We start from the raw sequence: 40,971 nt of genomic DNA on the forward strand, positions 1-40,971 counted from the left end.
CAGGCGTACGGAGAGCTCCGAGGCCCGCAGCCGGGACGCCGGGGCCTTCGCCAGGCACTGGACCATCAGCTGCCACAGCTCGTCGGGGATGCCCGGCAGCGGCACGACCGTCTCGGTCACGTGCCGCCGCAGCACCGCCCCGGGGTGCCCGCCGCCGAACGGGGTGAAGCCCGCCAGCAGCTCGTACAGCACGGTGGCCAGCGCGTATATGTCCACGGCCGCCCGCGGGGGCAGCCCCTCCACGATCTCCGGCGCCAGATAGTCCGGCGTGCCGATGATCCGCGTCGTGGGGGCCGAGGGCCGCCCGGCGGAGGTCCGCCGCGGCGAGTCGATCAGCTTCGCCACGCCGAAGTCGGTCAGCAGCGCGGGATGCGCACCGCCCGGCCCGAGGGGCCCCTGCATGTCCAGCAGGACGTTCTCCGGCTTCACGTCCCGGTGCACGACCCCCGCCGCGTGCGCCGCGGCGAGCGCGTCCGCCACGTCGGCGACGATCGCGACGGCCGCCTCGGGGGCGAGCCGCCGCTCGCGGTCGAGGCGCGTACGAAGGTCCGTACCGCGGACGAGGTCCATGACGAGGGCGAGGTCGTTGCCGTCGACGACGAGGTCCCGGACGGAGACGACGTGCGGGTGGTCCAGGCCCAGCAGCGCGCTGCGCTCCTGGACGAACCGTCCGACCAGCTCCTGGTCGGACGCGAGGTCCTCGCGCAGCAGTTTGACGGCGACGGGCCCGTCCGGCCCTTCGCCCAGCCACACCGTGCCCGCGCTGCCGCGCCCCAGGATCTGGTGCGCGGTGTACCGGCTGCCGATCTTCCGTGCCACGACTGCTCCCTCAGCGGCTGGCGTACGGCACCAAAGCTACGCGGCCGAATGGGGGTTGTAGGCCAGCAGGGGCCCCGATTCGCGGCGACCTTCACTTCTGCGGGCGAAATCGGGCCCTGGAAGTCGACAAATCCACGAAGTCGGCGCTACAGGGCCCCGGCCCCGCTCACTGTTGGGTGCCGTCCGTGGCGTCGCCGATCGTGCCGATCCAGTCGGCGGCCTCATTGCCCCAGGTCCACACCTGGTCCCACCAGCCGCGGCCGGTGCCGACCCACTCCTGGAGCGGGGTCAGCTCCCAGACCAGCCAGCCGGCGACGAAGAACACCAGGATCAGGACCAGGCAGCCCTTGAGGCAGCCCAGGCCCGGGATGTGCACCGGGTTGGCGCTGCGGCGGCGCGGCTCGCGCGGCTCCCGGGGGGCGGGCTGCTGCGGCGGCGGACCCTGCGGGGGCTGATGCGCGGGCGCCTGCGGCTGCCGGTACTGGGGCTGCTGCGGCTGCTGGTACGGCTGAGGCTGGTGCTGCTGCGGCTGGTAGTGCTGCGGCGGCGGAGGGGCGTACTGCTGCTGCGGGTGCTGCGGCTGCTGCTGGTACTGGGGCCGCTGAGGCTGCTGGTACTGGGGCCGCTGAGGCTGCTGGTACTGCTGCGGCGGCGGTCCCTGCCGGTACGGCTGCTGCTGCGGGGGCGCGGGCGGCGGCCCCTGCCGCTGCGGCCGCCGGCGCAGCGGGTCCTCGCTCGGGTCGAGGTACTGGACCTGCGTCTGCTCGTTGCGGTCGCGGGCCGCCTGCATCTGCGACTGCCACGGGTGCGGCTGGTCCGGCTGCTGTACGGGCGGCATGACCGAGGTCGGGTCGGGCCCGGGGGCTCCCGTGCTCGGCAGTACGGACGTGGCGTCCGCCGCGCCGACCGGCGGCAGGACGCTGGTCATGCCGTTGGGGTCGTAGCCACCCATCGGCGAGCCGCCCCGCCCGGACAGCACCTGCGTGGCGTCCGCGGCGCCCGGGGTCTGGGGGACCGGCGCGGGCGAGGGGTCGGGGGCCAGCAGCGCGCCGACGCCGAGCGCGGCCTCCACCTGCTGCGGAGCGCAGTGCACGCCGATGCCGGCGGCGACCACGCGCAGGCCGCGGGCCAGGCTTTCGGCGCTGGGGCGCTCCGTCGGCTCCTTGCGCAGGCAGCGCTCGATGACCGTCCACAGCGGCTCGGGCACCGTCGCGGGCCGCTGCGGCTCCTCGCTGAGGTGGCGGTGGAGCACCTCCAGCGCGGTGCCTCCGGCGAAGGGCGGCCGCCCGGTGAGCAGCTCGTAGAGCAGGATGCCGGCGCCGTAGATGTCGACGGCGGAGGTCTGCGGGCGGCCCTCGGCGGACTCGGGGGCCACGTAGGCGGGGGTGCCGACGAACTCGTGGGTGCGCGTCAGGCCCGGGGAGTCGGCCAGGCGGGCGATGCCGAAGTCGGTGAGCATCGGCTTCATCTGGCCGTCGCGCTCGTCGAGCAGGACGTTGGCGGGCTTCAGGTCGCGGTGGACGACGCCGTCGGCGTGGCTGGCGGCGAGCGCGTCCGCGATCTGGGCGGTCAGCAGGCTCGCGGCGACCGGCGTGAAGGGGCCGTTCTCGCGGAGGTACTTGTGGAGGTCGGGGCCGTCGATCAGGTCCATGACGAGCGCGAGCAGGTCGCCCTCGACGACGAGGTCGCGGGTGCGCACGATGTTGGGGTGGGTCAGGCGCAGCAGGACGGAGCGCTCGCGCAGGAAGCGCATGACGATGTCCGCGTCCTGGGCCAGCTCCTCCTTGAGGACCTTGATCGCCACGGTCTCGCCGGGGTGCCCCGCGACTGCCGCCTCGGCGCCGGCCATCTCCCTCTGGCGGGCACGCCAGACAGTGCCCGTGGCGCCGCGTCCCAGCGGCTCCTCGAGCAGGTACTTGCTGCCGACTGGCCGCACGTCGCGCGCTCCCCTGCTGTCGTTCTCGTCATCGATCCGGCATCGATCCGTCATGAATCCGGTCGAAGGTTTTCCGGCCCACTCTAGGGGGTGTCCCCTGGGAAGACGCCGGGCGCCGGAGGTTGGTTGCCGCACATATGTACGAAGGATGATGTTTGCGGTGTATGCCAGGGGCGTTTTTCCTCGCCTTGCTGTCCGTATGTGAACGGTGCTGATACCCGCCCGCGACCGATCAAGATCAATTGTCGGCGGCTGCCGGGCGTGTTGTCCGTGACAGGTGCGAGGATGCACCCGTACGGAACGGCCGGGACGGGAGCCCCGCCGTCCCGCAGGCCTGACCGGACGACGCGTCCGTGCCGGGTGGGGGCGAACGGGCAGGCATGTCCCGTGGTTTCCCGCCGGGCGCACACACCGCGCACCGCGCAGAAGGGACCGCTGACGGCGATGCAGATCCGGCTGACCGTCCTTGGGTCGCGCAGCGGCCACCAGACCGCGACCGCGCCCGCGAGTTGCGACGTACTCGTCACCGCGCCCGCCGGCACCCCGCTCGCCGCGGTGGCCTCCGGGCTCGCGGCCACCGTCGGCGGACCCGACACCGGAGGCACCGTCATCCTGTACGCTGGCGCGGAGCGGCTCGACCCGCAGCGCCGGGTGCTGGGCGAGCCCCCGCTGGTGGACGGGGCGGTACTGGCCCTGCACGGGCCGGTCCCGGACGTCCTGCCGGACGAGGACGGCCCCGGCGGCCCGCAGCTGCACGTGGTGGCCGGCCCGGACGCGGGCGGAGTCCACCTGCTGCACCCCGGAGCGATCCGCATCGGCCGCTCGGCCGACGCGGACGTCCCGCTGGACGATCCGGACGTGTCCCGGCTGCACTGCACGGTGACGGTGCTCCCGGACGGCCGGGTGTCCGTGGCGGACCTGAACTCGACGAACGGCACGACGCTGGACGGCGTCCCGGTCGGCTCCGGCCCGGTGCCGCTGGCGCCGGGGGCGCTGCTGTGCGTCGGCGAAACCACCCTGCGGCTGGCCGACGGGGCCACCGGGCACGCAGAACCGCTGCCGGTGACCCCGGACCTGGAGGGCCACCTCTCCCTCACCCCGCAGCCGGGCGCCCCCGCCGGGCTCCACCCCGACGCGGCGCCCCCCGGGGACCTTGCACCGGACACCCCGCCGGGACCGCACCTCGCGGACCCCGCCCCCTCGGACCCGGGCTTCGCCGCCGCCACCGCCACCGCCACCAACCCGGGGCTCGACCCGGCACAGGGCGGCCGCCGCAAGGCGCTCGGGGCCTGGGCCCGCAAGTGGGTGCGCGGGGAGGAAGCCCCCGAGGAACGGGTCGCGACCGAGGCGTCCGTCGCCGCGCGGCCCGACCCCGACGACCCGGCCGCGCTGCTGCTGGCCGCCCTCGGGCCGACCCGGCGGCTGTGGTCCCGCGAGCCGGGGGCCCTCGACGTCGGCCTCGGGGCCGGAAGCCGGGTGGCGCTGCGCGAGGCCGGCGCCCTCGGGATCGCCGGTCCCCGGGCGCGGCTGACCGGGGTCGCCCGCTGCGTCGTCGCCCAGCTCGCGGCCCTGCACGCGCCCGGGCAGCAGCTGGAGATCGTGCTCATCGCCGCCGACCGGGCCCGCACCCTGGCGCAGCGGCGGGGGGACTGGGGCTGGCTCGGCTGGCTCCCGCACGTACGGCCCGCGCACGGGCAGGACTGCCGGCTGCTGCTCGCGTACGACCGCGACCAGGCCGCGGCCCGTACCGGCGAGCTGACGCGGCGGCTCGACGACAGCCTGCTCGGCACCAACTGGGCCGCCGCCGACGCCCTCGCCGTCCAGGAGGCCTCGTCCGCCTACCGGGGCCCGCACACCCTCCTCGTCCTCGACGGGGATCCCGGTGCCGGGCCGCTGCGCGACATCACCGGCCGGCTCGCCTCGCACGGCCCCGCCGCCGGCATACACGTGCTCGTGCTCGCCGAGGCCCCGCCCGCCACCCCCGCGTCCCCGGTCGCCGCGACGTACGAGGCCGCCTGCGCGAGCACCCCCGCCTTCCGGGACTGCGGTGCGGTCGCCCTGCTCAGCGGGGACGTGGCCACCGCCATACGGACCTTCGCGGTGCGCGGCGGCAAGCCGCTCCCGCCCGGCGAGACGGCCGTCGCCGACGCCGTGTCCCTGGCCTGGGCCGAGCGGTTCGCCCGCGCCCTGGCCCCGCTGCGGGCCGACTCGCAGGGCGCCGAGACCTACCGGCCCGCCAGCGCCGCCCTGCCCCAGACCTCGCGGCTGCTCGACGAGTTGGGGCTCGCCCGCGCCACCCCGGCCTCCCTGATGGCCCGTTGGGCCGCCGCCACCGACCAGGGGCAGGGCGTCGGCGGGCTCGTCGAGGTCGTGCTCGGCACCGGCCGGCGCGGACCTGCCGGCGCCGAACTCACCGCGGACGGGCCGCACCTGCTCATCGAGGGACCCGCCGGCAGCGGCCGCACCGAACTGCTGCGTTCCGTCGCCGCCTCCCTGTCCGCCGCGGCCCGTCCCGACCGGCTCGGCCTGGTGTTGCTCGACGGGGCCGGCGGCGAGCGCGGCGACGGGCTGCAGCCCTGTACCGAACTCCCGCACGTCTCCGCCCACCTGGTCGCCTCCGATCCGCTGCGCATGCGGGAGTTCGCCCAGGCCCTCGGCGCCGAGCTCAAGCGGCGCGCCGAACTGCTGGAGGGGGCGCCCTTCGCCGACTGGCACGCCCGGCGGGAGCTCGCCGACCGGATGGTCTCGCCCCGCCAGCCCGCCTCCGGCGAGCTGCGCGGCGAACTCGACCCGTCCCCCGGCCCTTCGGGCCGGGCAGACCCCACCCGTACCGGCACGCTGCGGCTGCGCTCGGCGGCCACCCGCACCGAAGCGGCCGCGGGCCCGAGCCCGCTGCCCCGGCTCGTGGTCCTGGTGGACGACTTCGACGCGCTGGTCGCGCCCGGGCTCGGCGCCACGGGCCGCCCCGCCGCCGGCTCGGTGGTGCGCGTGCTGGAGGCGGTGGCCCGCGAGGGAGCCCGGCTCGGCGTGCACCTGGTCGCCACCAGCGCCCGCCCGGACCGGACCGCCGACACCGAACTGGCCCGGCTGACCACCCTGCGCGTCGAGCTGGACGCGCCCGACCAGCCGGGCCCGGGCCGCGGGCTGCTCCGGTACGCCGACGGCCGGACGTTCCCGTTCCAGGCCGGCCGGGTGACGGGCCGGATCCCCCGGACGGCGACGCTGCGGCCGACCGTGGTCCCGGTCGAGTGGGACCGGATGGGCGACCCGCCGGCCCGCCGTCCGGTCCGCGAACTGGGCAACGGACCGACCGACCTCGCCCTCCTGGCCAGCGCCCTGGACCGGGCGTCCCACCTGGTCTCGGCGGTACCGGTGCTGTTCCCGCCCGCCCCCTGAGGCCGGGCCGCGCTCCCGCCACGCGCTATTGCGGGGGCGCGCGGGTCGGCGTAGACCTGTGGGACGGGACACACCACAGGCATCGGGGGCAGAGCCATGCGCAGGCACGCAGTGAGCGGACCGACGACCCGCACGAAGCCGCGTACGAAGACCCGCGGGAGAAGCCGTACGACACTCACCTGGACGGCGCTCGCCGCCACCGCCGCGCTCGTGATGACGGCGTGCGGCGGCGGGGACGACAAGGAGGACCCGCCCCGGGGCGCCGAGGCCTCCACCGGGCAGGGCGTCCAGTTACCGCAGCTGGCGGGCGAGAAGCTGGAGGTCGCGGCGGTCTGGACGGGTCCGGAGCAGGCCAACTTCGTGAAGGTGCTGAAGGAGTTCGAGAAGCGGACCGGCGCCACCGTCACCTTCGTCCCGGCCCAGGACCCGATCGTCACCTTCCTCGGTACGAAGATCGCGGGCGGCCAGCCGCCGGACGTGGCGCTCCTCCCGCAGGTCGGCGCGCTGGTCTCGGCGGTGCAGAACAAGTGGGCGCAGCCGGTCGGACCGGAGGCCAAGGCCCAGCTCGACCAGAACTACTCGAACGGCTGGAAGACGCTGGGCGCGGTCGACGGCACCCAGTACGGCGTGTACTACAAGGCCGCCAACAAGTCGCTGATCTGGTACAACGCGAAGGCCTTCGCGGCGGCGGGCGTGCAGCCGCCGGCGACCTGGAAGGACCTGCTGACCGCTGCCGACACGCTGTCCGCCTCCGGCACCCCGGCGGTCTCGGTGGCCGGCGCGGACGGCTGGACGCTGACCGACTGGTTCGAGAACGTCTACCTCTCGCAGGCGGGTCCGCAGAAGTACGACCAGCTGGCCAAGCATCAGATCAAGTGGACGGACGACAGCGTCAAGCAGGCGCTGACCAGCCTCGGCGAGCTGTTCGGCCGCAAGGACTTCCTGGCCGGGGGCCAGAGCGGGGCGCTGGCGACCGAGTTCCCCAAGTCGGTGACGCAGACCTTCACCGGCGGTGACCGCCCGGCGGCCGCGATGGTCTTCGAGGGCGACTTCGTGGCGGTGAACATCGCGCAGACCGAGGCGAAGGTGGGCACGGACGCCCTCGTCTTCCCCTTCCCGGCGGTCGGCGCCAAGGCCCCCGTGGTCTCGGGCGGTGACGTGGCGGTCGCTCTGAAGGCGTCGAAGGGCGCCCAGGCGCTCCTGACCTTCCTGGCCTCGACGGACGCGGCGGAGATCCAGGCCCGGGAGGGCGGCTTCGTCTCCCCGAACAAGGCGGTCGACTTCGGCGCCTATCCGAACGCCATCCAGCGCGACATCGCCAAGACGCTGATCGCGTCGGGCGACGACTTCCGCTTCGACCTGTCCGACCAGGCCCCGGCGGCCTTCGGCGGGACTCCGGGCGCGGGCATGTGGAAGGACCTCCAGGACTTCCTCGCGAACCCGACGGACGTGGCGGGGGCCCAGGCGAAACTGGAGGCGGACGCGGCGAAGGCCTACGGGAACTGAGCCGTGTCGGCCACGGCGAACACCTCCACGTCGGCCGCTTCGGTGACGGCCGCCGCCAAGGCGAGCGAGGCCCGTCGGCGGCGGCTGATCGCCGCCGCCTTCCTGCTGCCCTCCCTCGTGCTGCTCGGCGCGCTCGTCGTCCACCCCATCGGCTACTCCCTCTACCGCAGCCTCTTCGACCGCTCCGGCGACTCCTTCGTGGGCGCCGGGAACTACCGCGAGATCATGCACGACGACACGATCCGCACCGCGCTGAAGAACACCGCCGTGTGGGTGGTGCTGGCGCCGACCACGGCCACCGCCCTCGGTCTGATCTTCGCGGTGCTCACCGAACGGGTGCGCTGGGGCACGGCGTTCAAGCTGCTCGTCTTCATGCCCATGGCCATCTCGATGCTGGCGGCGGGCATCATCTTCCGGCTCGTCTACGACCACGACCCCGACCGGGGGGTCGCGAACGCCGTCTGGGTCGGCGTCCACGACAGCTTCGCGGAGTCCTCGGCCTTCCCGAAGGCCCGCCCGGGCCGCGATTCCCCGCTGGAGCCGGCCGCCGGGGGCGCGTACGTGACGCGCGACCCGGTACGGGTGGGCGCGCCGGCGCTGCTCCCGCTGGTCGGCGTGGCCCCGGAGGCGCTGCCCGGGGGGACCCGTACGGCGGTGGCCGCCGCCCCCGAGCCGGGCAAGGTCACCGGCACCGCCTGGCAGGACTTCACCCGGGGCGGGGGCGGCCGTACCAACACGGTCGACCCCACCGAGTCGGCGCTCGCCGGGATCCGGATCGAGGCGGTCAAGGACGGCCGGGTCGTGGACTCGGCGACGGCCCGCGCCGACGGCACCTTCACCCTGTCGGCAAAGGCCGACGGGGCGCTGCTGCGGCTGCCCGCCTCGAACTTCCGGGAGGCGTACGCGGGGGTGGAGTGGCTCGGCCCCACGCTCGTCACCGCGGCGGTGATCGGGGCGTACGTGTGGATGTGGGCCGGTTTCGCGATGGTGCTGATCGGGGCGGGGCTGGCCGCCGTACCGCGGGAGCTGCTGGAGGCGGCGCGCGTGGACGGGGCGGGCGAGTGGCAGGTGCTGCGCCGGATCACCGTGCCGCTGCTGGCGCCGGTGCTGGCCGTCGTCCTCGTGACCCTCGTCATCAACGTCATGAAGATCTTCGACCTGGTCTTCGTGATCGCCCCGGGCGCGGTGCAGGACGACGCCAACGTCCTCGCCCTCCAGCTCTACCGCACCTCCTTCGGCACGGACGCCGATCCGGGGCTGGGCAGCGCGATCGCGGTGCTGCTGCTGGTGCTGGTGGTGCCGGTCATGCTCTACAACATCCGCCGGATGCGGAAGGAGGGGCGCCGATGAGCACGGTGCACGGCGCGACCGGCCGGCTGGCCGCGCGGGTGGCGGGCGGGGCGCTGCGGGTGTTCCTGGTGCTCGCGGGGCTGTTCTGGCTGCTGCCCACCCTCGGGCTGCTGATCTCCTCCTTCCTCTCCCCCGCCGAGCTGAACCGGGGCGGGTGGTGGAAGGCGCTGACGGCCCCTTCCCGGCTGACGGCCGGGAACTACGAGCGGCTGCTGGAGAACGACACGATCACCGGCTCGCTCCTGAACACGGTGGCCATCGCCGTACCCGCGACGCTGCTCGTGCTCACCCTCGGCGCGCTCGCCGGATACGCCTTCGCGTGGCTGGAATTCCCGGGCCGCGACTGGCTGTTCCTGATCGTGGTGGGGCTGCTCGTCGTTCCCGTACAGGTGGCGCTGATCCCGGTCTCCGAACTCTTCGGCTCCATCGGCCTGTTCGAGACGACGGCGGGCGTCGTCCTCTTCCACACCGCCTTCGGGCTGCCCTTCGCCGTGTTCCTGCTGCGCAACTTCTTCGCCGAGATCCCGCGCGAGCTGCTGGAGGCCGCCCGGCTCGACGGGGCGGGCGAACTGCGGCTGTTCACCCGGGTGGTGCTGCCGCTGGGCGGCCCGGCGATCGCCTCGCTCGGCATCTTCCAGTTCCTGTGGGTGTGGAACGACATGCTCGTCGCGCTCGTCTTCGCGGACTCCGCGCACCCGCCGATCACGGTGGCCCTGCAGCAGCAGGTACGGCAGTTCGGCAACAACATCGACGTGCTGGCGCCGGGTGCGTTCCTGTCGATGGTGGTGCCGCTGGCCGTCTTCTTCGCCTTCCAGCGGCAGTTCGTGACGGGGGTGATGGCCGGGGCCGTCAAGTAGCCCGACGCATCCGTTGATTCGACCCGGGATCACCGGGTCGACAAGGGGTGTTGACGCTGCGTAACCCGAATGCCACACGCTGCGTAACCCGATCGCCACGCGTGCGGTTCCTGGGCCATATGCCCGCGCCGACCCCTGGATGTGCCGTGCCCCGGTTCAGCGTCATCGTGCCCGCGTACAAGGTCCAGGCGTACCTCCAGGAGAGTCTGGACTCGGTCCTGACCCAGTCCTACCCGGATCTCGAACTGATCGCGGTGGACGACGCCTCCCCGGACGCCTGCGGTTCGATCATCGACGAGTACGCCGCCCGGGACCCCCGGGTGACCGCCGTGCACCTGGCGCACCAGCTCGGGCTGGGCCCGGCCCGCAACGCGGGCCTGGCCCGGGCCACCGGCGACTACCTGGTCTTCCTCGACGGCGACGACACCCTGGCCCCCGGCGCCCTTCAGGCCATCACCGACCGGCTGAAGGCCACCGGCTCCCCCGACGTGCTCGTCTACGACTACGCGCGCACCTTCTGGACCGGGGAACTGGTGCGCAACCGCCTCTCCCACCGGCTCTCCGAGGAGGGCCCGGCCAGCTTCCGGCTCGCCGACCGCCCGGCGCTGCTCGGCATGCTGATGGTGGTGTGGAACAAGGCGTACCGCCGCGACTACGTGGAACGCGAGGGCCTCGAATTCCCGCCCGGCTTCTACGAGGACACCCCCTGGACCTACCCGGCGCTGCTGGCCGCGGAGTCCGTCGCCGTCCTGGACCGGGTCTGCGTGCACTACCGCCAGCGCCGGACCGGCTCGATCCTGACCACGTCCACCCGCCGCCACCTCGACATCTTCGACCAGTACGACCGTGTCTTCGGCTACCTCGCCACCCGCCCCGAGCTGGAGCGCTGGCGCCCCGCCGTGCACCGGCGGATGGCCGAGCACTTCTGCGCCCTGTACGCCGACCCGCGCCGGCTTCCGGGCGCGAGCCGGGCGGAGTTCTTCGGCCGGGCCTCGGCGCTGCTGCGCCGCTACCGCGCTCCGGGCCCGCGGCCGCTGTCCCTCTCCCGCACGGACCGGGTCCGCCACCTCCTGATGCGGCTGGGCACCCGGCGCACGTACCGCCTGCTGTCGGCGCTGCGCAGGGCCGCGCTGGCGACGGCGCGCACCGGCGCCACCACCTGTCGGGGCCTGCGCGAGGCCGCCCTGCGCCTGCACTACCGGATCCAGCGGCTGCTGCCGCTGCGGCCCGAGCTGGCGGTCTTCTCCGCGTACTGGCACGGCGGTTACGCCTGCAACCCGGCGGCCATCGAGGCCAAGCTGCGGGAGCTGGCCCCCCGGATGCGGACGGCGTGGATCTGCGACCCCGCGCACGCGGCGACCCTCCCCCGCCAGACGGCGGCGCTGCGGCCCGGCTCGGCGGCGTACTGGACCGCCCTGGCCCGGGCCGGCTACCTGGTCACCAACGTCAACTTCGACCGCGCGCTGGTCAAGCGGCCGGGCCAGGTCCTGGTGCAGACCCAGCACGGCACCCCGCTCAAGCGGGTCGGCCTGGACCTCCAGGACCGTCCGGCGGCCACCCCGACGACGGACTTCGCGGGCCTGCTGCGCGGCGCCGACCAGTGGGACTACCTGCTCTCCGCGAACCGCCACTCCACGCTGGTGTGGGAGAAGGCGCTCCCCTCGTCCTACACGACGCTGGAGTACGGCTACCCGCGCAACGACGTCTTCCACCGGGCCACCCCGTCGGACGTGCTCGAACTGCGCGCCCGCCTGGGCATCCCGGCGGGCTCCACGGCGATCCTGTACGCCCCCACGCACCGCGACTACCGGCGCAGCCGGCCGGACCACCTGGACTTCGAGCGGGTCCTGCGCGACCTGGGCCCGCGCTTCACGATCCTGACGCGCACGCACCTGACGTACGCGGACTGCGACCGCCCGTGGGAAGCGCACCCGCGGCTGCTGGACGTCTCCTCGCACCCCTCGGTGGAGGAACTCTGCCTGGCCTCCGACGCGTTGGTGACCGACTACTCGTCCCTGATGTTCGACTACGCGGCGCTGGACCGGCCGATCGTGATCCACGCGGACGACTGGGAGGCGTACGAGGCCGCGCGCGGCACGTACTTCGACCTGCGCTCGTGTCCGCCGGGCGCGATCGCCCGCACCGAGGACGAGCTGGTGGACATCTTCACCACGGGCCACTGGCAGGGCTCGCGCTCGGCCCAGCTGCGCTCGGCGTTCCGCGCGCGCTTCTGCTCGTACGACGACGGCCACGCCGCGGAACGCGTGGTCCGCCGCGTCTTCCTGGGCCAGCCGACCCCGCTCCCGGCGATCCTCCCCCTGGAAGACCGCCGCCCCACCCCGCCGGCCCCCACCCCGACCCCGGAACCGCCCCTGGCCCACCTCACGGCCGGCCTCTGGCCGTAGCGGCCGCGCACCTCAGCCCTCCGGCTTGCCGCGCGGCCGTCGGGCTTCCAGCACCTGCGCCTCGCCTCCGCGCTCCCGGATCCATCCCTCCAGCTCGCTTCCGGCCAACGTCCGGGAGCACCTCTCCTCGACGAACTCCACCGGCCCGAACAACGAACCCGTCAGCCCCGTGAGCACGGTGTCGTGGTCGACCCGAACCTTGAAGGAATTCTCCCGCAGCACCGCATGGCTGAGGTCCGCCCCACGGAAATCCACATTCAGAAGCGACGCCCCCATGAATCGCGTGCCACGACAACTGGCTCGGGTGGCGTCCACTCCGTAGAGATCCGCCCTGCCGAACTCTGCCCCGTCGAGTACGGCATGACGCAACACCGCGTGGTCAAGATTGGTACGGATGAAACGGGCATTGCTCGCGTCGGCACCGGTCAGGTCAGCACCTTGAAGATCTGCGCGATAAAATTCGGCCCCAACCAGCCTCGTATTCACAAGTGTTGTTTCGGTGAACCAGGATTCGGAGAAATCCGCGCCTGACAGATCGGCGCCACTCAAGTCGAGACCGATCACGTCCAGTCCGCCACTCTCGGTGGACAGCCACTCCATCAACCGTTCGGCAGCCTCGGCATCTGCCGGCATGAAGCCCGGCTTCCATCCGTCACGGGTACCAGATGACATCGTCTTCCCAACCGTTCCGCTCGATGATCCCTCGAATGTCGTCAATGGCGACCTGATCCGCATTGCGCATGTCGAGGATCACAATGCGCCCCTGCTCCAAGATTTGGTCCCGCACCTTACTCTCCCATTTCACACCGTCACGGGAAGGGTTGTAGGCGCCCGGCCACGGGCCATTTTTGTTGCGTATGTTGTTGAATGGGGGGTAGTCCGAATGGACTCCCTTGACGTCGTAGTACCGGCCGGTCGATGCCGAATAGAAGTCGCCGGAGTCCGCGTGCGTCGGACGGACGATGTCGTCTGGAAGCTTGCCGCGCTCTCGAAGGTCCAGACCCACCCTGGCCTCATCCTTCGACTTGACGTCGACCTGGCCACGGTGGTCGGGATCGTACTTGAGGTGCTCGAAGTCATCGACGCTACGGCTCTCCACCTCGTCGAGGTGGTCCCAGTGAAGGAGCTTTTCCTCGGGAGTGAAGGCTCGCGCGGCTCGTTCGGGCGTCCTGGCGTCTCACCGGACGGCGATTCGTCCGGCTTCGACGACTCGCGCTCCGGCGGACCGCCGGTCCCGTTGTCGGCAGCACCCGCCGCGCTGCCGTGCTGGCCCTGGTGTGGAACACCTGCGCCGTCACTGTGCCCGGATGTGGAGGGGGTGTCGGTGTGGGTGGTCATGCCGGCGGTGGCATGGTTGGGGTCGCCGTGGCCCGTTGGCGTGTGGTTGTCCGCGCTGTTGTGGACGGTGTTGTCGGCGGTGCCGCCGGGAGTGTGGCTGGTTGCGGTGAGGTCGTCGCCCACGTGGAGCGCGGCGTCGCCCGCGCCCAAGAGGGCCGGGACCTTCGCCGGGGCGGGCGCCGGCAGGGCGTGGGGGGCCTCGGCCACGGACTGGTGCGGGGTGCCGTCGGCCTTGAGGAGGTTGCCGTCCGGGTCCATGTACTTGGCCGGGCTGTCGAAAGGGAGCTTGACGGTGCCCGGGGGCAGTATGGCCGTACCCTCGGGGAGTTTGATGGCCCCGTCGGGGAGTCTGGTCACGCCTCCGGGTATCTCCGCCCCCGCGGGGAGCTTGACCGTGCCGTCGGATAGGAGACGGGCGCCTTCGGGGAGGGCGAACGCACCGTCGGAGATGGCCGGAACCTCGACCTTTCCGATGCCCTGGAAGCCGGACACGACGTCGCTGATCTTGGAGATACTGGCACCGGCACCCTTGAAGACGTACGTCATGGGGTCGATGACGTGACCGGCCTTGCCCGCGAGCGAGATCGCCTTCGCCGCCATGCCGGCCTTGCCCGCGCCCGACGCCGCGCCCCCCGCACCGCCCGTGGCGACGGTGGTGACCACGTTGAAGGTCACCGCGCCCGCCGCACGCGAGGGGTTGTGCTGCCACTCGTCCCAGGCCAGGAGCGCCTTGCCGGTCTCCTTCGCCGCGGTACGCGAGTCCCGCAGCCACGACGGCAGGTCCTTGTCGTCCGCCATCAGGAAGGCCACGTTCAGACCCGGGACAGAGGTGATCGCAGAGAACGTGGAGAGCTTGGCCAGACCGGTCCACGCCTGCCCGGCGGCGTCCCAGCCGTCAACACCCACCAGGGTCCCCAAACCCTTGAGGGTCCCCCACACCCCGTCGACGAGGACGCCCTTGCCGAAGTCCCAGGCGTGTTCCCAGACCTGCCACGCGGGAACCGACTCCTCGACCGCGTCACCCCACGGCAGCGACTTCGACGCCTTCAACGCCTTTGCGTCGTAGCCGTACATGCCCGCCGCATGCGAGCCGTCGCCCTTGGACAGGGGCACCCCGCAGAACAACGTGATGATCTTGTTGTAGCAAGCACGCTCCGCGTCCTGGAACTGCGCCCACACCTCCGCGACCTCATTGCGGCGATCGAGGTTCTCCTCGATCAGATCGCCGTCCTCACGCCACTTGTCCTCGTGGGACACCCTTCGTCCGGAAGGCCGCGGCTTCCTCACGCAGCCGGTCCAGCTTCTTCACCAGCGGGGTCACGTCATGCGCGTACGTCGTCAACGCACCCGAGATCACCTTCAGATCCGAAGTGAAAGAGGCCGTGACGTCGACGACCGGCTTCGTCACCGCGAACAACTGCTCCGCCTCCGGCGCCTGATAGAACGCCGACAACCCCCCGAACGTCGTGTGCACGTCCGACCCCGCCGAAGCGATCTGCGGACCGTCCCCCGACAGGGCCTTCGTCCTCGTCTCCAACTCCGCCAGATTCCCCGTGAAGACGGGTATCTCAGCCGGATCGACCGGATCGTTGCTCACTCACTGCCCCCCACACCACTGGCCGCCCCGCGGTCAGCGCCCCCGCGCCGACCGCCCCCACCATCCCTATCAACATCATTGTCGCTGTTGCAATCCGCAACAGCGAAGCCGTGGCTGGGATGTGACGGTTACTCCGCTACTCGGCGCCGGCCGGGGCGGACTTCAGGCCTGCGACGACCTGGTGGGCCAGGGTGTCCAGGTGGGGGGGCGTCACCGCGTCGCGGACGATGACCTGGCGCCAGTAGAGCGGGCCGATCGCGAGGTCCAGGGCATGGTCCGCGTTGATGCCCTCCGGGAGTTCGCCGCGGGAGACCGCGTCGGCGACGATGCCCTCCGCCATGCGGCGCTGGCCGTCGAGCAGGGCGCCGCGGACCGCCTCGGCGATCTCCGGGTTGCGGGCGGCCTCGACCAGCAGGTCCGGGATGACCGCCGAGGCCACCGGGTGCCGCAGCACGTGTGACATGACCTCCAGCAGCGCCCGTACGTCCCCGTACAGCGAGCCCGTCGCCGGGACCGGGAGGCCGTCCACCGCGAAGGCGCCCACGATGTCCAGCACCAGGTGGAGCTTGGACTTCCACCGCCGGTACACGGCCGTCTTGCCGACGCCCGCCCGGCGCGCGACGCCCTCGATGGACATCCGGGAGAACCCGACCGCGGCCAGTTCCGCCACGACCGCCGCGCGGATCGCTTCGGTCACGTCCTCGCGCAGCACGGCCGCGCCGGCGGGGGCGCGACGGGCCGGGGCGGGGGTGGCGGGGGCGGGTTCCGTGGTCATGCACCAGAGCATAGCCGCGCGGCCAGGACCTACTCGTCACGACGATACGGTTGCGTTCCGTTGGATCACACCCTAATCTCGCCGTAGCGACGATACGGACCCGTCCCATCGCCAGCCCGACCGACGCCACGACCCGCCCTGTCCCCGTCGAAAGCGAGCCCCGTGACCGTGACCACCGCCCCGGTGACCGCCGCACCGGCGACCCCCGCGGGCAGCTCCGCCGCAGAATTGGCCGCCGCTCACGGCCTGACCGTCAGCGGCGCCCGCCCCTCGCTGCCCCGCTACGTCGCGCAGCTATGGAGCCGCCGCCACTTCGTGACGGCGTACGCCACCGCCCGCATGCACGCCACGTACAGCACGGCCAAACTCGGCCAGGTCTGGCACCTGGTGACCCCGCTGCTCAACGCGGCCGTCTACTACTTCATCTTCGGCATCGTCATGCACGCCAGCAACGGCGTGCCGGACTACCTGCCGTTCCTGATCACCGGCGTCTTCGTCTGGGACTTCATCGGCAGCTCCATCAACGCCGGCACCCGCGCCGTCCACAGCAACCTCGGCCTGGTCCGCGCCCTGCACTTCCCCCGGGCGAGCCTGCCCATCTCCACCGTCGTGCAGCTCTTCCAGCAACTGCTCGTGACCATGGGCGCGCTGGTCATCCTGCTCCTCGCCTTCGGCCAGACCCCGAGCGCGTCCTGGCTGCTGGCCGTCCCCGCGCTCGTCCTGATGGCCGTCTTCTGCGCGGGCTGCGCCATGATCATGGCGCGGATCGGCTCGAAGAGCCCCGACGTCAGCCAGCTGATGCCGTTCGTCCTGCGGACCTGGATGTACTCCTCGGGCGTGATGTGGTCCATCGACTCCATGCTCAGGAAGGACGATCTGCCGCACTGGGTCGCGCTGCTGCTCAAGACGAACCCGGCGGCCGTCTACATCGACCTGATGCGCTTCGCGCTGATCGACAGCTTCAAGGCGCACGCGCTCCCGCACCACGCGTGGCCGATGGCGATCGGCTGGGCACTGCTCGCCGGCGTGGGCGGCTTCATCTACTTCTGGAAGGCTGAGGAGGAGTACGGCCGTGGCTGACACAGACACCGACACCGACACGGACACCCGTGTCCCGACCGTCATCGCGGACGAGGTCCACGTCGTCTACAAGGTGCACGGCGCCGGCGGCGGCAAGGGCAGGGGCAGCGCCACCGCCGCCCTCAGCCGGATCTTCTCCCGCAAGCCCGCCCCCGGCATCCGCGAGGTGCACGCCGTCCGGGGGGTCAGCTTCACCGCGTACAAGGGCGAGGCCATCGGCCTGATCGGCACCAACGGCTCGGGCAAGTCCACCCTGCTGGGCGCCATCGCCGGCCTCCAGCCGGTGGCCCGCGGCAGGATCTACTCGCACGGCCAGCCGTCCCTGCTGGGCGTCAACGCGGCGCTGATGAACGACCTGTCCGGGGAGCGCAACGTCGTGCTCGGCGGCCTCGCGATGGGCATGTCCAAGCAGCAGGTCCGTGAGCGCTACCAGGGCATCGTCGACTTCTCCGGGATCAACGAGAAGGGCGACTTCATCTCGCTGCCGATGCGGACCTACTCCTCCGGCATGGGCGCCCGGCTGCGCTTCGCCATCGCCGCCGCCAAGGACCACGACGTCCTGATGATCGACGAGGCCCTGGCCACCGGCGACGCCGCCTTCCAGCGGCGCAGCCAGGCCCGCATCGAGGAGCTCCGCGCGCACGCCGGCACCGTCTTCCTCGTCAGCCACAGCATCGGCACGGTCCGCGAGACCTGCGGCCGTGCGATCTGGCTGGAATCGGGGGTCATACGCATGGACGGCCCCGCGGCCGAGGTCTGCGACGCGTACGAGGCCTTCACCGCCGGGCGGTAGCAGTACGTACGAGGGCGGGCGGCCCGGGATCTGATGGTCCCGGGCCGCCCGCCCTCGTACCGTTTCGACCGCGTACTAGCTGTGCGCGCGCAGCAGCGAGCGCATCGTGCGCATCGCCACCGACAGGTTCGCCAGGTCGAAGTCGTCCGACCCCTGGATCTCCTCCAGCGTGGTCCGGGCCCGGCCGATGATCGCCGCGTTCTTCTCCTCCCAGGCCTTGAACCGCTCCTCGGGAGTCGACGTGCCGTCGCCCACCGCCAGCACATCGGCCGTCAGGGCCGCGTGCGCCGCGAACAGGTCCTCGCGGATGGAGGCGCGGGCCATGGACTGCCAGCGGTCCGACCGCGGCAGCTCGATGATCCGGTCCATCAGCTGGGTGATGCCGAGGCGGTCGGCGAGGTCGTAGTAGACCTCGGCGACGTCCAGCGGGTCCACACCGGTGCGGTCGGCGATCGCCACGATGTCCAGCGTCGGGAAGGCGGAGGAGAAGCCGGCCACCTTGGCCGCCAGCTCCTCCGGCACGCCCTCGCCGATCAGCTCGTCCATGATCGACTCGTACCACTCCAGGTCCGCGCCGCGCGCCAGCTTCGGCAGCTCCGACCAGACCTTCGTGACCCGCTCCGAGAAGAACTCGATGGTCTCGGTGATCTGGAGCGGCTGCGGCCGGTTGTTCAGCAGCCAGCGGGTGCCGCGCTCGACCAGACGCCGCGAGTGCAGCCGGATCCGGGTCTGGACGTCGGCGGCCACCTTGTTGTCGAGTGCCTCGACCGCGTCCCACACCTCGGCCAGGCCGAAGATCTCGCGGGCCGAGAGCTGCGCCCGCACGATCTCCTCCAGGGAGGCCCCGGTCTCCTCGCGCAGGCGGTGCAGGAAGGTCGAACCACCGGTGTTGACGGTGTCGTTGACCAGGACCGTGGTGATGATCTCGCGGCGCAGCGCGTGCCCGTCGACCTGCTCGGGGAACCTCGCGCGCAGGGCGCCGGGGAAGTACTCGTGCAGCAGGTGGCGCAGGTACGGGTCGTCCGGCAGCTCGGTGGTGATGAGCTCGTCCGCCACCGTGATCTTGGTGTAGGCGAAGAGGACGGCCAGCTCCGGCTGGGTCAGGCCCCTGCCGGTGTTCAGCAGCTCGCGGATCTGCCGGTCGTTGGGCAGGAACTCCAGCGCGCGGTCCAGCAGCCCGTCACGGCCCAGGCGGCGCATGAAGCGCTGCTGGGCGTGGAGCAGGCTGGGGGCCTGGGCCGCGCCGTTGGCGAGCGCGACGTTCTGGGCGTAGTTGTTGCGCAGCACCAGGTGTCCGACCTCGTCGGTCATCTCGGCGAGGAACTTGTTGCGCTGCTTGACCGTCAGGTCGCCGTCGGTGACCACCGAGTTCAGCAGGATCTTGATGTTCACCTCGTGGTCGGAGGTGTCCACGCCCGCGCTGTTGTCGATGGCGTCGGTGTTGATCTTGCCGCCCTCGCCGCCGGCGCCGGTGCGGGCGAACTCGATGCGGCCGAGCTGGGTCAGGCCCAGGTTGCCGCCCTCGCCGATGACCTTGGCGCGGACGTCGCAGCCGCTGACGCGGATGGCGTCGTTGGCCTTGTCGCCGACGTCGGCGTGCGTCTCGGCGGTCGCCTTGACGTACGTGCCGATGCCGCCGTTCCACAGCAGGTCGACCGGGGCCTTCAGGATGGTCTGCATCAGCTCGGCCGGGGTCATCTTGGTGACGCCCGCCTCGATGCCGAGGGCCGCGCGGACCTGCGCGTTGAGCGGGATGGCCTTGGCGGTACGCGGGTGGATGCCACCGCCCGCGGACAGCAGCGCGGTGTCGTAGTCGGCCCACGAGGAGCGCGGCAGCTCGAAGAGGCGGCGGCGCTCCGCGTAGGAGGTGGCGGCGTCCGGGTTCGGGTCGATGAAGATGTGCCGGTGGTCGAAGGCGGCGACGAGGCGGATGTGCTCGGAGAGCAGCATGCCGTTGCCGAAGACGTCGCCGGACATGTCGCCGACGCCGACGACGGTGAAGTCCTGGGTCTGGGTGTCGTGGCCGAGCTCGCGGAAGTGCCGCTTGACGGACTCCCAGGCTCCGCGGGCGGTGATGCCCATGCCCTTGTGGTCGTAGCCGGCCGAACCGCCCGACGCGAACGCGTCGCCCAGCCAGAAGCCGTACGCCTCGGCGACACCGTTGGCGATGTCGGAGAAGGTCGCGGTGCCCTTGTCTGCGGCGACGACGAGGTAGGTGTCGTCCTCGTCGTGGCGGACCACGCCCGTGGGCGGCACGACCTCGCCGCCCACCATGTTGTCGGTGATGTCGAGCAGCGCCGAGATGAAGATCTTGTACGAGGCGATGCCCTCGGCGAGCCAGGCGTCGCGGTCCACCGACGGGTCCGGCAGGTTCTTGGCGACGAAGCCGCCCTTGGCGCCGACCGGCACGATGACGGTGTTCTTGACCATCTGCGCCTTGACCAGGCCGAGGATCTCCGTACGGAAGTCCTCGCGCCGGTCGGACCAGCGCAGGCCGCCGCGGGCGACCTTGCCGAAGCGCAGGTGGACGCCCTCGACGCGCGGGGAGTACACCCAGATCTCGAAGGCCGGACGCGGGGCCGGCAGCTCCGGGATGGCCTGCGGGTCGAACTTCATCGACACGTACGAGTGCTGCTCGCCCGCGGAGTTCAGCTGGAAGAAGTTGGTGCGCAGCGTCGCCTTGATGAGGGTGAGGAAGGACCGCAGGATCCGGTCCTCGTCCAGCGAGGCCACCTGGTCCAGGGCCCCGTCCAGCTCCTCCAGCATGGCGTCGATGAGCTCGGTGCCGGCGGACTGGCGGCCGGGCGACATCCGGGCCTCGAACAGCGAGACCAGCAGCCGGGTGGTGTGGACGTTGTTGCGGAGGGTGTCCTCCATGTAGTCCTGGCTGAAGGTGGCCCCGGCCTGGCGCAGGTACTTGGCGTACGCGCGCAGGACGACGGCCTGCCGCCAGGTGAGCCCGGCGCTCAGCACCAGGGTGTTGAAGTTGTCGTTCTCGGCGTCGCCCTGCCAGACCGCGGCGAAGGCGTCCTGGAAGCGCTCGCGGGCGTCGTCGCCGAGGTAGCCGGATGCCGCCGCGCCGTCGCCGTTCCCGTTCGAGGCGGGCATCCGCAGGCCGAAGTCGTAGATCCACGCGCTGACCCGGTCGGAGCGGCGCAGCTCGTACGGGCGCTCGTCGGTGACCTCGACGCCCAGGCGCTGCAGCACGGGCAGGACCGCGGAGAGCGAGACCTGCTCACCGGTGCGGTAGATCTTGAACCGGCGCTCACCGGGGCCCGCGCTGACGGGCTCGTACAGCGAGAGCGCGAACTCGCGGTCGCTGGCGGACAGCCGCTCCAGGTGGCACAGGTCGGCCACGGCCGCGCGCGGCGAGTGGTCGGCCTTGTAGCCCTCGGGGAAGGTGGTCCCGTAGCGGCGCAGCAGCTCGGCGGCGCGCTCCTCGCCCAGCTCGGCGACCAGGGCCTCGGCGAAGCCGTCGGCCCAGGAGCGGGCGGCCTCGACCAGGCGGCCCTCGATGCGCTCCACGTCGGCGTCGGTCAGGACGGGCAGCTCGGTGCCCTGCGGGACGCGGACGACGAAGTGGATGCGGGAGAGGATCGACTCGGTGTTCCAGGCGGTGAAGTCGACGCTGATGCCGTCGAGCTCCTCCTGCAGGATCGCGATCAGCCGCAGCCGCACACCGGTGGTGTAGCGGTCGCGCGGCAGGTAGACCAGCGCCGAGTAGTAGCGGCCGTACTCGTCCTGACGCAGGTACAGCCGCAGCCGGCGGCGCTCCTGGAGGTACAGGACGGAGGTGACGATCTCGCGGAGCTTGTCGACCGGAGTCTGGAACAGCTCGTCGCGCGGGTACGTCTCCAGGATCTGCAGCAGGTCGCGGCCGTCGTGGCTGGACGGCGCGAAGCCGGCGCCTTCGAGGACCTCGGCGACCTTGCGGCGGATGACGGGGACGCGTCGCACGGACTCGGTGTACGCGGCGGAGGAGAACAGGCCGAGGAAGCGGCGCTCGCCGACGACGTTGCCCTCGGCGTCGAACTTCTTCACGCCGACGTAGTCGAGGTACGAGGGGCGGTGCACGGTGGCACGGCTGTTGGCCTTCGTCAGCACCAGCAGGCGGTGCTCGCGGGCCTTGGCGCGGGCGTCGGCCGGCAGCCGGTTGAAGGACGGCGAGACGGGGTGGGCGTCCTCCTGGCCGCTGTGGTGCGGGTCGGAGCGCAGGATGCCGAGGCCGGTGCCGGGCACGGCGGCCAGGGCGTCGCCGTCGACCAGGTTGTACTCGCGGTAGCCGAGGAAGGTGAAGTGGTCGTCGGCGAGCCAGCGCAGCAGCTCACGGGCCTCTTCGAGCTCGTACTCGCGCAGGTCGGGCGCGGTCGGCTCGCCGGGCAGCTCGTCGGCGATGCGCAGCGCGGCGTCGCGCATCTTCTCCCAGTCCTCGACGGATTCCCGTACGTCGGACAGGACGCGCAGCAGGTCGGCGGTGATCTGCTTGAGGTCGGGGCGGTCGGTCTCGCGGTCGATCTCGACGTGGATCCAGGACTCCACGAGGGAGTCGTGGGGGCGCGCGGTCCTGGGGCCGTGCGCGTCGCAGTCGGGGCCGAGGATCTCGATCAGCTTGCCGGTGACGTCACGGCGCACGACGACCTGCGGGTGGATCACGACGTGGATGCCGCGTCCCTGGCGGGACAGCTCGTTGGTGACGCTGTCGACCAGGAAGGGCATGTCGTCCGTGACCACCTCGACGACGGAGTGGCTGGAGGTCCAGCCGTTCTCCTCGACCGTGGGGGTGTGCACCCGCACGTTGGCGGTGCCCTGCGGCCGGTTCTCCGCGAGCCGGTAGTGGGAGAGCGCTGCCCCGAACACGTCGACCGGATCCCGGTCCAAGAGGTCCTCGGGGGCGGTGTGCAGGTAGTAGCGCTGGAGGTAGGCGAGCATCGTGCCCTGGTCTGGACGCTCCCCTTGCTCGGACCCAGTCGGAAGTAGCCCCCCGGCCGGGCTGTTCTCAGCTACCCGTGCCGCCCGCGCGAGCAGCTCGGCCTTTGCTTCGTCCAGCTTGGTCTGCATGTCCTCTGGCTCCTGTCGCGCGCCATTGCGTGACGTAGGTGAAGGAAGGAATGGCATAGCACCGCGAGGCGGGGATTCCGTTCGGGATCGACGCTATGCCGTCGAGAGAGCCGACCGGGAGGGAATCAGCCATGATCGGCGAGAGGTCCCGGCAGCGGGGATCAGCGATGGCCCGGGCACGGTGGTGCGCCGGGCGCTGGCCGGAGGCTTCGGTGCCTCCGATGACTATCGCGCTGATCACGGGTACCAGGCTATCTCCCCTTACCCCCGACTCGTCATGAGCTGTATGTGTACAAATCCGGGGGTGGAACTTTGACACTCTGGACAGCGACGCGGAAGGCCGCGCGTGCCAGTAGCTATTCGGCCAGTTCACGAGCAGCGCGTACGGCGTCTGCCAGGGTGTCCACGACGGGCACACCGGCTGATTCCAGACTGCTGCGGCTGTGCGAACCGCCGGTGTAGAGCACGGCCCGGGCACCCACGTGCGCGGCGGCCAGCGCGTCGTCGACGGCGTCACCGATGAGGACCGTGCGCCCGGCCGCCACTCCCGCCCCCTCCAGGGCGGCCAGGTGGCGTACGAGGTGGCGCGCCTTGGTGGTGTGCGAGGGGCCCGTGCGGCCGTCGACGCGTAGGAAGTGCCGGTCGATGCCGTGCGCCTGCACGAGTGGCACGAGCTTCTCATGGGGCGCGAGGGACAGCAGCGACTGGGTCAGGCCGTCCGCCTGCCAGTCCCTGAGCAGCTCCCGGGCCCCTTCGGCGAGCCCGGCCGCGTCGGCGGCGGCCCAGTAGTACCGGTGGAAGGTGTCGTCCATGACGGCCCACTCGGCCTCGGTGGGCAGCCTGCCCATCAGCCGCTCGTAGAACTTCGGCACCGGTACGACGTACAGCTCGCGGTAGCGCTCCAGCGTGATCGGCGCGAACCCGAACTCGGCGAAGGAGGCGTTCGTCGCGGCTATGACGGCGTCGATGTCGTGCAGCAGGGTGCCGTTCCAGTCCCACACGATGTGGTGGGCGGCGGCGGTACGCGTCTGGCTCACTTCAGCAGCCCCGGGATCTCCTGGACCCCGAACCACAGCAGCTCGTGGTCCTCGGCGCCGTCGACGGTGAACTGCGCGTCGTCGTCCCCGGCGTCGGCGGCCGCCACGGCCGCGGCGGCGGCGCTGACGTCGCCCTGCGCGTCATCGGCGTCCACGTGCACGGCGGCGGCCACGGCCAGCCGCAGCGCCCCGGCGACGGCCACCTGGCCGAGGGTGGCCTCGTCGACCCCGGGGGTCGCGGTGGCGGCCTCGTCGGCCACGTCGAGCGCGATGACGACCCGGCGGCGCGGGGCGGCGGCGTCGGCCGCCAGGAGGCGCAGCGAGGCGGCCGCGGCCCGGCTCAGGGCCGCGTACTCCAGCTCCTCGATGTCGTCCGACACGTACCACTCGCGCAGCCCGGGGGTCACGGCGTACGCCTGCAGCGGGGCGGGACCCAGCTCGCCCGCCTTGTGCGCCTCGGCGAGCCCGGACAGGGTCAGGGGGACGTACACACGCATGGCCGGCTGCTTTCGGTAGTCGGAAACGCCCCCAGGATACGGCCGCGCGTCCCCCTTCGGGCTGCCGGGACCGGGCCCGACCGCGTCCACCGCGGACCCTCGCCGGGCTCGCCGGGCCGCCCGGGGGCGTCGGGCGGCACCTCTGATAGGTGAACGCGGTGCCGCCGGGGCGGGCCCCCTGGGGGCCGTTGCGGAGCGTGTTCGCGGGCCCGTAGAAGATCCCCTACTACGTTACCGCCCGGTACCGCACCCGGGCCCGGACTCCTCGGGGGACGACCATCATGACCAAGGCCAGGAGCACCACCCGTCCCCCCGGCCGCCACGACCAGCGCCGCCCGCCGACCCTCGTCCACCGCGGACCCCACCACTGGTTCGCCGAACGGCTGCTCGCGGTGCTCAGCGGCCGCCGGCCGGTGCACTCCCTCCTCGGGCACACCGTCGGCCCGGCGTACGAGCAGCTGGTCACCCTGGCGCCCGCGGACCCCTTCCGCAACCGGCTGTGCCCGGTCATCCGCCAGTGCGGCCGGTTCACCCCGGGCCCGGGCGTCATCGAGGCCTTCGCCCGCATCACGACGGGCGACCGCGTCTCGGCGATGGCCTTCCGCCTGGAACAGGGCCCCGACCTCCGCTGGCGCTGCGCGGCGGTCGAAATCCAGGGCCCCCGCCCATGACGCACCAGCCGGCCGGCAGCGGCGCCGCACCGGCACACACGACGCCGCCGGGGCCGGACACCACGTACGGTGTCCGGCCCCGGCGGGGTCACGCAAGCCCAGCAGGGCTGCTTCTCACAGCAGGGCTACTTCTTACGGCGACGCCCGCCGGAGGCCTTCTGCGCCTTGCGCCGCTCCGCCCGCGTCATCCCGTCGCCGTCGCCGGCCTCGTCCGCGTCGAAGTCGCCCTCGACCACGCCGCCCTCACCGTCCACCGTGGGAGCGGAGAAGTGCAGCCGGTCCGGCCGCTGCGGAGCGTCCAGACCCTTCGCACGGATCTCCGGACGCACCGCCGCCGGCGCGGCATCCTGTACCGGGAGCTCCTCGACGTGCTGCTCGACCTGGACCTCCAGGTTGAACAGGTAGCCGACCGACTCCTCCTTGATGCCCTCCTGCATGGCGTTGAACATGTCGAAGCCCTCGCGCTGGTACTCCACCAGCGGGTCCTTCTGGGCCATCGCCCGCAGGCCGATGCCCTCCTGCAGGTAGTCCATCTCGTACAGGTGCTCACGCCACTTGCGGTCCAGCACCGACAGCACCACGCGCCGCTCGAGCTCGCGCATGATCTCGGAGCCGAGCTGCTTCTCGCGCGCCTCGTACTGCTCGTGGATGTCGTCCTTGACGGACTCCGCGATGAACTCGGCGGTGATGCCCGCGCGGTCGCCCGCGGCCTCCTCCAGCTCCTCGATGGTGACCTTCACCGGGTAGAGCTGCCGGAAGGCGCCCCACAGGCGCTCCAGGTCCCACTCCTCGGCGAAGCCCTCGACCGTCTCGGCCGTGATGTAGGCGTCGATCGTGTCGTCCATCATGTGGCGGATCTGATCCTGGAGGTCCTCGCCCTCCAGGACGCGGCGGCGCTCCGCGTAGATGACCGTGCGCTGGTTGTTGAGCACCTCGTCGTACTTCAGGACGTTCTTGCGCGTCTCGAAGTTCTGGGTCTCGACCTGCGACTGGGCCGACGCGATCGCGCGCGTCACCATCTTGTTCTCGATCGGCACGTCGTCCGGCACGTTCGCCATCGACATGACGCGCTCGACCATCTGCGCCTTGAACAGCCGCATCAGGTCATCGCCGAGCGACAGGTAGAAACGGGACTCGCCCGGGTCGCCCTGTCGGCCGGAGCGGCCGCGCAGCTGGTTGTCGATACGGCGCGACTCGTGCCGCTCGGTGCCCAGCACGTACAGGCCGCCGAGCTCCTTGACCTCTTCGAACTCGGCCTTGACGGCCGCCTCGGCCCTGACGAGCGCCTCGGGCAGGGCGTGCGCCCACTCCTCGATGTGCTCCTCCGGGTCCAGGCCGCGCTGGCGCAGCTCGGCCTCGGCCAGGTCGTCGGGGTTGCCGCCGAGCTTGATGTCGGTACCGCGGCCGGCCATGTTCGTGGCGACCGTGACGGCGCCGCGGCGGCCGGCCTGCGCGACGATCGAGGCCTCGCGCTCGTGCTGCTTCGCGTTCAGCACCTCGTGGGGGATGCCGCGCTTGGAGAGCTGCTGCGAGAGGTACTCGGACTTCTCGACCGACGTCGTACCGACGAGGATCGGCTGGCCCTTCTCGTGCTTCTCCGCGATGTCGTCGACGACGGCGGCGAACTTCGCGACCTCGGTGCGGTAGATCAGGTCCGCCTGGTCCTTGCGGACCATGTCGCGGTTGGTCGGGATCGGGACGACACCGAGCTTGTAGATCTGGTGGAACTCGGCGGCCTCGGTCATGGCCGTACCGGTCATGCCCGACAGCTTCGAGTACAGGCGGAAGAAGTTCTGCAGGGTGATCGTGGCGAGGGTCTGGTTCTCGTCCTTGATGTCCACCCCTTCCTTCGCCTCGATCGCCTGGTGCATGCCCTCGTTGTAGCGGCGGCCGGCGAGGATACGGCCGGTGTGCTCGTCGACGATCATGACCTCGCCGTCGATGACGACGTAGTCCTTGTCCTTCTTGAACAGTTCCTTCGCCTTGATGGCGTTGTTCAGGTAACCGACGAGCGGGGTGTTCACCGACTCGTAGAGGTTCTCGATGCCGAGCCAGTCCTCGACCTTGGCGACACCCGTCTCGTGGATGGCGACCGTGCGCTTCTTCTCGTCGACCTCGTAGTCGCCGGTCTCCTCGATGCCCTTCAGCGGCTGGCCCGGCTCGCCCTTCTTCAGGCGGGTGACCAGCTTCGCGAAGTCGCCGTACCACTTCGTGGCCTGGTCGGCCGGGCCGGAGATGATCAGCGGGGTACGGGCCTCGTCGACGAGGATCGAGTCGACCTCGTCGACCACGGCGAAGTTGTGGCCGCGCTGGACCAGCTCGTCCTGCGACCACGCCATGTTGTCGCGCAGGTAGTCGAAGCCGAACTCGTTGTTCGTGCCGTACGTGATGTCCGCGGCGTACTGCTCCCGGCGCTGCGCGGGCGACATGTTCGCCAGGATGCAGCCGACCTCCAGGCCGAGGAACTTGTGCACCCGGCCCATCATCTCGGAGTCGCGCTCGGCCAGGTAGTCGTTCACCGTGATCAGGTGGACGCCCTTGTCGGACAGCGCGTTCAGGTAGGCGGGAAGCGTTCCGACGAGGGTCTTGCCCTCACCGGTCTTCATCTCGGCGACGTAGCCGAGGTGCAGCGCCGCGCCGCCCATGATCTGGACGTCGTAGTGCCGCTGCCCGAGGACGCGCTTGGCGGCCTCGCGAACGGTCGCGAAGGCCTCGGGCAGCAGGTCGTCCAGGCTCTCGCCGTCCTGGTAGCGCTGCTTGTACTCGTCCGTGAGCGCACGCAACTCGGCGTCGGAGAGGTTGACGAAGTCCTCTTCGATGGAGTTGACCTGGTCCGCGATGCGGTGCAGTTTGCGCAGGATCTTGCCTTCGCCTGCACGCATGAGCTTGTTGAAGACGGACACCGAGGTTTGTCTCCTTGCCGGTCGGGCCTGGCACTGTTTCGTACACGGGCACGGAGGGTGGGCCCCACCGCAACGGCCATCGTAAGCGAGGACGCGGTCGCGTCGGGAGGTCCGCACCATCCACAGGGCACGGGCGCCCTGAATGAGAACGTTCGAGAGCCGCCGAAGGTGCCGGGGCAGATGAAAAGTGTTCGCCCCCGGCGCAGCGGCGAACCAGAATCACCCCATGGAGCCCACCACACTGAACACCGCCCGACTGGACCTGCGCCCCTTCGGCCCGGCCGACGAGGACGAGGTCTTCGCCATCTGCCAGGACCCCGAGATCCAGCGCTGGACGATGGTTCCCTCCCCGTACGAACGCGCGCACGCCCACAGCTTCGTGGGCGAGCTGGTCCCCGGCGGCTGGCGCGACGACACCGGCTACTCCTTCGCCGTCCGCCTCGGCTCCGGCGGCCCGCTGGTCGCGGCCGTCGGCGTCCACGTGCACGAGGCCTTCGGGACGGACTCGTACGAGATCGGCTACTGGGCGGCCAAGGAACACCGCGGGCAGGGCTTCATGACCGAGGCCGTGACCGCCGTCGCCCGCTGGGCCTTCACCGGCCTGGGCGCCGTACGCCTGGAATGGCGCGCCGAGGTCGGCAACGCCGCCTCGCGAGCCGTCGCCGAGAAGGCCGGCTTCCGCGTCGAGGGACTCCTGCGGGCCTCCCTGCACCGCGCCGGCACCGTACGCGACTCCTGGGTGGGCGCCCTGCTCCCCTGCGACCTGGGCCTGACCCCCGCGCTGCCGTACCTGCCGTCGGCCGCCGACTAGCCGACCGACAGGATCAGGGCCCATGAAGCCGATCACGCTGACCACCGAACGCCTCGTGCTGCGCCCCCACACCCCCGAGGACGCCGCCGAGGTGCACTCCGCCTGCCAGGACCCCGAGATCCAGCGCTGGATCTCGGTGCCCGTCCCGTACGAGCCCGCCCACGCGCAGACCTACGTGACGCAGACCGTCCCGGCCGGATGGCGTGAGGACACCGCGTACAACTTCGCCGTACGGCTCGGGGCCGACGGCCCGCTCGTCGCCACGCTCGCCGTGCACCGGACGGGTTCGCACACCCACGAGATCGGGTACTGGACCGTCGCCGCGCACCGGGGCCGCGGCTACATGACCGAAGCCCTGCGGGCCGCCGTCCGCTGGGCATGCACCGAGGCGGGCGTCGTACGGCTGGTCTGGCGCGCCGCCGTCGCCAACGACGGCTCCCGCGCCGTCGCCGAGAAGGCGGGCTTCCTGATCGAGGGCGTCCAGCGCGCCGGCATGGAACACGACGGCACGCTGCTGGACTGCTGGGCCGGCGCCCTGCTCCCCTCGGACCTGGGCCTGCCCTCCCGCCTCCCGTACGAGCCCGCTGAAGCTCCTGTCAATGTCAGTGGCGCCGCCTAGGCTTCGGCGCATGAGCCTGCCGCCGCCGACCGTGTCCCTGTCCGCCGACGAGGCCCGCCGGATCGCCCTGCGCGCGCAGGGCTTCCTCGGGGCGCCCGACCGCAAGGGCGGGGTCCGCGGCGTGCTGCGGCACCTGGGCGCCGTCCAGCTCGACACGATCTCCGTGCTGGCCCGCTCGCACGAGCTCATCCCGTACGCACGTCTGGGCGCCGTCGGCCGGACCGCGGTGGAGCAGGCCTACTGGTCGGACCGGCACGCCTTCGAGTACTGGTCGCACGCGGCCTGCATCCTGCCCATCGAGGAATGGCCGCACTTCGCCTTCCGCCGCCGCGCCCGCCGCGCGCGCGGCCACCGCTGGCACGTCCTGCAGGACAAGGAGCGCTCGACGAAGGCGGTCCTCGACCGGCTCCGGGCCGACGGCCCGCTGACCTCCACCGAGCTGGGCGGCGCCAAGAACGGCGGCGAGTGGTTCGAGTGGTCCGAGACCAAGATCGCGGTGGAGTGGCTGCTCGACACCGGCGAGGTGGTGTGCAGCGAGCGCCGCGGCTGGAAGCGGGTCTACGACCTGCCCGAGCGGGCCGTCCCCGACGCGCTGCTCCACGACGACCTGGACGACCGCGAGTGCCTGCGGCGCCTCGTCGCCCTCGCCGGCCGGTCCCTCGGCGTCGGCACCCGCGCCGACATCGCGGACTACCACCGCCTCAAGGGCGAGGAGTTCGACGCCGTGGTCGAGGACTCCGGGCTGGTCCCGGTCGAGGTCGAGGGCTGGTCCAAGCCGGCCTGGGCCGACCCCGCGGCCCTCGCGACCGCGCCGCGCGGCCGCCACCGCACGACCCTCCTGTCCCCGTTCGACTCACTGGTCTGGGACCGGCCGCGCACCGAGCGGATCTTCGGCTTCACGCACCGCCTGGAGGCGTACGTCCCCAAGCCCAGGCGGATACACGGCTACTTCGCGATGCCGCTGCTGGCCGGCGGCCGGCTCCAGGGCCGCGTCGACCCCGGCCGCGAGGGCACCACCCTGGTGGCCCGCCAGCTCTCCCTGACGTCCCCGAAGGCCGCCGGGGCCATGGCCGAGGCCCTGTGGGAGGCCGCCCGGTGGGTGGGGTGCGACTCCGTCCGCGTCGAGCGCGCGGGCTCACCCGCGGAATCCGCGGCGGTCACGGCCGAGCTGACGGCACTGGGCGCGTAGCCCAGGCGTTTTGGCCCTGCCCGGCGGATCCAGCCCCGCCGGCGTGTGAGGCGCGGGGGTCCGGGGGCAGGGCCCCGGCGACGGCGCTGCACACGCTCACGGCCAGAGGCGGCTAACGGATCTCCAGGATCTTCTCGCGCATCGCGTAGACCACCGCCTCCATCCTGGAGTGCAGTTGCAGCTTCTCCAGGATGTTGCGCACGTGGTTCTTCACGGTGTTCTCGGAGATGAACAGCTCCTTGGCGATGTCCCGGTTGTTCATGCCGGTGGCCACCAGCTTCAGGACCTCCAGCTCCCGGTCCGTCAGCCGCGGCGCCGGCACCAGCCGCCGCTCGTCGGTGCGCTGGATCATCGACTTGAACTCGGTCAGCAGCTTCGACGCCATGGACGGGCTGATCTGCGACTGCCCGTCCGCCACCGCGCGGATCGCCGTCGCAACCTCGTCCGTCGAGATCTCCTTCAGCAGGTACCCCGTCGCACCCGCCTTGATCGCGTCGTAGAGGTCGGCCTCCTCGTCGCTGATCGTCAGCATGATGATCTTCGCGGAGGGCGCCACCTCCTTGATGGACGTGCACGCCTCGATCCCGCCGCGCCTGGGCATCCGTACGTCCATCAGCACGATGTCCGGCAGCAGGTCGGCCGCCTTGTCCACCGCCTCCGCGCCGTCCCCGGCCTCGCCGACGACCTGGATGTCCTCCTCCTGCGCGAGCACGATCTCCAGGCCGCGCCGGAACAGCGCGTGGTCGTCGACCACGAGCACCCGGATCGGTTCCCCGGCCGGCTCTCCCGCCGGCTCCCCTCCACGGCAGCCCGCACCGTCGTCACCACGCACCGGCCCGAAGCTGTCCGCCATCGTTCCTCCCCCTGCACCGCATGTGCTGAGCTGTGGGCCAATCCGACGGGGGCGGCCGCCGGTTGACTGACCGCCATGATTCCATGCCCACACGACCGTACGGGGAGCCGGCGGATACCGGCCGACTGATACAAGTCATACGGGTGCCCCCGCGAACGCCGAAGCGTCCGACGGGGGCACCACGCGAAACCGTGCCCGGCGTCAGCCGCCGAGCGCACCGCCCGCGCCCGCGCCGTCGAGCTCACCCGAGCTGGACGCCGTGTCGGCGTTGAGGTGGATCACGCCGTAGTCGTAGCCGTGGCGCCGGTAGACGACGCTGGGCATCTTGGTGTCGGAGTCGACGAAGAGGTAGAAGTCGTGGCCGACCAGCTCCATCTCGTACAGAGCCTGGTCGAGCGACATGGGTGCGGCCGAGTGGGTCTTCTCGCGGACCACGAGGGGGCCTTCGCCCTGTACCTCCAGCGACCCGATGCGGGTGGTCGGGATCGCGCCCGCCTTCTCCTCGGAGACCGGCTCGCCGTTGCCGTTCAGGGTCGCGGCGTCCGGCACCACGTCGGCGACCTCCGCCGCCGAGAGGCGGCCGGCGCCGCGGCGGGTGTGGCGCTTGTCGTGCTGCTTGCGCAGCCGGGCCTCCAGCTTGTCCTGTGCGAGGTCGAGCGCCGCGTACGGGTCGGCGGCGGCGGCTTCGGCACGGATCACCGGGCCCCGCGAGCGCAGGGTGATCTCCACGCGGTCGGAACGGTCGGCCTGGCGCGGGTTGTGCTCCTTGGACACCTCGACGTCCAAGCTGATCACCTTGGCGTCGAGCTTCTGGATCCGCTCCGGATTCAGCTTCTCGGCCACGTGCTTGCGGAACCGGTCGGGCACCTCGGTCTTGCGGCCCTTGACGACGATGTCCACGCAGAACTCCGTTCCCGGATAGCTCCGCCTCAGGGGCGAAGCGTCTCCCTTTCGCACCAGACTCCGGTGAACACCGGAGCCTCGGACTTGGCGACTTTCACCTCCTCCTCCCCCATCGGCAAGATCTACACCCCACCGACTTCGGAGTCGAGAGACAGCCTCTGACACGAAGGATCCGAAACATTCGAAACGTGCGATCCGATGCGTGGGGCCCAAGGCTCGCCAGTTCCTCACAACCGAACATATCCCTCTATGCCGGTTGTCGGCACCCGCTACCGGAACGTACCTCCGTTCAGGTGGCACTTCCCTCTTACTACCTGCAACGATGCGCCTTCCCCTCCGGTTCCAAATCTATTCACAACTTTTTTGCCCTGTACGAGTCGCGGACCGGATCCGATCGAACGAGTTCACGGGAACGGCGACCACCGCCGCGCCCGTCACCGGACCGATGTCCGCCGCGCGCAGCGCCCGCGCCGCCTCCGCGAGAGTGGCTCCGGTGGTCATCAGGTCGTCGACGAGCACGATCCGAGCCGCCCCCGCCGTCAGCGGCGCCGCGCCCCGGCAGGCCTCCAGGGCCCCCGCGAGGTTCTCCCGGCGCCCCCGGGCCCCCAGGCCCGCCTGGTCGGCCACCTCCCGCCGCAGCCGCAGTACGGGCGCCACGCGCGCGCGAACCCCCGCCCGGCGCAGCCGCGCCGAAGCCGCCAGCGCGATCCGCCGCGCCGGATCGTGCCCGCGCGCCCGGACCTGCCGCCGCGCGGAGGGCACCGGGACCAGGACCACCTCCCCCGCCCCGCCCCTACCCCCACCCGCACCGCCCGCCCGGACCGCTGCCGCCAGGGCCCCGCCCAGCGCTCCGGCCAGCGCGAGCGCCCCGCGCTCCTTGTGGGCCAGTACGACGTCCCGTACGGCCCCCTCGTACGCGGCGGAGGCATACACCCGCGGCAGCCCCGCCGGGCACGGAGACGGCCGTACACACCGCGCCCCGGCCCCGCTCAGCGCCGACCGGCACCCACCGCACAGCAGCACCCGGGCCGCGCCGCAGCCGGCGCAGTCCACCGGCAGGACCAGCCCGGCGAGCTCCTGCCACCACCCCCGCATGGCCACCACTGTGCCGCGGGCGGGCGCGGCGCCACCACCCCTGTGGACAACTCCGGACCGGGGTGGAAACCGCAGGTCGGATCCGGGTCAGCCCGGATAGACCGGGGCCCTGCCGCCGGCCGCCACCGTGCGCCACTGCGCCCCCGGCGGCAGCCACACGATCCCGTCCTCGTCCGAGGACCCGACCACCGGCTTCTTCTCGTCCTCGGTCGCCGCGACCGCCTTCAGCCCGCTCGCCCCGGGCAGTCCGGCCGCCACCATCGAGCCGTCCGCCAGCATGTAGCGGGCCTGCACCAGCCCGCCGCTCTCCCGGCCCACCACCAGCAGCCGGCCCCGCGGCGCCCAGCTCATCGCGTCCACGTCCGCCATCTGCGGGGCCGCCGGGCGCAGCTCGCGCACCGACACCGCCGAAACGTCCCTCTTGGCGTCGGGCCGCTCCACCCGCCCGATGAACAGGTTCTTGCCGCCCTCCCCCTGCACCAGCATCGCGAGGCGCACCCCGTCCGGGGAGGCCTTCAGCGCGGTGATCCGCCCGCCGTCGAGCCCGGCGACCTGCACCTTCTCGGGGGTCCCGGTGCCGCCGGGCACGCGCCACAGCGCCGGGTTCTGCTGGTCCTGGTCGGCGACCCACAGGTCCCCGGCCGCGTCCCAGGTGGGCGCGGTCAGTCCGTTCGGCTTGGCGCCCTTGCTGGTCAGCAGCGGCTGCGGCATGGGACCGGTGTTCGTCAGGTTCACCACGTACAGGCCACGGCCGTCCTCCGACACCACCGCCGCGCGCTTCTCGCCGTACGCCACGCCCGCCGTGCCCACCTTGAAGGAGGGGTTGGCCGCCAGCGGTCCGGGAGCGAGCGCGGGCTGGTCCTGCTGGTCCTCCTTGTTGGCGTCGAGGTTCAGCCGCTGGAGGTGGTACTCGCCGTCCACGTAGTACTGGTGCTCCGGAGGCAGCGGCCGGTTGGCGTTCACGGCCGCCCCCGCCTCGGTCACCGAGCACAGCGAGGACTTGTCCGAACGGAACAGTTCGACCCGGTCCACCCGCTGGCTGCCCGTCAGGTCCTTGACGGTGTAGAGGAGTTGCGTCGCCATCTTCTGGCACTGCGGCTGCGCGACGTTGTCGGCCTTGTCGTTGAGCGGCACGCGCAGCGTGTTCTGGCCGTCGTACGCAAGGGACTTGGTGCCCTCGCGCAGCTCCGTTCCGGTGGGGAAGCTGGAGGAGGCCACCGGGCCCAGCCACTTGGACGGGCCCGCCAGCAGCGACTGCACGGTCTGCGTCGTCGGGTCCATCCGCGAGTCGGGATCGCTGCGCTGGCGCACGTAGACGGGATCGGCGACGAGCGTGTTGCCCGCGAAGTAGAACTTGTTGACCGGCATGTACATGCGCTCGAAGTCGGACTGGCTCAGCACGAGGCTGCTGGGCGGGGTCGCGATCCGCCACTGCTTGTTCTCCTGCGCGAGCTGCAGGAACTCCTCGTAGCGCCGCCCGCCGGCCTCCGGCTGGTACGCGCTGCGCTCGTCCACCGTGGCGAGCCGTTTGCCCGTCACCTTGAAGCGGGGCCCCGCGGGATCCTTCTCGCCCTGTACGGAGAACCGGTCGAGTCCGGCCGCGAGCACGGTGACGGCCGTGCCCGGCTTCCAGTTCTTCGCGGCTTCCTCGGTGAGGTACTTGCGGGCGGTCTGCTGCTGCGGGTCGTCGCTGGTCATGGCCTCCAGGAAGCCGTCGACGATCTCCTGCGGGCTGGCCTTGTCGGCCGGCGGTACCCCGAAGACGCGGACCTGGGAGTCCACGCCCTGCGAGGCCTGCACCGGCCGGATCTCACCGTGGTCGGGCATGGAGGCGCAGCCGGCCAGCAGCAGCCCGACCGCGCCCAGGGCGGCGTACGACCGCAGGCCGCGCGGGCTCCGCGGCCCGAGCAGGGTGCGCAGACCGCGCGGGCTCCGTACGCCGCGCACGCGCGCGGCCCGGGTCTCAGCGTCCATCCGCTCCACCTGCTCCGTTCTCCTGGTCGCCCTGCTCGGCGGGGCCGCTCTGGTCCGCCTGCCGCGTCACGACCCGGGCCCCGCTGCCCGGCAGCGCCGTCGGGTCGGCGGGCACCGCCGCCGCCCCGGCCACGGGCGACCGCGGCGGTATCGGCGAGCGGTCCGCGGGCTCCGCGGGCCTGACGGGCGCCCCTGTGGCCGCCGCGTCCGCGACGGCCCTGGCCCGGTTGGCCCGCGAGTCCTCGGGCTCCAGCGGGATGGGCGAGCCCCGCAGCGGCTCGTCGGCGGTGCGGGGCAGGGTCAGGCGGAACTGCGAACCGCCCCCCGGCTCGCCCCACGCCTGGAGCCAGCCGCCGTGCAGCCGGGCGTCCTCGACGGCGATGGACAGGCCCAGGCCCGTACCGCCGGTCGTGCGCGCCCGGGCCGGGTCGGCCCGCCAGAAGCGGTTGAAGACACGGGTGGCCTCGCCGGGCTTGAGCCCGACGCCGTAGTCCCGTACGGCCACGGCGACGGCCCCGCCCGCGGACGCGAGCCGCACCACGACGTCGCGGCCCTCGCCGTGCTCGACGGCGTTGACGACGAGGTTGCGCAGCACCCGCTCCACGCGCCGGGCGTCGGCCTCCGCTATGACCGGCTGGGAGTCGCCCAGGATCCGGATCCGGGTGCCCTTGTGCTCGGCGAGCGGCTCGGCGGCGTCGATGACGCGGCGTACGACGTCCCGCAGATCGATGGGCTCGGCCTCCAGCGCGGCGGCGCCCGCGTCGAACCGGCTGATCTCCAGCAGGTCGGCGAGCAGCGACTCGAAGCGGTCGAGCTGCCCGGCGAGGAGCTCGGCCGAGCGCGCGGTGACGGGGTCGAAGTCGACCCGGGCATCGTGGATGACGTCGGCGGCCATCCGTACCGTCGTGAGCGGGGTGCGCAGCTCGTGGGAGACGTCGGAGACGAAGCGGCGCTGCATCCGCGACAGGTCCTCCAGCTGCTGAATCTTGTTCTGGAGGTTTTGGGCCATCTTGTTGAAGGCCTCGCCCAAGCGGGCGATGTCGTCCTCGCCGGTGACCTTCATCCGCTCCTGGAGGCGGCCCGCCGAGAGCCGCTCGGCGATCCCGGCGGCCATCCGCACCGGGGTCACGATCTGGCGTACGACCAGCCAGGCGATGGCGCTGAGCAGCACCACGACGAAGAGGCCGGCGGTGGCGATGGTGCTCTTGACCAGGTTGAGGGACTCCTCCTCCTGCGTCAGCGGGAAGAGGTAGTACAGGTCGTACGGCTCGCCGTTGATGTCGGTGAGGCGCTTGCCGATGACCAGGGCGGGCTCGGGGGTCTTCTCCCCGGCGCCGGTGGTGTAGCGGATCTGGGCGAAGCCCTTGTAGGCGCCGGTGGCGTGGTTGACGGCCCGGCGCAGGGAGAGCGGGACGCTCGCCGTCGGGTCGACGTTGCCGGAGGCTCGGGCACCGCGGACCCCGGGCGCGCGGCCGGGGGGCTGCTCCTCGCCGGTGCCGGTGCCGGCCCCGAGCGCGGCGACCTCGAAGGCGGTCTGCCCGCCACTGGCGAGCTGTTTGACCAGGGAGTTCATCCAGGTGCTGGCGTCCCGGCCGACCTTGTTGTCGGTGGCGTCGGGCCCGTCGACCGTCGCGGGGGCGTTGGCCTTCTCCTGTGCGACCGCGAACCCTCCCGCGGCCTGGCTCTGCGCGGCCTCCTCCTTGGCGTCGAGGAGGCCCTTGCTGACCTGGGCGATGACGACGAAGCCGAGGGCGAGGACCACGGCCAGTGACATCAGCAGGGTGGCCGCGACCACCCGGAGCTGGATGTTGCGCCGCCAGATCCGGACAGCCGGAAGCAGCGGCCGTCGTACGAGGCGTACGAACAGCCGCAGCAGGGGGCCACCCGGTGCTCCGTCCGCGACGTGACGGAGCACCCGGCCGCCCCGCAGGGGTCCCCGGCGGGAACCGCTGCGGGGCGTGCCGGGCTGCACGTCAGCTCGGTCCGGCCTTGTAGCCGACACCGCGCACCGTCACGACGATCTCGGGGCGCTCCGGATCCTTCTCGACCTTGGAGCGCAGGCGCTGTACGTGCACGTTGACCAGGCGGGTGTCCGCAGCGTGCCGGTAGCCCCAGACCTGCTCCAGCAGCACCTCGCGGGTGAACACCTGCCAGGGCTTGCGCGCAAGGGCGACCAGCAGGTCGAACTCGAGCGGGGTCAGGGCGATGGAGGCACCGTCCCGCTTGACCGAGTGCCCGGCCACGTCGATGACCAGGTCACCGATGGCCAGCTGCTCGGGCGCGGGCTCCTCCGACCGGCGCAGGCGGGCCCGGATGCGGGCCACCAGCTCCTTGGGCTTGAACGGCTTGACGATGTAGTCGTCGGCCCCGGACTCCAGGCCCACGACGACGTCGACCGTGTCGCTCTTGGCCGTGAGCATGACGATCGGCACGCCGGACTCGGCCCGGATCAGCCTGCACACCTCTATGCCGTCCCGTCCGGGCAGCATGAGGTCGAGCAGCACCAGGTCCGGCTTCGCCTCCCGGAAGGCAGCAAGTGCCTTGTCACCGTCCGCTACGAACGACGGCTCAAAACCTTCTCCACGCAGCACAATGCCGAGCATCTCGGCCAGCGCGGTGTCGTCGTCGACGACAAGGACGCGTCCCTTCATGGTTGACATCATCCCATTAGCTAATCGTTACCCGGCGGTGAGCTGTCCCACAGCCAAAGGGGCTGGAAATCGACCCTCGGACCTGCGTGGTGATCAGAGCGACCAGTCTGCCCCGGATCCGCGCGACAATTGAAGGGTGCGGGCGGCCATGGATGGGGGACGGCTGGTCCGTATGACGTTCTCACATGGCACGATGACTGGCGGACCATGCGCCCCGCCTCCCCCGCAGTGCACGTGAAGGAGCGACGATGAACGACTCTCCGGGCTGGGCTACGCCCGGATCCTCCCCGTCCGACGGTGGTCAGGGGGCGGAGGGCGCAGGCGGCACACAGCCTCCCACGCAGCCCGCGCAGCCTGCCGGTGACCCGAAGTGGTCGGCCGAGCAGCCTCCGCCCGGCCAGTGGTCGAGCCCCGGCAGCAGCTCGGAAACCCCCGGCGCCGGTGCCACCAGCCCGACCACGCCGCCGCGACCGCAGCAGGGGGCGGGCTGGGGATCGTACGGCGGGCAGCAGGGCGGACAGCAGGGCTCCCAGTACGCGGGCCAGTACGGCTATCCGGGCGGCCCCGGCGCCCACTGGGGCAAGCCCGCGGCCGCCAAGCCCGGTGTGATCCCGCTGCGCCCGCTCGGCGTGGGCGAGATCCTCGACGGCGCGGTGGCCACCATGCGCAAGCACTGGCGCTCGGTCCTGCCGATCACCCTGGTCGTGGCCACGGTCGTGCAGCTGTTCAGCCTGCTCACGCAGAAGTACGCGCTGTCCGAGTTCGACGTCAGCTCGCAGCCGACGACCATGACCGAGGCCTTCGACACCCTCAGCGGCTCCCTGCTCGCCTCGGGCGCGGACCTGTTCATCCAGCTCGTCGGCTCCATCGTGGCCACCGCGATGCTCACGATGATCTTCAGCCGGGCGGTGCTCGGCAACGCCTCGTCCATCGGCGCCGCCTGGCGCGACGCCCGCCCGCAGCTGCCGAGGCTGCTCGGCCTGACCCTGATCCTGATGCTCGGCGCGATCCTGCTGATCGGCGTACTGGTCCTGCCCGGCATCCTCCTCGGCAGCTACGGCCTCGGCCTCCTCGGCGTCTTCGCGGGCCTCGGGATGGTCGTCTGGCTCTGGACCGCCCTCAGCCTGTCCTCGCCCGCCCTGATGCTCGAGAAGGCCTCGGTCTCCAAGGCCCTCGCCCGGTCCTGGAAGCTGGTCCGCGGCTCCTGGTGGCGCATCTTCGGCATCACCGCGCTCACCCAGCTGATCACCGCCTTCCTCTCCGGGATCATCGTGTTCCCGCTGACCGCACTGGGCCTGGCCCTCTTCGGCGGCGACATCGGCGCGCTCGCCGACGGCACCGGTGAGGCCGGCTGGGGCTACCTGATCCTCACGGCGATCGGCGTGGTCATCGCGCTGACGATCACCATGCCGATGCAGTCCGGCGTCACCGTCCTGCTCTACGTCGACCAGCGCATCCGCCGCGAGGCGCTCGACCTGGAGCTCGCCCGGGCCGCGGGCCTGGAGAACCACGGCGCGAACCACGGAACGGCCGCCACGCCACCGCCGGCGGGGGCCGGAGGCTGATGCGGGGATGATGCGGGGATGACGCGTACGGGGGGGCCGGTGACGCCGGGGCGCGACGCGGCCCGCGAGGCGGCCGAGCGCGAACTGTCGAAGCCGGTGTACCACCAGAACGACCCGGGCCTGCTCCAGCGCGCCATGAACCGGTTCTGGGAGTGGGTCGGCGACCTCTTCGACCGCGCCTCCGGGTCCGCCCCGGGCGGCACCCTGGGCCTGGTCGCCATCGCCGTCCTCGTCGCCCTGGCGGCCACCGCCCTGTGGTGGCGCCTCGGCACCCCCCGCCGCACCGCCGGCGGCCACGGCCACCTCTTCGACGAGGGCATCCGCAGCGCCGCCGACCACCGCGCCGCCGCCGAAGCCCACGCCACCGCGGGCCGCTGGACCGAAGCCGTACAGGAACGCATGCGCGCCGTCGTCCGCGCCCTGGAGGAACGCACCCTCCTCGACCCCCGCCCGGGCCGCACCGCCGACGAGGCCGCCGCCGAAGCCGCCGTCTCGCTCCCGGCCCACACGGCCGAACTCCGCGCCGCGGCCCGCACCTTCGACGAGGTCACCTACGGCGCCCGCCCGGGCACCCCCGACGCCTACGCCACCCTGCGCACCCTCGACGAAGCCCTGTCCCGAACGAAGCCCCTCCTGACAGGCCCCCGGTCATGACGCCGCCCACACCCGGCCCACTGCCGACCCCCGAAGACGCCCCAACCCCGGCCACCCCGCCGCCCACGGCCGCAGGCACACCCGCCCCGGGCAGCACGCCCCCGCCCAACCCGCCGCCCACACCGGGCAACACCACCGCGGACGGCCCGGCCCCGGCCACCCCGCCGCCGCCCGCAGCCGCAGGCACACCCGCCCAGGGCAGCACGCCCCCGCCCAACTCGTTGCCCACACCGGGCAACACCACCGCGGACGGCCCGGCCCCGGCCACCCCGTCGCCGCCCGCAGCCGCAGGCACACCCGCCCAGGGCAGCACGGCCCCGCCCACGCCGGGCAACACCGCCGCCGACGGCCCGGCCCCCGCCACCCCGCCGGCGCCCGCAGCCGAGGCGATACCGACGCCCGCCCCGGGCAGCACACTCGGCCCGGCCCCCGCGCGGAGCCGCACAGCCGCGCCCAGCCCCCTGCCCGGGGCCGACAGCACCCCGACGCCCCATCTGGCGCCGACGCCCGCACCCGGCGGCACCCCGGCGCCGGCCACCGCACCCGGCGGAACGCCCGCACCGGGCCCGTCGCCCGCACCCGCGCCCGCGCCCGGCGGAACACCCGCACCCGGCGGCACGCCCGCGCGCGGGCGCCCGG

The 40,971-nt window shown here is 72.2% G+C and carries 29 protein-coding genes and 1 pseudogene (1 of these 30 only partly in view); 14 read left to right on the forward strand and 16 right to left on the reverse strand.

What is annotated here, in order from left to right; translation table 11 throughout:
* Together ACFWBF_RS12660 and ACFWBF_RS12665 are read right to left on the reverse strand one after the other, a co-directional pair.
* A protein-coding gene (locus tag ACFWBF_RS12660) for a serine/threonine-protein kinase (protein ID WP_385599450.1) crosses the window boundary here: on the reverse strand, nt 1-819 show its 5' portion. Its footprint begins 432 nt before the window's first position; only the first 819 of its 1,251 coding nucleotides appear in the window; it begins with the start codon at nt 817-819; its stop codon lies off the left edge, out of view.
* Between the two features lie 166 nt (nt 820-985).
* Nucleotides 986-2,755, reverse strand: coding sequence for a serine/threonine-protein kinase (locus tag ACFWBF_RS12665; protein ID WP_385599535.1), 1,770 nt, complete (start codon nt 2,753-2,755; stop codon nt 986-988).
* A 444-nt stretch (nt 2,756-3,199) separates the two neighbouring features.
* Between ACFWBF_RS12665 and ACFWBF_RS12670 the strand changes: the two genes are divergently transcribed.
* The 5 genes from ACFWBF_RS12670 to ACFWBF_RS12690 all read left to right on the forward strand — a co-directional run bounded on the left by ACFWBF_RS12670 (nt 3,200) and on the right by ACFWBF_RS12690 (nt 12,269).
* On the forward strand, nt 3,200-6,151 hold the full coding sequence (locus tag ACFWBF_RS12670) for an FHA domain-containing protein (RefSeq protein ID WP_385599538.1): 2,952 nt from the start codon (nt 3,200-3,202) through the stop codon (nt 6,149-6,151).
* A gap of 96 nt (nt 6,152-6,247) precedes the next feature.
* Entirely contained in the window at nt 6,248-7,657 is a 1,410-nt protein-coding gene (locus tag ACFWBF_RS12675; RefSeq protein WP_385599453.1) for an ABC transporter substrate-binding protein, read from the forward strand.
* Nucleotides 7,658-7,699: 42 nt separating this feature from the next.
* On the forward strand, nt 7,700-9,007 hold the full coding sequence (locus ACFWBF_RS12680) for a carbohydrate ABC transporter permease (RefSeq protein ID WP_385599541.1): 1,308 nt from the start codon (nt 7,700-7,702) through the stop codon (nt 9,005-9,007).
* Nucleotides 9,004-9,864, forward strand: coding sequence for a carbohydrate ABC transporter permease (locus tag ACFWBF_RS12685; protein WP_385599456.1), 861 nt, complete (start codon nt 9,004-9,006; stop codon nt 9,862-9,864). Before ACFWBF_RS12680 ends, ACFWBF_RS12685 begins: the two co-directional genes overlap by 4 nt.
* Before the next feature lie 146 nt (nt 9,865-10,010).
* A complete protein-coding gene (locus ACFWBF_RS12690; protein WP_385599460.1) occupies nt 10,011-12,269 on the forward strand; it encodes a CDP-glycerol glycerophosphotransferase family protein in 2,259 nt (752 codons plus the stop codon).
* 12 nt (nt 12,270-12,281) lie between these two features.
* Here ACFWBF_RS12690 and ACFWBF_RS12695 read toward each other — a convergent pair whose 3' ends face one another.
* The 4 genes from ACFWBF_RS12695 to ACFWBF_RS12710 form a co-directional block, all read right to left on the reverse strand.
* The gene (locus ACFWBF_RS12695) at nt 12,282-12,902 is read right to left on the reverse strand and encodes a pentapeptide repeat-containing protein (RefSeq protein WP_385599463.1); all 621 of its coding nucleotides are present in this window, start codon (nt 12,900-12,902) and stop codon (nt 12,282-12,284) included.
* A 168-nt stretch (nt 12,903-13,070) separates the two neighbouring features.
* Nucleotides 13,071-14,864 carry a hypothetical protein gene (locus ACFWBF_RS12700; protein ID WP_385599466.1) on the reverse strand — a complete coding sequence of 598 codons (1,794 nt, stop codon included), beginning with the start codon at nt 14,862-14,864 and terminating at the stop codon, nt 13,071-13,073.
* Nucleotides 14,839-15,204: a hypothetical protein gene (locus ACFWBF_RS12705; protein WP_385599468.1), complete on the reverse strand. Its 366-nt coding sequence runs from the start codon at nt 15,202-15,204 to the stop codon at nt 14,839-14,841. The genes ACFWBF_RS12700 and ACFWBF_RS12705 overlap by 26 nt, the downstream gene beginning before the upstream one ends.
* A gap of 136 nt (nt 15,205-15,340) precedes the next feature.
* Complete coding sequence (locus tag ACFWBF_RS12710; RefSeq protein ID WP_385599471.1) at nt 15,341-15,991, reverse strand: TetR/AcrR family transcriptional regulator; 651 nt, start codon at nt 15,989-15,991, stop codon at nt 15,341-15,343.
* A gap of 150 nt (nt 15,992-16,141) precedes the next feature.
* Between ACFWBF_RS12710 and ACFWBF_RS12715 the strand changes: the two genes are divergently transcribed.
* Together ACFWBF_RS12715 and ACFWBF_RS12720 are read left to right on the forward strand one after the other, a co-directional pair.
* A complete protein-coding gene (locus tag ACFWBF_RS12715) occupies nt 16,142-17,059 on the forward strand; it encodes an ABC transporter permease (RefSeq protein ID WP_385599474.1) in 918 nt (305 codons plus the stop codon).
* On the forward strand, nt 17,052-17,852 hold the full coding sequence (locus tag ACFWBF_RS12720) for an ABC transporter ATP-binding protein (RefSeq protein ID WP_385599477.1): 801 nt from the start codon (nt 17,052-17,054) through the stop codon (nt 17,850-17,852). The genes ACFWBF_RS12715 and ACFWBF_RS12720 overlap by 8 nt, the downstream gene beginning before the upstream one ends.
* A 75-nt stretch (nt 17,853-17,927) precedes the next feature.
* On the opposite strand, the gene ACFWBF_RS12725 is transcribed toward ACFWBF_RS12720, so the two are convergent.
* From ACFWBF_RS12725 to ACFWBF_RS12735, 3 genes are all read right to left on the reverse strand, one after another.
* Entirely contained in the window at nt 17,928-22,910 is a 4,983-nt protein-coding gene (locus tag ACFWBF_RS12725; protein ID WP_385599480.1) for an NAD-glutamate dehydrogenase, read from the reverse strand.
* A gap of 356 nt (nt 22,911-23,266) precedes the next feature.
* Nucleotides 23,267-23,947, reverse strand: coding sequence for an HAD family hydrolase (locus ACFWBF_RS12730; protein WP_385599483.1), 681 nt, complete (start codon nt 23,945-23,947; stop codon nt 23,267-23,269).
* The gene (locus ACFWBF_RS12735) at nt 23,944-24,444 is read right to left on the reverse strand and encodes a DUF6912 family protein (protein ID WP_385599486.1); all 501 of its coding nucleotides are present in this window, start codon (nt 24,442-24,444) and stop codon (nt 23,944-23,946) included. Before ACFWBF_RS12735 ends, ACFWBF_RS12730 begins: the two co-directional genes overlap by 4 nt.
* Before the next feature lie 281 nt (nt 24,445-24,725).
* On the opposite strand from ACFWBF_RS12735, the gene ACFWBF_RS12740 reads away from it, so the two are divergent.
* Nucleotides 24,726-25,115, forward strand: a complete 390-nt coding sequence (locus ACFWBF_RS12740) for an Rv3235 family protein (protein ID WP_385599489.1) — start codon at nt 24,726-24,728, stop codon at nt 25,113-25,115.
* Nucleotides 25,116-25,240: 125 nt separating this feature from the next.
* Here ACFWBF_RS12740 and secA read toward each other — a convergent pair whose 3' ends face one another.
* A complete protein-coding gene (secA, locus tag ACFWBF_RS12745; protein WP_385599492.1) occupies nt 25,241-28,018 on the reverse strand; it encodes a preprotein translocase subunit SecA in 2,778 nt (925 codons plus the stop codon).
* 226 nt (nt 28,019-28,244) lie between these two features.
* On the opposite strand from secA, the gene ACFWBF_RS12750 reads away from it, so the two are divergent.
* Genes ACFWBF_RS12750 through ACFWBF_RS12760 form a run of 3 tightly spaced genes read left to right on the forward strand, consistent with a single transcriptional unit; the run spans nt 28,245 to nt 30,637 of the window.
* Nucleotides 28,245-28,829, forward strand: coding sequence for a GNAT family N-acetyltransferase (locus tag ACFWBF_RS12750; RefSeq protein WP_385599495.1), 585 nt, complete (start codon nt 28,245-28,247; stop codon nt 28,827-28,829).
* Nucleotides 28,830-28,851: 22 nt separating this feature from the next.
* Nucleotides 28,852-29,448 (forward strand): GNAT family N-acetyltransferase, encoded by a 597-nt coding sequence (locus ACFWBF_RS12755; protein WP_385599498.1) that lies wholly within the window; start codon nt 28,852-28,854, stop codon nt 29,446-29,448.
* Nucleotides 29,449-29,458: 10 nt separating this feature from the next.
* Nucleotides 29,459-30,637 carry a winged helix-turn-helix domain-containing protein gene (locus ACFWBF_RS12760; RefSeq protein WP_385599501.1) on the forward strand — a complete coding sequence of 393 codons (1,179 nt, stop codon included), beginning with the start codon at nt 29,459-29,461 and terminating at the stop codon, nt 30,635-30,637.
* 112 nt (nt 30,638-30,749) lie between these two features.
* Here ACFWBF_RS12760 and ACFWBF_RS12765 read toward each other — a convergent pair whose 3' ends face one another.
* From ACFWBF_RS12765 to mtrA, 6 genes are all read right to left on the reverse strand, one after another.
* Nucleotides 30,750-31,490: a response regulator gene (locus ACFWBF_RS12765; RefSeq protein ID WP_385235103.1), complete on the reverse strand. Its 741-nt coding sequence runs from the start codon at nt 31,488-31,490 to the stop codon at nt 30,750-30,752.
* Nucleotides 31,491-31,691: 201 nt separating this feature from the next.
* Entirely contained in the window at nt 31,692-32,390 is a 699-nt protein-coding gene (gene hpf, locus ACFWBF_RS12770; protein ID WP_385599504.1) for a ribosome hibernation-promoting factor, HPF/YfiA family, read from the reverse strand.
* Between the two features lie 351 nt (nt 32,391-32,741).
* Nucleotides 32,742-33,488 (reverse strand): ComF family protein, encoded by a 747-nt coding sequence (locus ACFWBF_RS12775; RefSeq protein ID WP_385599507.1) that lies wholly within the window; start codon nt 33,486-33,488, stop codon nt 32,742-32,744.
* An 87-nt stretch (nt 33,489-33,575) separates the two neighbouring features.
* Nucleotides 33,576-35,462 carry an LpqB family beta-propeller domain-containing protein gene (locus ACFWBF_RS12780; protein WP_385599510.1) on the reverse strand — a complete coding sequence of 629 codons (1,887 nt, stop codon included), beginning with the start codon at nt 35,460-35,462 and terminating at the stop codon, nt 33,576-33,578.
* The gene (gene mtrB / locus ACFWBF_RS12785; protein WP_385599513.1) at nt 35,452-37,464 is read right to left on the reverse strand and encodes an MtrAB system histidine kinase MtrB; all 2,013 of its coding nucleotides are present in this window, start codon (nt 37,462-37,464) and stop codon (nt 35,452-35,454) included. Before mtrB ends, ACFWBF_RS12780 begins: the two co-directional genes overlap by 11 nt.
* The gene (mtrA, locus tag ACFWBF_RS12790; RefSeq protein WP_189747360.1) at nt 37,436-38,125 is read right to left on the reverse strand and encodes a two-component system response regulator MtrA; all 690 of its coding nucleotides are present in this window, start codon (nt 38,123-38,125) and stop codon (nt 37,436-37,438) included. Before mtrA ends, mtrB begins: the two co-directional genes overlap by 29 nt.
* A 236-nt stretch (nt 38,126-38,361) precedes the next feature.
* On the opposite strand from mtrA, the gene ACFWBF_RS12795 reads away from it, so the two are divergent.
* The 3 genes and pseudogenes from ACFWBF_RS12795 to ACFWBF_RS12805 all read left to right on the forward strand — a co-directional run.
* On the forward strand, nt 38,362-39,678 hold the full coding sequence (locus ACFWBF_RS12795) for a hypothetical protein (protein ID WP_385599516.1): 1,317 nt from the start codon (nt 38,362-38,364) through the stop codon (nt 39,676-39,678).
* Nucleotides 39,679-39,696: 18 nt separating this feature from the next.
* Complete coding sequence (locus ACFWBF_RS12800; protein ID WP_385599519.1) at nt 39,697-40,332, forward strand: DUF4129 domain-containing protein; 636 nt, start codon at nt 39,697-39,699, stop codon at nt 40,330-40,332.
* A pseudogene (locus ACFWBF_RS12805) lies at nt 40,329-40,971 on the forward strand (hypothetical protein); the annotation flags it as partial. The gene ACFWBF_RS12800 and the pseudogene ACFWBF_RS12805, both read left to right, overlap by 4 nt.

The organism is Streptomyces sp. NPDC060028, from assembly GCF_042736725.1.
GTDB lineage: Bacteria > Actinomycetota > Actinomycetes > Streptomycetales > Streptomycetaceae > Streptomyces.

Bases quoted from the DNA above. Each gene is read 5' to 3' on its own strand.
- mtrA (WP_189747360.1), bottom strand. From the start codon at position 38,125: ATGATGTCAACCATGAAGGGACGCGTCCTTGTCGTCGACGACGACACC.
- ACFWBF_RS12725 (WP_385599480.1), bottom strand. From the start codon at position 22,910: ATGCAGACCAAGCTGGACGAAGCAAAGGCCGAGCTGCTCGCGCGGGCG.
- ACFWBF_RS12735 (WP_385599486.1), bottom strand. From the start codon at position 24,444: ATGCGTGTGTACGTCCCCCTGACCCTGTCCGGGCTCGCCGAGGCGCAC.
- ACFWBF_RS12670 (WP_385599538.1), top strand. From the start codon at position 3,200: ATGCAGATCCGGCTGACCGTCCTTGGGTCGCGCAGCGGCCACCAGACC.
- ACFWBF_RS12740 (WP_385599489.1), top strand. From the start codon at position 24,726: ATGACCAAGGCCAGGAGCACCACCCGTCCCCCCGGCCGCCACGACCAG.
- ACFWBF_RS12710 (WP_385599471.1), bottom strand. From the start codon at position 15,991: ATGCTCTGGTGCATGACCACGGAACCCGCCCCCGCCACCCCCGCCCCG.
- ACFWBF_RS12675 (WP_385599453.1), top strand. From the start codon at position 6,248: ATGCGCAGGCACGCAGTGAGCGGACCGACGACCCGCACGAAGCCGCGT.
- ACFWBF_RS12795 (WP_385599516.1), top strand. From the start codon at position 38,362: ATGAACGACTCTCCGGGCTGGGCTACGCCCGGATCCTCCCCGTCCGAC.
- ACFWBF_RS12775 (WP_385599507.1), bottom strand. From the start codon at position 33,488: ATGCGGGGGTGGTGGCAGGAGCTCGCCGGGCTGGTCCTGCCGGTGGAC.
- ACFWBF_RS12695 (WP_385599463.1), bottom strand. From the start codon at position 12,902: ATGCCGGCAGATGCCGAGGCTGCCGAACGGTTGATGGAGTGGCTGTCC.
- ACFWBF_RS12800 (WP_385599519.1), top strand. From the start codon at position 39,697: ATGACGCGTACGGGGGGGCCGGTGACGCCGGGGCGCGACGCGGCCCGC.
- ACFWBF_RS12760 (WP_385599501.1), top strand. From the start codon at position 29,459: ATGAGCCTGCCGCCGCCGACCGTGTCCCTGTCCGCCGACGAGGCCCGC.
- ACFWBF_RS12755 (WP_385599498.1), top strand. From the start codon at position 28,852: ATGAAGCCGATCACGCTGACCACCGAACGCCTCGTGCTGCGCCCCCAC.
- ACFWBF_RS12685 (WP_385599456.1), top strand. From the start codon at position 9,004: ATGAGCACGGTGCACGGCGCGACCGGCCGGCTGGCCGCGCGGGTGGCG.
- ACFWBF_RS12765 (WP_385235103.1), bottom strand. From the start codon at position 31,490: ATGGCGGACAGCTTCGGGCCGGTGCGTGGTGACGACGGTGCGGGCTGC.
- ACFWBF_RS12750 (WP_385599495.1), top strand. From the start codon at position 28,245: ATGGAGCCCACCACACTGAACACCGCCCGACTGGACCTGCGCCCCTTC.
- ACFWBF_RS12780 (WP_385599510.1), bottom strand. From the start codon at position 35,462: ATGGACGCTGAGACCCGGGCCGCGCGCGTGCGCGGCGTACGGAGCCCG.